At 65.6% G+C, this 54,508-nt stretch carries 58 protein-coding genes (1 of these 58 cut by a window edge); 34 read left to right on the forward strand and 24 right to left on the reverse strand.

Translation table 11 applies throughout. The features are described 5' to 3' along the window. Positions 1–1,240, forward strand: partial view of a methyl-accepting chemotaxis protein gene (locus DT069_RS12625; protein WP_119460651.1) — the 3' portion only. The gene continues 809 nt to the left of window position 1, outside the view; 1,240 of the gene's 2,049 nt are visible here — the last part of the coding sequence; the start codon falls outside the window, past its left edge; it ends in the stop codon at positions 1,238–1,240. A 27-nt stretch (positions 1,241–1,267) separates the two neighbouring features. Here the strand turns inward: DT069_RS12625 and DT069_RS12630 are convergent, their stop codons facing one another. Further along, positions 1,268–1,888, reverse strand: coding sequence for an exopolysaccharide biosynthesis protein (locus tag DT069_RS12630; RefSeq protein ID WP_119460652.1), 621 nt, complete (start codon positions 1,886–1,888; stop codon positions 1,268–1,270). Between the two features lie 155 nt (positions 1,889–2,043). Here DT069_RS12630 and DT069_RS12635 point away from each other — a divergent pair, with 155 nt between their 5' ends. The 4 genes from DT069_RS12635 to DT069_RS12650 all read left to right on the forward strand — a co-directional run bounded on the left by DT069_RS12635 (position 2,044) and on the right by DT069_RS12650 (position 3,522). After that, positions 2,044–2,235 carry a DUF3008 family protein gene (locus tag DT069_RS12635; protein WP_119460653.1) on the forward strand — a complete coding sequence of 64 codons (192 nt, stop codon included), beginning with the start codon at positions 2,044–2,046 and terminating at the stop codon, positions 2,233–2,235. A 213-nt stretch (positions 2,236–2,448) separates the two neighbouring features. Continuing rightward, positions 2,449–2,850: a hypothetical protein gene (locus DT069_RS12640; protein ID WP_119460654.1), complete on the forward strand. Its 402-nt coding sequence runs from the start codon at positions 2,449–2,451 to the stop codon at positions 2,848–2,850. Between the two features lie 85 nt (positions 2,851–2,935). After that, on the forward strand, positions 2,936–3,184 hold the full coding sequence (locus tag DT069_RS12645; protein ID WP_119460655.1) for a hypothetical protein: 249 nt from the start codon (positions 2,936–2,938) through the stop codon (positions 3,182–3,184). A 143-nt stretch (positions 3,185–3,327) separates the two neighbouring features. Continuing rightward, complete coding sequence (locus DT069_RS12650; protein WP_119460656.1) at positions 3,328–3,522, forward strand: hypothetical protein; 195 nt, start codon at positions 3,328–3,330, stop codon at positions 3,520–3,522. Positions 3,523–3,651: 129 nt separating this feature from the next. Here DT069_RS12650 and DT069_RS12655 read toward each other — a convergent pair whose 3' ends face one another. Next, complete coding sequence (locus DT069_RS12655; RefSeq protein ID WP_119460657.1) at positions 3,652–3,909, reverse strand: hypothetical protein; 258 nt, start codon at positions 3,907–3,909, stop codon at positions 3,652–3,654. 265 nt (positions 3,910–4,174) lie between these two features. Between DT069_RS12655 and DT069_RS24640 the strand changes: the two genes are divergently transcribed. From DT069_RS24640 to DT069_RS12670, 3 genes are all read left to right on the forward strand, one after another. After that, entirely contained in the window at positions 4,175–4,396 is a 222-nt protein-coding gene (locus tag DT069_RS24640) for a hypothetical protein (protein ID WP_162913169.1), read from the forward strand. Between the two features lie 69 nt (positions 4,397–4,465). Then, positions 4,466–4,807 (forward strand): cupin domain-containing protein, encoded by a 342-nt coding sequence (locus DT069_RS12665; RefSeq protein ID WP_119460659.1) that lies wholly within the window; start codon positions 4,466–4,468, stop codon positions 4,805–4,807. A gap of 135 nt (positions 4,808–4,942) precedes the next feature. Beyond that, on the forward strand, positions 4,943–6,091 hold the full coding sequence (locus DT069_RS12670; RefSeq protein ID WP_119460660.1) for a DNA topoisomerase IB: 1,149 nt from the start codon (positions 4,943–4,945) through the stop codon (positions 6,089–6,091). 26 nt (positions 6,092–6,117) lie between these two features. Here DT069_RS12670 and DT069_RS12675 read toward each other — a convergent pair whose 3' ends face one another. Both DT069_RS12675 and DT069_RS12680 read right to left on the reverse strand, forming a co-directional pair. After that, the gene (locus DT069_RS12675) at positions 6,118–6,420 is read right to left on the reverse strand and encodes a hypothetical protein (RefSeq protein ID WP_119460661.1); all 303 of its coding nucleotides are present in this window, start codon (positions 6,418–6,420) and stop codon (positions 6,118–6,120) included. Between the two features lie 265 nt (positions 6,421–6,685). Continuing rightward, positions 6,686–6,931 carry a hypothetical protein gene (locus tag DT069_RS12680; RefSeq protein WP_119460662.1) on the reverse strand — a complete coding sequence of 82 codons (246 nt, stop codon included), beginning with the start codon at positions 6,929–6,931 and terminating at the stop codon, positions 6,686–6,688. Positions 6,932–7,533: 602 nt separating this feature from the next. Here DT069_RS12680 and DT069_RS12685 point away from each other — a divergent pair. From DT069_RS12685 to DT069_RS12700, 4 genes are read left to right on the forward strand one after another with little or no spacing between them, the layout of a single operon-like run. Beyond that, a complete protein-coding gene (locus DT069_RS12685; protein ID WP_119460663.1) occupies positions 7,534–9,105 on the forward strand; it encodes an ABC transporter substrate-binding protein in 1,572 nt (523 codons plus the stop codon). A gap of 12 nt (positions 9,106–9,117) precedes the next feature. Beyond that, a complete protein-coding gene (locus tag DT069_RS12690) occupies positions 9,118–10,077 on the forward strand; it encodes an ABC transporter permease (RefSeq protein ID WP_119460664.1) in 960 nt (319 codons plus the stop codon). A gap of 8 nt (positions 10,078–10,085) precedes the next feature. Further along, positions 10,086–10,898, forward strand: coding sequence for an ABC transporter permease (locus DT069_RS12695; protein ID WP_119460665.1), 813 nt, complete (start codon positions 10,086–10,088; stop codon positions 10,896–10,898). Positions 10,899–10,902: 4 nt separating this feature from the next. Continuing rightward, a complete protein-coding gene (locus tag DT069_RS12700; protein ID WP_119460666.1) occupies positions 10,903–12,552 on the forward strand; it encodes an ABC transporter ATP-binding protein in 1,650 nt (549 codons plus the stop codon). Positions 12,553–12,653: 101 nt separating this feature from the next. Here DT069_RS12700 and DT069_RS12705 read toward each other — a convergent pair whose 3' ends face one another. The 6 genes from DT069_RS12705 to DT069_RS12730 form a co-directional block, all read right to left on the reverse strand. Next, complete coding sequence (locus DT069_RS12705) at positions 12,654–13,226, reverse strand: DUF924 family protein (RefSeq protein WP_119460667.1); 573 nt, start codon at positions 13,224–13,226, stop codon at positions 12,654–12,656. A 3-nt stretch (positions 13,227–13,229) separates the two neighbouring features. Further along, complete coding sequence (locus DT069_RS12710) at positions 13,230–13,871, reverse strand: glutathione S-transferase family protein (RefSeq protein WP_162913170.1); 642 nt, start codon at positions 13,869–13,871, stop codon at positions 13,230–13,232. A gap of 141 nt (positions 13,872–14,012) precedes the next feature. After that, positions 14,013–14,729: a Bax inhibitor-1/YccA family protein gene (locus DT069_RS12715; protein ID WP_119460669.1), complete on the reverse strand. Its 717-nt coding sequence runs from the start codon at positions 14,727–14,729 to the stop codon at positions 14,013–14,015. Between the two features lie 97 nt (positions 14,730–14,826). Continuing rightward, on the reverse strand, positions 14,827–16,344 hold the full coding sequence (locus DT069_RS12720) for a hypothetical protein (RefSeq protein WP_119460670.1): 1,518 nt from the start codon (positions 16,342–16,344) through the stop codon (positions 14,827–14,829). Between the two features lie 431 nt (positions 16,345–16,775). Continuing rightward, on the reverse strand, positions 16,776–17,855 hold the full coding sequence (locus DT069_RS12725; RefSeq protein ID WP_119460671.1) for an ATP-grasp domain-containing protein: 1,080 nt from the start codon (positions 17,853–17,855) through the stop codon (positions 16,776–16,778). Between the two features lie 144 nt (positions 17,856–17,999). Next, complete coding sequence (locus DT069_RS12730; RefSeq protein WP_119460672.1) at positions 18,000–19,733, reverse strand: asparagine synthase-related protein; 1,734 nt, start codon at positions 19,731–19,733, stop codon at positions 18,000–18,002. 408 nt (positions 19,734–20,141) lie between these two features. Here DT069_RS12730 and DT069_RS12735 point away from each other — a divergent pair, with 408 nt between their 5' ends. The 5 genes from DT069_RS12735 (at position 20,142) to DT069_RS12760 (ending at position 25,451) form a co-directional block, all read left to right on the forward strand. Continuing rightward, on the forward strand, positions 20,142–21,428 hold the full coding sequence (locus DT069_RS12735) for an ABC transporter substrate-binding protein (protein WP_119460673.1): 1,287 nt from the start codon (positions 20,142–20,144) through the stop codon (positions 21,426–21,428). Next, entirely contained in the window at positions 21,422–22,339 is a 918-nt protein-coding gene (locus DT069_RS12740) for a carbohydrate ABC transporter permease (protein ID WP_119460674.1), read from the forward strand. Before DT069_RS12735 ends, DT069_RS12740 begins: the two co-directional genes overlap by 7 nt. 8 nt (positions 22,340–22,347) lie before the next feature. Continuing rightward, the gene (locus DT069_RS12745) at positions 22,348–23,175 is read left to right on the forward strand and encodes a carbohydrate ABC transporter permease (RefSeq protein ID WP_425450196.1); all 828 of its coding nucleotides are present in this window, start codon (positions 22,348–22,350) and stop codon (positions 23,173–23,175) included. A gap of 16 nt (positions 23,176–23,191) precedes the next feature. Further along, positions 23,192–24,274 (forward strand): ABC transporter ATP-binding protein, encoded by a 1,083-nt coding sequence (locus tag DT069_RS12750; protein WP_119460676.1) that lies wholly within the window; start codon positions 23,192–23,194, stop codon positions 24,272–24,274. 511 nt (positions 24,275–24,785) lie between these two features. Further along, positions 24,786–25,451, forward strand: coding sequence for a glycine zipper 2TM domain-containing protein (locus tag DT069_RS12760; RefSeq protein ID WP_119460678.1), 666 nt, complete (start codon positions 24,786–24,788; stop codon positions 25,449–25,451). Positions 25,452–25,526: 75 nt separating this feature from the next. On the opposite strand, the gene DT069_RS12765 is transcribed toward DT069_RS12760, so the two are convergent. Both DT069_RS12765 and DT069_RS12770 read right to left on the reverse strand, forming a co-directional pair. Continuing rightward, positions 25,527–28,100, reverse strand: coding sequence for an ABC transporter permease (locus tag DT069_RS12765; RefSeq protein ID WP_119460679.1), 2,574 nt, complete (start codon positions 28,098–28,100; stop codon positions 25,527–25,529). Further along, a complete protein-coding gene (locus DT069_RS12770) occupies positions 28,093–28,830 on the reverse strand; it encodes an ABC transporter ATP-binding protein (RefSeq protein ID WP_425450197.1) in 738 nt (245 codons plus the stop codon). The genes DT069_RS12765 and DT069_RS12770 overlap by 8 nt, the downstream gene beginning before the upstream one ends. Before the next feature lie 109 nt (positions 28,831–28,939). On the opposite strand from DT069_RS12770, the gene DT069_RS12775 reads away from it, so the two are divergent. The 5 genes from DT069_RS12775 (at position 28,940) to DT069_RS12795 (ending at position 32,672) form a co-directional block, all read left to right on the forward strand. Beyond that, the gene (locus tag DT069_RS12775) at positions 28,940–29,566 is read left to right on the forward strand and encodes an arylesterase (protein ID WP_425450210.1); all 627 of its coding nucleotides are present in this window, start codon (positions 28,940–28,942) and stop codon (positions 29,564–29,566) included. A 120-nt stretch (positions 29,567–29,686) separates the two neighbouring features. Then, entirely contained in the window at positions 29,687–30,727 is a 1,041-nt protein-coding gene (locus DT069_RS12780; protein WP_119460680.1) for an NADP(H)-dependent aldo-keto reductase, read from the forward strand. 75 nt (positions 30,728–30,802) lie between these two features. Further along, entirely contained in the window at positions 30,803–31,342 is a 540-nt protein-coding gene (thpR, locus tag DT069_RS12785; protein WP_119460681.1) for an RNA 2',3'-cyclic phosphodiesterase, read from the forward strand. Then, positions 31,342–32,079, forward strand: a complete 738-nt coding sequence (gene cobB, locus DT069_RS12790; protein ID WP_119460682.1) for a Sir2 family NAD+-dependent deacetylase — start codon at positions 31,342–31,344, stop codon at positions 32,077–32,079. Before thpR ends, cobB begins: the two co-directional genes overlap by 1 nt. Then, on the forward strand, positions 32,076–32,672 hold the full coding sequence (locus DT069_RS12795; protein WP_119460683.1) for a uracil-DNA glycosylase family protein: 597 nt from the start codon (positions 32,076–32,078) through the stop codon (positions 32,670–32,672). The genes cobB and DT069_RS12795 overlap by 4 nt, the downstream gene beginning before the upstream one ends. A 1-nt stretch (position 32,673) precedes the next feature. Here the strand turns inward: DT069_RS12795 and DT069_RS12800 are convergent, their stop codons facing one another. The 4 genes from DT069_RS12800 to DT069_RS12815 all read right to left on the reverse strand — a co-directional run bounded on the left by DT069_RS12800 (position 32,674) and on the right by DT069_RS12815 (position 36,040). Next, complete coding sequence (locus DT069_RS12800; protein ID WP_425450198.1) at positions 32,674–33,123, reverse strand: metallopeptidase family protein; 450 nt, start codon at positions 33,121–33,123, stop codon at positions 32,674–32,676. 106 nt (positions 33,124–33,229) lie between these two features. Beyond that, positions 33,230–33,991 (reverse strand): SDR family NAD(P)-dependent oxidoreductase, encoded by a 762-nt coding sequence (locus tag DT069_RS12805; RefSeq protein WP_119460684.1) that lies wholly within the window; start codon positions 33,989–33,991, stop codon positions 33,230–33,232. A 91-nt stretch (positions 33,992–34,082) separates the two neighbouring features. Beyond that, the gene (locus tag DT069_RS12810; RefSeq protein ID WP_119460685.1) at positions 34,083–34,463 is read right to left on the reverse strand and encodes a response regulator; all 381 of its coding nucleotides are present in this window, start codon (positions 34,461–34,463) and stop codon (positions 34,083–34,085) included. Further along, positions 34,460–36,040 carry an HWE histidine kinase domain-containing protein gene (locus DT069_RS12815; RefSeq protein WP_119460686.1) on the reverse strand — a complete coding sequence of 527 codons (1,581 nt, stop codon included), beginning with the start codon at positions 36,038–36,040 and terminating at the stop codon, positions 34,460–34,462. The genes DT069_RS12810 and DT069_RS12815 overlap by 4 nt, the downstream gene beginning before the upstream one ends. A gap of 302 nt (positions 36,041–36,342) precedes the next feature. Between DT069_RS12815 and DT069_RS12820 the strand changes: the two genes are divergently transcribed. Then, positions 36,343–36,753, forward strand: a complete 411-nt coding sequence (locus tag DT069_RS12820) for a YkvA family protein (RefSeq protein ID WP_119460687.1) — start codon at positions 36,343–36,345, stop codon at positions 36,751–36,753. Between the two features lie 18 nt (positions 36,754–36,771). On the opposite strand, the gene DT069_RS12825 is transcribed toward DT069_RS12820, so the two are convergent. Both DT069_RS12825 and DT069_RS12830 read right to left on the reverse strand, forming a co-directional pair. Then, on the reverse strand, positions 36,772–37,752 hold the full coding sequence (locus DT069_RS12825) for a DMT family transporter (protein ID WP_119460688.1): 981 nt from the start codon (positions 37,750–37,752) through the stop codon (positions 36,772–36,774). Positions 37,753–37,853: 101 nt separating this feature from the next. Then, positions 37,854–38,066: a hypothetical protein gene (locus DT069_RS12830; RefSeq protein WP_119460689.1), complete on the reverse strand. Its 213-nt coding sequence runs from the start codon at positions 38,064–38,066 to the stop codon at positions 37,854–37,856. Between the two features lie 226 nt (positions 38,067–38,292). Here DT069_RS12830 and DT069_RS12835 point away from each other — a divergent pair, with 226 nt between their 5' ends. Next, a complete protein-coding gene (locus tag DT069_RS12835; protein ID WP_425450199.1) occupies positions 38,293–40,245 on the forward strand; it encodes an acetoacetate--CoA ligase in 1,953 nt (650 codons plus the stop codon). Positions 40,246–40,297: 52 nt separating this feature from the next. On the opposite strand, the gene DT069_RS12840 is transcribed toward DT069_RS12835, so the two are convergent. Beyond that, entirely contained in the window at positions 40,298–40,468 is a 171-nt protein-coding gene (locus DT069_RS12840) for a hypothetical protein (RefSeq protein ID WP_162913171.1), read from the reverse strand. A 260-nt stretch (positions 40,469–40,728) separates the two neighbouring features. Between DT069_RS12840 and DT069_RS12845 the strand changes: the two genes are divergently transcribed. The 8 genes from DT069_RS12845 (at position 40,729) to DT069_RS12880 (ending at position 47,855) form a co-directional block, all read left to right on the forward strand. Continuing rightward, the gene (locus DT069_RS12845) at positions 40,729–41,199 is read left to right on the forward strand and encodes an aminoacyl-tRNA deacylase (protein ID WP_119460691.1); all 471 of its coding nucleotides are present in this window, start codon (positions 40,729–40,731) and stop codon (positions 41,197–41,199) included. A 124-nt stretch (positions 41,200–41,323) separates the two neighbouring features. After that, positions 41,324–42,511 carry an aminotransferase gene (locus DT069_RS12850; RefSeq protein ID WP_119460692.1) on the forward strand — a complete coding sequence of 396 codons (1,188 nt, stop codon included), beginning with the start codon at positions 41,324–41,326 and terminating at the stop codon, positions 42,509–42,511. After that, positions 42,508–43,104, forward strand: coding sequence for a protein-tyrosine-phosphatase (locus tag DT069_RS12855; RefSeq protein WP_119460693.1), 597 nt, complete (start codon positions 42,508–42,510; stop codon positions 43,102–43,104). Before DT069_RS12850 ends, DT069_RS12855 begins: the two co-directional genes overlap by 4 nt. Positions 43,105–43,797: 693 nt before the next feature. Next, positions 43,798–44,619: a substrate-binding periplasmic protein gene (locus DT069_RS12860; RefSeq protein ID WP_162913172.1), complete on the forward strand. Its 822-nt coding sequence runs from the start codon at positions 43,798–43,800 to the stop codon at positions 44,617–44,619. 39 nt (positions 44,620–44,658) lie between these two features. Next, a complete protein-coding gene (locus tag DT069_RS12865) occupies positions 44,659–45,327 on the forward strand; it encodes an amino acid ABC transporter permease (protein WP_119460695.1) in 669 nt (222 codons plus the stop codon). Continuing rightward, positions 45,324–46,064 carry an amino acid ABC transporter ATP-binding protein gene (locus DT069_RS12870; protein ID WP_119460696.1) on the forward strand — a complete coding sequence of 247 codons (741 nt, stop codon included), beginning with the start codon at positions 45,324–45,326 and terminating at the stop codon, positions 46,062–46,064. Before DT069_RS12865 ends, DT069_RS12870 begins: the two co-directional genes overlap by 4 nt. Beyond that, a complete protein-coding gene (locus tag DT069_RS12875) occupies positions 46,061–46,735 on the forward strand; it encodes an amino acid ABC transporter permease (RefSeq protein WP_119460697.1) in 675 nt (224 codons plus the stop codon). Before DT069_RS12870 ends, DT069_RS12875 begins: the two co-directional genes overlap by 4 nt. 226 nt (positions 46,736–46,961) lie before the next feature. Then, positions 46,962–47,855 (forward strand): DMT family transporter, encoded by an 894-nt coding sequence (locus DT069_RS12880; protein WP_119460698.1) that lies wholly within the window; start codon positions 46,962–46,964, stop codon positions 47,853–47,855. A 30-nt stretch (positions 47,856–47,885) separates the two neighbouring features. Here DT069_RS12880 and DT069_RS12885 read toward each other — a convergent pair whose 3' ends face one another. Beyond that, positions 47,886–48,791: a transcriptional regulator GcvA gene (locus DT069_RS12885; protein WP_119460699.1), complete on the reverse strand. Its 906-nt coding sequence runs from the start codon at positions 48,789–48,791 to the stop codon at positions 47,886–47,888. Positions 48,792–49,038: 247 nt separating this feature from the next. Here DT069_RS12885 and DT069_RS12890 point away from each other — a divergent pair, with 247 nt between their 5' ends. Both DT069_RS12890 and DT069_RS12895 read left to right on the forward strand, forming a co-directional pair. Further along, complete coding sequence (locus DT069_RS12890) at positions 49,039–49,224, forward strand: DUF1127 domain-containing protein (protein WP_119460772.1); 186 nt, start codon at positions 49,039–49,041, stop codon at positions 49,222–49,224. A 15-nt stretch (positions 49,225–49,239) separates the two neighbouring features. Next, entirely contained in the window at positions 49,240–49,740 is a 501-nt protein-coding gene (locus DT069_RS12895) for a DinB family protein (RefSeq protein WP_119460700.1), read from the forward strand. Positions 49,741–49,771: 31 nt separating this feature from the next. Here DT069_RS12895 and DT069_RS12900 read toward each other — a convergent pair whose 3' ends face one another. The 4 genes from DT069_RS12900 to DT069_RS12915 form a co-directional block, all read right to left on the reverse strand. Beyond that, positions 49,772–50,887, reverse strand: coding sequence for a histidine kinase dimerization/phosphoacceptor domain -containing protein (locus DT069_RS12900; protein ID WP_425450200.1), 1,116 nt, complete (start codon positions 50,885–50,887; stop codon positions 49,772–49,774). After that, a complete protein-coding gene (locus tag DT069_RS12905; RefSeq protein ID WP_119460701.1) occupies positions 50,884–51,330 on the reverse strand; it encodes a response regulator in 447 nt (148 codons plus the stop codon). Before DT069_RS12905 ends, DT069_RS12900 begins: the two co-directional genes overlap by 4 nt. 13 nt (positions 51,331–51,343) lie before the next feature. Further along, positions 51,344–53,377, reverse strand: a complete 2,034-nt coding sequence (locus DT069_RS12910) for a CHASE domain-containing protein (protein WP_119460702.1) — start codon at positions 53,375–53,377, stop codon at positions 51,344–51,346. 173 nt (positions 53,378–53,550) lie between these two features. Further along, positions 53,551–54,147, reverse strand: a complete 597-nt coding sequence (locus DT069_RS12915; protein ID WP_119460703.1) for a class I SAM-dependent methyltransferase — start codon at positions 54,145–54,147, stop codon at positions 53,551–53,553. Between the last annotated feature and the right edge of the window lie 361 nt (positions 54,148–54,508).

The following is a 54,508-nucleotide window of genomic DNA, read 5'->3' on the forward strand; positions in this document are numbered from 1 at the left end:
TTCGCTGGACCGCTACGGCCCGGCCCTGGCGGACACGTCGGCCTGGATCCGGGAGACGGCGATCGACCAGCAGGCCAGGCTCGGCGCCGAGGCCGCGGACGCCGCGAAAGCTTCCGAGGCATCCTCCTTCGCCCTGTCCTTAGGTGCTCTTGGGCTCGCGCTGGTGATCGCCTGGGCGATCGCGCGGGCGATCACGGGGCCGGTGAATGCGATGACGGCGGCGATGAACCGCTTGGCGGCCGGCGATCTCGCGGTCGAGATCCCGGCGGCCGGGCGCCGGGACGAGATCGGCCAGATGGCGCAGTCGGTCGAGGTGTTCAAGGGCAATCTGCGGCGCAACCGGGAGATGGAGGAAGAGGCGAAGGCGCAGGAGGCGCGGGCGCAGGAGGAGCAGCGCAAGGCGATGCAGGCGATGGCCGACCACTTCGAGGAGACGGTCGGCACTCTGGTCGAGAGCATCGCCGCCGCGGCGACCGAGCTCGAGGCGGCGGCCGGAACCATGACCGCGGCGGCCGATCAGACCAACGCCCAGGCGATGACTGTCTCGGCGTCGGCGACTCAGGCTTCGGCCAACGTCCAGACGGTGGCGACGGCGACCGAGGAGCTGGCCGCTTCGGTGCGCGAGATCGGAACCCGGGTCGTGACCTCGACGGAAGCGGCCGAGCGCGCGGTCCGCTCGGCCGACCAGACCACCGAGACGGTTCAGGGTTTGGCCGAGGCCGCCCAGGCGATCGGCAAGGTGGTCGAGCTGATCCAGGACATCGCCGCCCAGACCAATCTCCTGGCGCTCAACGCGACGATCGAGGCGGCGCGCGCCGGCGAGGCCGGCAAGGGCTTCGCCGTGGTCGCGGGCGAGGTGAAGTCGCTGGCGACCCAGACGGCCAAGGCGACCGAGGACATCGCGAGCCAGATCCAGGGCATCCAGGGCGTGACCGGCGAGACGGTCGAGGCGATCAAGCAGATCGGCCGAATCATCGGCGAGAGCCGCGAAATCGCCAGCAGCATCGCCGCCTCGGTCGAGGAGCAGGACGCGGCGACGCAGGAGATCGCCCGCAACGTCCAGCAGGCGGCGCAGGGTACCGAGGAGGTCTCCGGCGCGATCGGCCAGGTCAGCCAAGCCGCGGCCGAAAGCGGTTCGGCGGCCTCTCAGGTCCTGACCAGCGCCCGCGAGCTCGGCCAGACCGGTGAGAAGCTGAGAGCCGGCGTGGCGGAGTTCCTGGAGCGCGTCCGCGCCGCGTGATTGTGGTCGGTACGGGCGGGATGGCCCTTACCCGCTGAACCACCACCACGCCGTCGGGACGGCGACGATATGCAGGCCGGCGACGATCAGCCCTGCCAGGATCAGCAGGCCGTCGCGGCCCATCGAGCCGAGCGCCAGTAGGATGATAGCGAGAGCCGGCGTGACGTTGACGAACGGCAGCGGCGCCAGAAGGATCAGGGCCATGGCCAGGGAGCACCAGGCCGCGATCCTGATCATCGGGTCGCTCGCCAGGCCCTGCAGGCGCGGGCGCACGAATTTCTCGGCCCATTCGGCCCAGCTCACGCCCTTACGGAGCCCGCGTACCGTCTTGCCGCCGTCATATGTCCAGCGCGCCACCCATTGCGGGACGGACGGTCGGCCTTTGCCGATCGCGACGTGAAAGGTCGCCAGGACCAGAGGCACGCCGAGAACGACACTGGCGCCGGGCAGGGGTGACAGCACGATGTTGAGCAGCGCGAGAATGACGATGACCAGAGTCAGGCCATGGCCGAAGATCGGCTCCATGACGTCGCCCATCGCCACCTCGTCCTTGCCGCCCGTCCTCTCGGCTGTCTTCTCGGCTGCTTTCTCGGCCGCTGCCCGCAATGGGCCGCTGATGGCCTGCTCCGCGCCCGAAGGTTTCGTCATGCGTCGCCTCCCGAATTCTCTTCCGCTCCTCTCGCCCTCCCATTCCCCTCGAGAGTGACAACGGATGTGCGCGGATTGCGTTGCCGCGGAGCAATTCACCGCTGCCGGCGTTAGACAGAACGGGGGTATGTCGCTCACAAGGATTGGAGGCGCATATGTCACCGGCGAAGTCGAAGAAGCAGCAGATGGCCGCCGGCGCCGCGCTCGCCGCGAAGCGCGGGGAGAAGCCCAAATCGAGCCTGCGAGCCGCGTCGAAGGGAATGGCCGAATCGATGAGCAAAAAGGAGCTTCACGAGATGGCCGGCGCCAAGCGCAAGAATTTGCCGAAGCGCGACTCGAAAGATTAGTCGAATATCGACGGTGGCTCCCCGCATGGGGACGCGCCCGGGCGGAATTCCGGAAGATCCTGCTTCGGACAATCCGCACTGACGCCTATGCGGGAAAGTCAAGTCGCCGCGCCGTCGCGGAACAATTTGCGCCGTCGCTGTATTGATGTCTCAAGTTCCTGATGACGTCCTCGGACGACTGTGCGGCGGACGCGCCACGATTGAGGTGACTCGATGTCGCGGACTCTCGATTGGAAGTGGATCGGGCTCGGCGTGCTGATCATGGTCGGGCTCAACCTCGTCGCCGGCGTCATCCTGGCCGTGCTGTGGGGCGGCGAGATGCAGGACGCGGCCAATGTTGAAGACATCACACTCAGCGGCGGGCAGGCCCTGCTCGCGGCGGTGCTCAACTTCCTGGTCTTCGCGATCGGCGGCTATATCGTGGGCGTCAAGTCGGCCGGGCGGACCATTCTGGAGCCCGGCATCTCGGCGGCCGTCGCGGTCGCCATCGCCCTGCTGCTTGCTGGCGGCTTCACGCTGACGAATCTCCTTGTCGGCGGGCTGGTGCCCTTCTTGGCCGGACTCCTCGGCGGGTGGCTCGGCGAGCGGCGGCAGGGGACGGCCAGGAGCGTCTGACTCAGGAGCATCTGACAATGGGTCACGGAACCGAAACGATCGCCGCGGTGTTGTCTGCAGCACAGTGTTCAACCGGAGATCACCCATGTATCGGACCATCGCGACTGCTGCGATCCTGTCCGTCGGATTTCTCGCGGCCTGCGAGATGCCCGGACCGGATCGGGTCGAGACGAGTAGGCCGACCGTCAGTTTCGAGTATGGGGACGACGAGGAATTGGCTGACGCCACCGAGCAGGCCGAGGAGTATTGCGAGGCCTATGACCAAGAGGCGCGGCTGAGCGATACCGACGAGCGCGACGAGGGCGAAGACATCGCGATCTTCGAGTGTCGGTGATTCCTCTCTGATCGACCCTGGCCGACTCCTGACCGACTTCTGGCCGTCCGCCGTCGCCGCTTGCCGGAATTCGGAACATCTCGCGCCGTCGCACGTTATATGCTTGCGACAGGAGGGGCCAAGGGAAGTGGAGCAAAATAACCATGTCGAAGCGACGGCGTTCCTATTGGTCGAGGACACGGAACGACCGGCTACCGGACGGCGGCATCGCGGCGCATGAAACCGAGGTCGTGTATCCCGGCTTGACCTTGCTCAGCACGCCCTATCGCCGGCTGTTCTTCTTTGCCGGTGTGGCCGGCATCGTCGCCCTCGTCATAGCAACTGCCATGGCGGTATAGAGCCTGACCCGATCCCATCGAAAGGATGGGATCGGCGACTCAGTCTCAAAGGACATGAACTGGAGGACGATTCACCGATCAGGTTGATCCAATCCGCTCGGGTCGTGCTCCGATCTCGCCGCTGCGGCTTCAGAACGCCGCCGGGCGATCGTCCGCGTCGGCGATCATCGGGCGATACTGCACGCCCTTCGTCGTTGCGAAGAAGGCGTCATCCATCTGCGCGACCCGAATCGACTGGATCTCCTCGTCGAGCCAACCGCGAAGCCCATCGAGTAAACGGACGACCGCAGCCAGCTTCACCCGCTCGAGCCGAATGGTGGTGCGGACGGTTGCCGGTGTGGCGCAGACTGCGCCTTCTTGAGTCTCGTCGGATGGGGACAGATCCATGATGCGCTTCCACGTTTCTTCTTAAAGCCGGGAAACGCCAGTCTGTCGTGAATTCTATAACGAAGCGTTAAAGGCGGACAGTAGTGCATATCATTTCTAAGTAAATACAGATAGATAGAAAGAAATCAGGAGGGTGTTTTGCTTGAATTTGATCTATCGTGCCCGGGCGGCGAATTAAGTTTTGCCGGATCCCGCTCCGTCGGGAACGCCTGCCAAAGGCTGGTGTTAGCACCGGTGAGGACCCGAACCAAGCGGGAGACGACGGATGGCGATGGAGCCGAAGCGCGGCGCGGGCAGGGACCAGGGCACGGGCAAGACCAAGCCGGCACCCCAGGCGGAGGGGCCGGGGCATAGCGAGAACCCGAACATGCCCACCGAGCCTGGCGAGCCGGAGGACCCGCGCCGGCCGGGCAACCCGGACTATCCGGACCAGCCCCGCAAGGGGCCGAGCTACCGCAAGCAGAACCGGAACCCGTACCAGACATAGCCGGCCGCCATCGGTGAATAGGCGTCCAATAGAGGGGGCGCAGACCGAAGCGGTCGAGGAGAGAGCGGGATGAACGATACAACCGTGACGAAGGTCAGCTCCCGGCACTCGCCGAAGAGCGGCGATGGTGAAAAGTATCTGGCGTCCGGCAAGTCGGTCTCGATGCGGCTGTGGGAGAACGAGCCGCCGAGCGCGTCGAAGCCGGCGAGCCGGCGCGATTACGAGACCGTGGGTTATGTGATCGGCGGCGTCGCCGAGCTGCATATCGAGGGCCAGATGGTGAGGCTCGAGGCCGGCGATTCCTGGATCGTCCCCAAGGGCGCCGAACACAGCTATCGGATCCTCGAGCCCTTCACCGCGGTAGAGGCAACCACGCCGCCCTACCAGGTGCATGGCCGCGAGGGTCATTGAGCCGGGCATGCTCCGGCCTCGGAAGCATTCCCCTGGAACCAATCCTGTGGCGCGGTGTTGACTTCGTGCCTTTCGGTGCCCCTCGCGGCGGGGCCGGCGTTCGGTGAGCCGCCTTGTTGACCCAGCCGGCGAGCCATGAGCGCCAACAGCCCGACCGAATCCCGCTCGAACTCTCGTTCCACGGTCTGCTCCGCCTCCTCCGACATCATTGTCGATCCGGTCGCGGCCTCGCGTCAGGCCGGTCTGCGTTATGTCAATGACGAGACGCCCGGCATCACGCGCCGCCGTGCCGGCAAGGGCTTCAGCTATCGCGATCCCGAGGGACGGCCGGTCAAGGATCCGGAGACGCTCCGGCGCATCCGCGCGCTGGCCATTCCACCGGCCTATACCGATGTGTGGATCTGCCCCGATCCGCGCGGCCATATCCAGGCTACCGGACGCGACGACCGGGGACGCAAGCAATATCGCTATCACCCGCGCTGGCGGGCGATGCGTGACGGGGCGAAGTTCGACCATATGCATGCCTTCGCCGCGGCGCTGCCCCGGATCCGCGCCCAAGTGGAAACCGACATGGCGCGGCCGGGTTTGCCGCGCGAGAAGGTCCTCGCCACCATCGTCAAGCTACTGGAGATCACGCTGATTCGGGTCGGCAACGAGGAATATGCCCGAAACAATCACAGCTTCGGCCTCACCACGCTCCGGGATCAGCATGTCCGGATCGATGAGGCGACGATGAACTTCGAGTTCCGCGCGAAGAGCGGCAGGATGCAGAAGATCCGCCTGCGTGACCGGCGGCTGGCGCGGATCATAAAGTCCTGTCGCGACATCCCCGGCAAGGAGCTGTTCCAATATCTCGACGACGACGGGCAGCGGCAGGTGATCGATTCGGGTGACGTCAACGACTATCTCCGTGCCGCCAGCGGCGCCGAGATCACCGCGAAGGATTTCCGCACCTGGGCCGGGACCGTGCTGGCCGCCTATGCGCTGCAGGAGTTCGAATCCTTCGACAGCGCGGCTGCGGGGCGCCGCAACGTCACCCGGGCGATCGAACGGGTGGCGGCCGAGCTGGGCAACACGCCGACGGTCTGCCGCAAATCCTACGTCCATCCCGCCGTCGTCGACGCCTATTTGGACGGCAGCCTGCTCAGCATGCTGAAGGAACGGGTCGAACAGGACCTGCGGGACGATCTATCGGGATTGAGCGGCGAGGAAGCTGCGGTGCTCGCCTTCCTCCAGCAGCGCCTGGCGCGCGCGACCGATCAGCCGGGAAAGACGTCGCGGTGAAGGACTTGTGGTGACTCGGGCCCGCCTCAGCAGAGCGGGCGGTACACCACCGGGCAGGGCAGGGGCGTATGGTGGTAGCGCAGCGTCGCCTCGAGGTCGGCGGCCGACAGCAGATTCTCGCCGTCAGGCTCCTCGAAGACGCTGAGGATCAGAAGTTCGGCCGGGTTCCGCTCTTCGTCGGGAAGCGCGTTCAACAGCCGCTCGGCCGAAGCGACTGCCGCCGCGGCCGGCGTCGCGCCCTGATGGGTGGTGGTCCCGTAGAGGCCGCCGCGTCCGGGCGTGGAGGGGGCGAAGATCCATCTGACCTTGTAGGGAATGTCCCGCAACATTGGTCGCTCCGCATTCATTATCTACCGTGACGGTCAGCGGCGACGGAGAATGCACTGCCCACCGACGCCCTAGGATTAGAGCAGCGACCGTTAAACAACTCTTAACCGGCAGATTTGCGGCCGACGCATGAGGGGCGAGTCACCCCGGTCCCCCATCGGGCGACCCGGAATCCACGCAGGCCGGGAGCGACCGCGCCGCTCTCGGCTCGGGAGGCGCTTCGCTCGGGGGACGCCTATCGCCTGGGGAGGCCTATCGGATGCGGTCCTACTGAATGCCGAGGATGCTCATCGCCTGGGCCAGCTTGTCGACCGACTCCTGATGATTGCCGGCGGCGTGGGCCTCTTCGCCCTCGGCCCGCAGGCGCTTCACCTCCGCGAGCTGATCGGCGGAGAGGGATGGGTTCTCGGCAAGCGCCGCGTCGATCTTGGCCATGTCGGCCGGGCAATGAAAGGCGAAGGCCGGGGCGATGATGCTGAATACGGCCACGACCGCAAGCAGGAAGCGCTTCATCGGTTTATATCTCCCAACAGATCGGCGGGCGAAATGCCCGGACGCGCAGTTTAGAACAGGATCCGATCAGGCTGAAGTAATCCGATCGGGTTAGACTCTGCCCTGTCCTTCCGGACCGCGTCGCCGGTTTCCGTTCTGCCTCCGATATCATCGCAAATATCGCTCTATGTCGCCCGTGGGCATGTTCGGGGCGTTAAGTGGCAAGGCCTTTCCCTCCGACGCCGCTAGCGTCATCATAAGACCCTAATGGGAAGGCGAGGGCCAGTGTCGGCTTCGTAGGCCGCACCCCTGGACGCGGGCTCGTTACGCGGGCTCCGGGCGTGCGCGCGAGCTATGGCCATTCGACAAGGAAAACAAGGGCTTCCGAAGCGGCGTGGCGGAATTTAAATTTGTATTCGACGGCGCTCTTGAGTCTTAATGGCAAAAGAATTGACACGGCCGCGCGGCGCGGCCCCGCAACGAACCGAGAACAGGAGGGCAGTCGAGCACGGAAGATCGCTTCCGTGCGCGATCACTGAATAGAACCGGTATCCGACGGCTCGAGAGGAAAGGCGCTCGCGACGAGGGAACCGGACGACGCAAACCAGAAACGGGAGGCTTGAATGTCCAAATATGATTACCTGGCATGGCTAGCGAAGAGCGGCGGCGTGACCCGCCGCGAGTTCATGAACCGCGCCGCGGCGCTCGGCGTCACGACGGCGCTCGCGACCTCGTTCGCCGGCAAGGCGTTCGCGCAAGAGCCCCAGAAAGGCGGCGATCTGAAGATCGGGATCGACGGCGGCGAGTCGACGAACAGCCTCGATCCGGCGACCTACCTGTCGACCTATATCCAGACCGTCGGCTTCCAGTGGGGAAACTGCCTCGTCGAACTTGACGAGAACGCCAAGATCATCCCCGAGCTCGCCGAGAGCTGGGAGCCCAGCGACGACGCGACGCAGTGGGTGTTCAAGCTGCGCAAGGGCGTCCAGTTCCATAACGGCAAGGAGATGACGGCGGCCGACGTCGTGTACTCCATCAATCACCACCGCGGGGAGGGGACGGAGTCCGCCGCCAAGACCTATCTGGAGGCGATCACCGATCTCCGGGCGACCGACACGCACGAGGTGACGGTCACGCTCAATTCGGCCAACGCGGACATGCCCTACATCATGGCCGACTATCACCTGCTGATCATGCCGGAAGGCTCCGATCCTGCTTCCGGCGTCGGCACCGGCCCCTTCGTGATCGAGTCCTTCGAGCCCGGCGTCCGGACGTTCGCCACGCGCAACCCGAACTACTGGAAGGACGGGCGGGCGCATGTGGATTCGGTCGAGAGCCTCGTCCTCAACGACCTGACGGCGCGGACGAGCGCGCTCCAGACTGGCGCGGTGCACATCGTCAATCGCGTCGACCCCAAGACCGTGGACCTCCTGAAGCGTGCCCCGGGCGTCCAGATCATCGCCGTGCCGAGCGCGGGGCACTACCTTTTCCCGATGCGCACGGACATGGCGCCGTTCGACAACAAGGACATGCGGCTCGCGCTCAAATACGCGATCGACCGCAAGGACATCGTGGACAAGATCCTGCGCGGCTATGGCGAGGTCGGAAACGACCATCCGATCCCGTCATTCGACCCGTTCTATGCCGCCGACATCCCGCAGCATAACTATGACCCGGATAAGGCGAAGCATCACTTCCAGAAGTCCGGCGCCAGCGGGCCGATCACGCTCCATATCTCCAACGCCGCCTTCACCGGCGCGGTCGACGCGGCGGCCCTCTACAGGGAGCACGCGGCCAAGGCCGGCATCACGATCAATGTCGAGCGCACCCCGGAGGATGGCTACTGGACCGAGGTGTGGATGAACAAGGCGTTCTGCGGCTCGTACTGGGGCGGCCGGCCGACGGCGGACCTGATGCTGTCCGTCGCCTACAAGTCGGATGCGGCCTGGAATGACTCCTATTGGAAGCGGGAGGACTTCGACAAGCTCCTCATCGCCGCCCGGGGCGAACTCGACACCGCAAAGCGCAAGCAGATGTATCACGACCTCCAAGTGATGATCTGGGAGGATGGCGGTGTCGTCATTCCGATGTTCAACAACTACATCTTTGCGGGCCGGGACAATGTGGCGGGGTTGGTGCCGTCGCCGGTCCTGACCGGGCTTCGCATGTCGGAGCAGCTCTACTTCACGAGCTGATCGGCCCGGCCGATGAATGCTGTACTGCGTCTCCTCGCCCAGCGCATCGCGCTGGGCGCGGGCTCGCTTCTCGCGGTCTCCGTGCTCATCTTCCTGGGCACGGAGATCCTTCCCGGCGATGTCGCGCAGGCGATTCTCGGTCAGGCGGCGACGCCGGAGGCGGTCGCGGCGATCCGCGAGACGCTGGACCTCAATCAGCCGGCCTATATCCGCTATTTCGATTGGCTGGGCGGCATCCTGCAAGGCGATCTCGGCACCTCGCTCGCGAACCGGCGTCCGATCGGCGAGATGATCGGGGAACGGCTCCAGAACACGCTCTTCCTTGCCGCCGTGTCGGCGGCGATCGCCGTGCCGCTCGCGGTGTTCCTCGGGCTGATCGCCGCCCGCTTTCGGAACAGCTGGCTCGACAAGTCGATCTCGATCGCGACCTTGAGCACGATCTCGATGCCGGAGTTCTTCGTCGGCTACGTGCTCATCTTCATCTTCGCCGTGACGCTCCGCTGGGCGCCCTCGCTCGCCAGCGTCTATGACAGCATGAGCCTCGGCGAGAAGCTCTATGCCATCGCGCTACCCTGCGCGACGCTGACGCTCGTCGTGGTCGCCCACATGATGCGGCTGACCCGGGCCGCGATCATCAACGTGATGTCGAGCCCCTACATCGAGATGGCGGAGCTCAAGGGCGTCACGCGCTCGCGTATCACCCTCTATCACGCATTCCCCAACGCGCTTTCGCCGATCATCAACGTGGTCGTGCTGAACCTCGCCTATCTCGTGGTCGGCGTGGTGCTGGTCGAGGTCGTCTTCGTCTATCCGGGCATGGGCCAACTCATGGTCGATGCGGTGGCGAAACGCGACGTCCCGGTGGTGCAGGCCTGTGGCCTGATCTTCGCCGCGGCCTATATCCTGCTGAACATGACCGCCGACATCCTGTCGATCCTCTCCAACCCCAAGCTTCGGCACCCAAGGTCGTGAGGACCGTCATGCGAAACACGCCGCTCAGCGCCTGGTTCGGCTTCACGATCATCGCGATCTACGCCTTCCTGGCGATCTTCGGTCCCTGGATCGCGCCTTACGGAGAGTCCGCGATCGTCGGCGACGTCTGGCTGCCAATGTCGAGCGAGCATTGGCTCGGCACCGACAATCTCGGCCGCGACATCCTGACTCGCCTGCTGTACGGCGCACAGAACACCATTGCCGTCGCGCTCGCGGCGACGCTCCTGTCCTTCGCCCTCGGCATGTCCCTCGGATTCCTGGCGGCCGTCGTCGGCGGCTTCACCGACCAGGCGATCAGCCGCAGCGTCGACGTCGTCATGTCGATCCCGACCCTGATTTTCGCGCTGGTCGTGCTCTCGGTCCTGCCGTCCTCGACGCTCGTCCTGATCCTCGTCATCGCGGTGCTCGATTCGACCCGCGTCTTCCGCCTCTCGCGCGCGGTCGCCGTGGACGTGGCGGTGATGGACTTCGTCGAGGTCGCCCGGCTGCGCGGCGAGGGGCTCGGCTGGGTGATTCGCCGCGAGGTGCTGCCGAACACGCTGCCGCCGCTGATCGCGGAGTTCGGCTTGCGCTTCTGCTTCGCTTTCCTGTTCCTCAGCGCCTTGAGCTTCCTGGGCCTCGGTATCCAGCCGCCGGCGGCCGACTGGGGCGGCATGGTGCGCGACAATGCGAACGCGGTCAGCTTCGGCCTCACCATCCCGCTCATCCCGGCCGGCGCCATCGCGCTTCTCACCGTCGCGGTCAATCTGGTGGTGGATTGGCAGCTCAACCGCGCCAGCCTGTTGCGAGGAAGGGCCTGATGCGATGACGCCGCTTCTCGAGATCGACGATCTGCGGATTGAGGGACAGAGCGAAGGCGATAGCTGGTTCGAGATCGTCAAGGGCGTCTCGCTGACTCTGAAGCGCGGCGAGGTGCTGGGCCTGATCGGCGAGTCGGGCGCCGGCAAGTCGACGATCGGGCTGGCTTCCATGGGCTATGCCCGTTCGGGCTGCCGAATCTCGGGCGGCTCCATCAGGCTCAACGAGCAGGAGCTGTTCGGCGCGCCCCACGAGACCTTGCGCAAGATTCGCGGCGTGCGGGTCGCCTATGTGGCGCAGAGTGCCGCGGCCGCCTTCAACCCGGCCCACACCTTGAACGCGCAGGTCTGCGAGGCCGCCGTCACGCATGGCGTCATGAGCATGGACGAGGCGCTGAAGAACGCGAAGCGCCTCTATGCGAAGCTCCGCCTGCCGAATCCGGAGACCTTCGGCGACCGCTATCCGCATCAGGTCTCGGGCGGCCAGCTTCAGCGCGCGATGACCGCCATGGCGATGGTTTGCAAGCCGCATCTGATCGTGTTCGACGAGCCGACGACCGCGCTCGACGTCACCACCCAGATCGAGGTCCTGGCCGCGATCAAGGATGCGATCCGGGATGAGGGCACGGCGGCGCTCTACATCACCCATGACCTCGCCGTCGTGGCCCAGATCGCCGACCGCATCATGGTGCTGCGGCACGGGACGCTGGTCGAGGAGGGGCCGACCGGGCAGATCCTCCATGAGCCGAAGCAGGCCTACACGAAGGCGCTGGTGAATGTGCGCCGCGTGGAGGGCGAGGCGACCCATCGCGAAAGCGGCCCGCCGGTCCTGGAGGCACGAAACCTCACGGCCGGCTATGACCGCAGCCTTCTGGTCCTGAAGGACGTGTCGATCGCGCTCGAGTCCGCGACGACGCTGGCCGTGGTCGGCGAGTCGGGCTCCGGCAAATCGACGCTTGCCCGAGTGCTGACCGGGCTGCTCCCGCCGATCGAGGGTGAGACCGTTTTTGCCGGCGAGACGCTCAGCCGCAAGCTCAAGGACCGGACGAAGGAGCAGCTGCGCCGTCTCCAGATGATCTACCAAATGCCCGACGTGGCCCTCAATCCGCGGCAGAAGGTCGAGGAGATCCTGGGCCGGCCGCTGACCTTCTATTTCGGGCGATCCGGCGCGGCGCGGAGGAAACGCGTCGAAGAGCTGCTCGAGTGGGTGGAACTGCCGCGAGATTTCGCGCAGCGCTATCCGTCCGAGCTTTCGGGCGGCCAGAAGCAGCGGGTCTGCATCGCCCGTGCCCTCGCGGCGGAACCGACCGTCATCATCTGCGATGAGGTCACCAGCGCCCTTGATCCCGTCGTTGCCGATGGGGTCCTGCGCCTTCTCCTGCGAATCCAGAACGAGACGGGCCTCGCCTACGTCTTCATCACGCACGACCTTGCCACGGTGAAGGCGATCGCGGATTCGATCGTAGTGATGTATCAGGGCGAAATCGTGCAGCAAGGCCCGAAGGCCGAGGTGCTCACGCCGCCGCACCACCCCTACACGGACCTGCTGCTGTCCTCGGTCCCGGAGATGGATACCAATTGGCTCGACGCCGTGCTGGCCGAGCGCGCGCGCCGCAAGGCGCAGGGCGAAAAGGTGCTGGATAGCGCGGGCCTGTAGGATCCGTCATTCAGGGGATCGGAGCTCCGCCGCGCTTGGCTTCATGCTTCGACAAGCTCAGCATGAGGACGTCACCCTGAGCTTGTCGAAAGGTGAGGTCCTCAGAACGACGAGCCGGGCTGCTTCAGGAAGTCTTCCTCCTCGGGCGTGCTGGGGCGGCCGAGGACCGCGTTGCGGTGCGGGAACCGGCCGAATCGCTCGATGACCTTCTCGTGGCGGATTGCATAGTCGAGATACTCCAGCGCCGTGACGCGGGCCTCGCCCTGCTGCTCCTCGGCGAGCTGCCGGATCAGCGCCACGGCACGCCGCTGATCGGCCAAATCCTCGCTATGCTCGAACGGCAGATAGAAGAAGACGCGCCGGTCGTCGGCGACGGCGCGGTCGAAGCCTCGGTCGATCGCCCCGCTTGCGACGGCTCGGGCCTTCCCGTCGGCTGCGAAAGCGCGCGGGCTGTCGCGGTGGATGTTGCGGGGGAACTGATCGAGCAGGAGGACGAGGGCGAGGCAGCCGTCCGGACTCCGCTCCCACGCGCCGAGCCGGTCCTCGGCCGCTTCTGTCACGGCCACCTGGAAGTTGCGGCGAATCTCCGCGTCGAACGCCGCATCCCGGACGAACCAATTGTTCCGGGCGCGCTCACCGAACCAGAACTCAAGAATGGCTCGCGGATCACTCATCGCTCACGCGGCCGCGTCGTGCTGGACCAGCATCCGGTGGATCGCCGGCCGTGCCCCGACGAGACCGACGCAGCGCTTCACATTGTGGCAGCGGGCGTAGAGCTGTGGCACCGGGTCCTGCCACGTCGCTAGCATCTGCATATAGATGTCGCAGGCGCTGAACCGCTCGCCCAGCAGATAAGGCCCGGCCGCCAGCGCCTGGTTGATGCGGTCCCAGATAATCATCAGCTCGTCCGTCGCGCGTGCCTGGATCGCCGGCGTCTGCGCCTCGTCGATCGTGTGGCGCTCGGGATAGTAATAGAGCAGGTAGGCCGGCTGCAGCGTGCTCGCCAAATATGCCATCCATTGATAGTAGGCGCCGCGCAGCGGATCGTCGACGGCCGGCGCGAGCCGCGCTTCCGGATGCCGGTCGGCGAGATACATGCAGATCGCGGCCGATTCATAGATGACCTGCGATTCGTCGACGACCCCATCCACGACCAGTGTCGGCACCTTGCCGTTCGGATTGAGCTTCAGATAGTCCGGCGATCGCGGCACGCCGGGCGACAGATCGATCCGTTCCAGGATGTATGGCGCGCCGATCTCCTCCAGAACGGCGTGCGGCGCCATCGCGGCGCTGCCCGGCGACCAGTAGAGCCTGTACATCGCGACGTCTCCCTCAGACGTTCTTTTCTGCGGCATTCATCCGCCGCCGCGATCCTGCTTGTCAAGCGATCGCCGCCGCACAAAAAAACGCCCGGGACGACGATCCCGGGCGTTTCGCCTCTTGCGTATGGGCCGCGAGGCTTACTCGCGATTGCCGAACAGGCGGAGCATCATCAGGAACAGGTTGATGAAGTCCAGATACAGGCTGAGCGCGCCCATGATGGTCTTCTTGCCCATGATCTGGCCGTCATCGCCCTCGTAGTAGTTCTCCTTGATCTTCTGCGTGTCATAAGCGGTCAAGCCGGTGAAGACGAGTACGCCGATGACCGAGATCGCGAACTGCAGCGCGCTGCTCGCGAGGAACATGTTCACGACCATGGCGATAATGATGCCGATCAGGCCCATGAACAGGAACGAGCCCCAGCCCGTCAGGTCGCGCTTCGTCGTGTAGCCATACAGGCTCATTGCAGCGAAAGTCGCCCCGGTGATGAAGAAGACGCGGGCGATGCTCGTCTCGGTGTAGAGCATGAAGATGAACGAGAACGCCAACCCGTTCAGCGCCGCATAGGCCCAGAACGACATCTGCGCCGTCGCGAAGCTCATCTTGTGGATGCGGAAGTTCAAGAAGAACACGATGCCCAGCGGCGCCAGGATCACCAGCCAGGCCAGCCCCGTGCCGAAGATGGCCTGCATCATCGTTTCCGAGCTGGCGGTCAGGTAGGCGATGATGCCGGTGAGCGCAAGACCGCCGCCCATGTAGTTGTAGACGCCAAGCATATATTGGCGCAGACCGACATCGATCTGGGCCACATCCGCTTGGCCGCGGGTCATATATTTTCTGTCAGGTCCAATAGCCATTCCAGCCTCTCTATCCCCCAAGCCGCGCGAAACCTGCCCCCTATATTGGAGGCAAGCGGGGCGGAATCAACAATAATCGGTCAAGACGTGCGATAGGTTAACGCGCTTCGGAGGCAGCCGGCGACGCCTCATGGTAGCGCTCGACCGCGCGCTGTATGGCCCATGGAAACAGGAAATAGAAGAGGGGCGGCGTCTTGATCGACAGCACCCGCCACGCGCCGGGCAGATCGGCGAGCCGACTCACTATCCCGCTCGGCAGGCGCTCGACCTGCCTTTTCAGCGCGAGCCGCGCCGTGCTGACGCGGTCGAGATACAGCGGCGGCAGGCGGCCCTGCCGCAGGAACCGCCACGACAGCCGGTGCAGCCAGTCGCGATAGTCTTCGAGCGAGCGGTCGGTCAGGAAGGGCTCGCGGCGGTCCCACAGGACGACCGCGGTGGCGCGCTTCTCCCGGGCGAACATCCCGCGCGGGACGCCGGCCTCCTCGACGATGCGCCGGCAGATCGGCCGATTGTAGTCACCGCCGACATCCCACGGCCTCATCTCGTCGGCATTGCTGATGGCGTTGATTCGGCGCAGTTCCCGTGCCGCCCAATACGGGACGGCGCATTGCAGGAAGCCCGTCCAGAGCCGGTACTCCGTGAGGCCGAGACCGCCCGGATCGGGGCGCGCCATCTCCGGGCCGAGCGACGGGACGGTCTTGTCCCAGACCATGCCATATTGGCCGGTGAACAGGATCCGGCCGGGAAGATATGGCGCCGCGCCGCCGAAATGCATCTCTTCGCCATAGGCGTTCGCGGCAAGGAAGGGGATCTCCGGAAACGGGTTGCCCCGCCATGCAGCGCGCTCGAGCGTGATGCAGCGCAGGCCGAGCTTGTCGGCGACCGGCTCCCCGCTGTCGTCGGCGCCCCCGCGCGCGTTGGCGAAAGTGATGACCTCCTCATTGCCAGCCGCCTTCGCCACGACCGCGACGGTGGGTGAATCATAGCCGGAGGACAGCGTGCCGATCGTCCGGTAGGGCGCCTTGCGCGCCGGGCTCTTCCCGTTCTCGACCAGCGCCGCCATGGTCGCGAGCAGGAACGTCCGATAGCCCTCGAAACTGGACAGATCGCGAACCGGCAGCGGCTTGCCGACCGGCTCGAGCGATGTTCCGTCCCAGACGAGATTGTCGAAGTAGCAGAGCTGCAGGTCGCCCCGGAGCGTCCGAACCGGACGCTTGTAGGCATCCAGGCCGGCGGTGATTGTCCGAAAGTCCGCATAATAGCCCGGGTAGCAGGGGTCGAGCTCGATATCCAAATTCGCGATCAGGCAGACCAGCGAGTTCGAAACATGGACGATGTTCTCGGCCCGCGAGAATTGCAGTCGATCGACGGTGGAATCGGGACTTACGAACGTGACCGCGCCATCCCGAAGCCTTCCGCCGGTGCCGGCCACGATATCCGTGCGGTCGAAATCGCCCTGCTCATAGGGGCCGGGCCAGGCCGCCTCGCAGAACCAGTCGTCGGTCGTCTCGACGCGGTTGCCATGGCGCACCACGACCTCGTCCGCGCCCGTCTCGCAGCGCGCGAGCCAAGCGTTCGGCGGCCAATGAGGCACCGGGTCGAAACGGAAGCGCATAGGCTAAGTTCTTTTCGGCGACGGCGACACAGCACCGGTTGCGGCGGCTGGCCGTTCGATTCCGGAATGGATATGGCGCCAAACGAGGCGGTGGGACTGCAACATGTTTCCACACCATGCCGGCATAACAGACAGCGCGCCGCCTTCCGCGATGCCGCGTGGCGCAGGACTCCGATTTCAGGCTAACGCTTGATAAGGGAGAGGAGTTCCCGAGTCGAGGGTGCGTGAGATACGGACTGCCGCACGAGCGCTGAAGGCTTCGGGGTTCTGCCATCCGGGATGGCGCCGCTCAAGCCAGGCATCTCAGCGGTTTGACACGGCGATTGCAGCCGCGTACGCGTCTGCTTTTCGAAGGGAGAATGGACCAACCCCGTTGTCACGGGCGGCGAGCAGCCTGCTCGACCGGACTTCAGCAGCTTTTCGGGGCGTCCTTAAGATGCAACAGAAATCGCCGTTGTTGAGTGCAATCGAATCCGGGCAATGAAGTCCTCGAAGATAGCGTCCTCTGGCCTCATTTGCCCTTCAACCCACTCCAGCTCTCCTGTTTCGGGATTATCTCCGCGTAGCATCCAGTGTCCTGGGCAGTCGCGCAACGCCCAGCTCGCATAGGTGTAGCTGATCTCCGCTATAACGGGCTCCGCGCCCCGGCGTAAGACATCGACGGCGACCGATTGGGTCTGAAATCGTTGCGCGATGTCGAACGCGAGCCGCACCGCTTCGATGTCGATTTCTTTCGGGTCCCAGTCTATGTGGCCGCTGCCGCTGGCACGAAAGTCGTTCGGCCGGTTGAACCGGCGAAAGCCGAAGGCACGGTTGCCGATGATCGTGATCCGCGTGTCGAACTCATTGCCCGGCAGGAACTCTTGAAAGAGAACGTAGCCCTGCTGCAACTCACTGTCTGAGTTGTCGAGCGGCGTTCTACCTGCAAGCGTTCGAGCCGCCGTGAGGAATCGCCGTACGTACTTATTCGCACGCGCGCCGGTAGGCATCTGAACGGACTTGATCCCGGGGCCGAACATCTGTTGCACCCAGTACGTCGCCTCTTCCGCACGCTGCAGCAGGCGTACGTTCGCTGACTGATAGCCATAAGAGAGCTTCATAACGAGCGGGTATGCTGCCCCGTGACAGAAGGCAATCGCATCCTCGGGCCGCCAAAACACCCATGTGCGCGGAATCGGGATACCTGCCGCTTCTAGGAGGTAAGACTGCGCGATCTTATCCTCGAAATGCCAAGCCGTTCGCCAGTCAGGGAAGACCGGGATGCCCATGCCATGTTCGATAGCTGGCAGCAGCCGTTTTGCAAAAGCACGCGGCAGCTTAGGGTAGCCGAATCGCCAGAGAAACCCGTCACAGCCTACGATCTGTTGAAAGAAGTCGGGCGCGAACGCATCCACCATCCTAGCCTGAATTCCAATCTGCTCCGCCAGCTCGACCCAACGCGCGGAAAAGGACTGCTCTTCGCCGTTCTTGTGGCGGACAGTATCAGGCTGGATTGCAATTGTGCGGCTCATGGCAGACTGGCAGATTTCCCTAAGCCTTGGTGGATGCAAGACAGTCAAAGAACAAATTCTAATCTAAAAGCCATTGAGATGGAGTTATCAGGCCGACAGGAGCAGCGGCCAATGAGGCACCGGGTCGAAACGGAAGCGCATGGGCTAGCCGGTCGTTGCCATCGACGCCGCGACGGCGGGTGCCTCGCTATCGACGACCGGCCAAGCGGCTCCGGCATGGACCTGTTGCCATGCCAGGCAGTGGAACAGCAGCTTCTCGGCCGTCGGCGACAGTGCCGGTTGCGCCGTCGAGCCGACTGCGAGCAGCGGGCTCGCCTGTTGCTCCCAGAGCCGTCTCCATAATTGCGAAGGGGCGGGCCTCGCTCGGGAGAATCCGAGTCGACGCGCGACGCGCGGATGCGCCGTCAGCAGACGATCCGCCCGTTTCAGCGCCAGATTCATGTAATAGGCGGCGTGTCGACGCCCGCGGTACAGCTTGGCGCCCGAGACGAACGGCACGTCGAGCGACTTTGGCGACAAGGTGTGCATGAGGTCCAGGTAGAAGCGTGCGTCGACTTTCTCGTCATAGGGAATGCAGGCGGCCAACTCGATGAAATCCCGCGTCAGCCCAGGCGTATAAACCCGACAGCGGTTCTCGAACACCTTAAACGGATTGATGGCGGCCCGATTCCGGCTGCGGTTCCGGATGACGAACTGGTTCACGCCGAAACCATCGTTGGGATATTCGGCGATCTCCCGGCTCAGGTCCGCTTGGAAGCCGTCATGCATCTGCCGCACGATGGCGTCGGGAAACAGTTCGAATGCGGCTTTCCAGGCCGGCGAGTCGAGACTGCGGCATTCCTGCCGCAGATATTCCGGAAAGCCGCCCCGCGGCTGGTGAAGCGGCGCCAGGATGAAGCCCGGCACCAGCCCCTCCCAGACCGCGCCCTCTTCTTCGAGGAACTGGGCGATCTGCGCGATGAACAGATGCAGGCTCGGCGTCGCCGCATCGCTTGCCTTCAGATAGTCGAGATATCCTGGCGTCGCGAAGAAATCGGCGGGAGGGTGGATGCTGCGATAGGGGGTTCCGCTCGAACGGGCGATGGCCCGGGCGAACCGGCCATCGGCGTCGAACAGCTCGTCGGGGTGGCTGACGATCAGTGCCCGGGTCGGAATCCCTTGGTCCTTGAGCAAATAGAGGATCAGCCGGGAATCGAAGCCCCCGCTCAACAAGAGCGTGCCGGGCGGGCCGGCATCCGCATAAGCGCGAACGCTGCGGCGCAGCGCGTCGAGGACCTCCCGCCGGTCGACCCGCCGCCGCTCGGTCGGCCAGCGCCAGTAGCAGGTGGTCTCGAGCCTGTCGGTCGCCGGGTCATAGACCAGGATGGTCGCCGGCGGGACGCGTTCGACGCCGGCCATCAGCGTTCGGGCGCCGATGGTGTGGCCGAAGGCGATGAACGCGCCCCAGGCGGCGAGGTCCGGGGCGCCTGAGAAGGCCTTGGTCTCGGAGGCGAGGCGCAGTCCGCCCGGCCGCCGTTCCATGTAAAGCGGCTTCAGACCCAGAAAGTCGGTCACGACGACCAGCTTCCGGTCGGCGGCATCCCAGAACACCGCGACGAAGGCGCCGTCGCATTGCGGCAGCAGGCGGACGGCATCCTTGTACGTCGTGATCCCGGAGGCGTCCGGCATTCCGATCGGAAGGCCGGCGACGGCCAGGATGTTCCCGTCCCGCCGTTCGATCCGGCCGCCGAGAAACCCGATCGTTCCGCCACCGATATCGCAGACCGTGCGCTCGGCCGGCCGAAGCTCCTGCGCGCGCAGCATCCCATTGACACCGTCGCCGCCGAAATCGATTGCGATCTTCACGGTCAGGACCGCCGGGATCCGGCGATCGGGCATCCGGGCCGTGGCTGCGCGGCGATGTCGCCGGCCGCCGGTTCAAACGCAAAGTTCAAGCGTTCGGAGAAGCTCCGTTTCCTCGACAATAGATGCCGCCTCCCTCAATAGAGATATATCCAGGAGGGTCGATAACTAAGGTTAATATATGTTAAAGAAATTGTAGGAGACGCTCAATTAAGAAATTACCTCGCCCGGAAAACCGCAAAACTTGCGATGTTCTGCCCGGCGCGATTCTCGCAGGCTGCCGACCGGAAAACCGCGGCGATTCGGCTGGTTGATCCGGCCGGCAAGGCGTCGTAGTTAAGGAATGCCTCGGTGGGCAAACGCCCGGATGCCCGAGTCGTACGCCTGAATCAGGGAGGCGCGGGATGGCGAGCCGTCATCCAACAGCCAGACCGTGGACGGGTCATGTCAGGCTCTCTTAAGCGCCTCGCTTTCGGCTTGGTGCTTTCCGCGGCACTGATGGGCGGCGGGCCGTCGCATGCGATCGGCGCAACCATCACGATCGCTTGCGGCGCGGTCGGCATCTTCCACGATCTGTGTCGTGCGGGGGCCGAGCGCTGGGCCGCGGAAACGGGCAATGCGGTCGAATTCGTCCAGAGCCCCGGCTCGACCTCCGATCGGCTGGCCCTCTTTCAGCAGCTTCTGGCGGCCGGCGCCGCCGACATCGACGTCATCGAGGTTGATGTCATCTGGCCCGGCATCCTCGGCCGCTATTTCATCGATCTCGGTGCCTATGTCGACGCGGCGACGGTCGCGGCGCATTTTCCCGTGTTCATCGAGAACAACACCGTCGACGGCGAGCTCAAGGCCCTGCCCTGGTTCTCCGATGTTGGGCTGCTCTACTACCGGAAGGACCTTCTGGAGGCGCACGGCTTCTCCGTGCCGCAGACCTGGGCCGAGCTTGCCGAGGCGGCGCGCGCCGTCGTCGCGGCCGAGCGGGCGTCGGGGAGCGCGCGAATGACGGGATTCGTCTTTCAAGGCAAGGCCTATGAAGGTCTCACCTGCAACGCGCTGGAATGGATCGACAGCTTCGGCGGCGGCCAAATCCTCGCCGAGGATGGGAGCGTCACCGTCAACAATCCGAAGGCCGTCCGGGCCCTCGAGACGGTGGCCTCCTGGATCGGCGTGATCGCGCCTCGGGGTGTGCTGGGCTATATGGAGGAGGATGCGCGCGGCGTCTTCCAGTCGGGCAATGCCGTCTTCATGCGGAACTGGCCCTATGCCTGGGCGCTGGCCCAAGCGCCGGACAGCCCGGTCAAGGACAAGGTCGGAGTGGCGCCGCTGCCGGCCGGCCGCCCTGATGGCCAGCACAGCGGCACGCTTGGCGGCGCGGGGCTCGCGGTGTCAAAATATTCGCCCCATCCCGAAATTGCCGCCGATCTCGTCCGCTATCTGGCGAGTCCGCCGCTGCAGGCGGAACGGGCGATCCGCGGCGCCATCAACCCGACCATCCCCGCGCTCTACGAGGACCCGGAGGTTCTGAAGGCGCAGCCCTTCCTCGCCGACCTGCTGCCGATCCTGGAGGCGGCCGTGGCCCGCCCATCGCAGATCGCCGGCGAGCGATACAACCAGCTCAGCACCATCTTCTGGAACGTGGTGCATGACACGCTTGCCGGCCGGACGACGGCGGAGACTGGCCTTGCCGCGGCCGAGCGCCATCTGCAACGGATTCGGTTTCGCGACGGATGGTAACCGTCGCCCCGTATCGCGCGACCCGGGCGTTGGCTGCCCGCCGAAGACGGACGGCATGGCTGTTTCTCCTGCCCATGCTGGCGATCCTTGCCGTGGTCGCCGGCTGGCCGCTGTTCCGGACGGCCAGCTTCGCCTTCACGGACGCGTTTCTCCCCGAGCTGGACTCCGCCCGCTGGGTGGGGTTCGAGAACTTTGCTTTCGCGCTGAAGGATCCCGGCTGGTGGCGTGCCGTCTTGAACACGTTCGTGTTCACGGCCCTCTCGGTGTCGCTCGAGCTGGTGCTGGGCCTGGTGATCGCCTTGGCCCTCAACCGGCGTTTCCGCGGTCGCGGCCCCTTGCGCGCGATCGTGTTGATCCCCTGGGCGGTGCCGACCGTGGTCTCGGCGCAGATGTGGCGGTGGATGTATAACGACATCTACGGCGTGGTGAACGACCTGCTGCTGCGGCTGGGACTGATCGACGGGCCGGTGGCTTGGCTCGCCGGCGGGGAGACGGCGATGGCCGCCATCGTCATCACCGACGTCTGGAAGGCGACGCCGTTCGTCGCGCTGCTGCTGCTCGCCGGGCTACAAACGGTCCCGGCACAGCTCTACGAAGCGGCGCGGGTCGACGGTGTTGGTCCGGTGCGCACCTTCCTGCACATCACCTTGCCGCTGTTGCGGCCGGCGATCGCGGTGGCGCTGATCTTCCGGACGCTCGACGCGCTCCGGGTGTTCGATCTCGTCTATGTGATGACCAGCAACGCCTGGGCAACGGCGACGATGTCGGTCTATGCGCGGCAGCAGCTCGTCGATTTCCAGGATGTGGGCTACGGCTCGGCCATCTCGATGCTGGTCTTCGTCGTGGTCGGGGTGGTGAGCGTCGCCTATGTCGCCGGCCTGCGCCCCGGCTTCGCGGTGCGGCAACGATGAAGACGGCCGTGAAGAAGGCCGTTTGGCGCATCGCCTTCGCCCTCCTGATCGCGGCGATCGCCGTTTTCGCGCTGGCCCCGGTCTATTGGGCGGTGGTGACGTCGCTGGAGACCGGCTCCGACCTGTTCACGGTGGACTATCTGCCGCGCGGCCCCGTGTGGAGCAACTATGTCGCGGTGTTCGAGCGGCAGGCTTTCGGCCGCAATATCCTGAACTCCGTGCTGGTCGCCGGCGGGACCGTCGCCCTGTCGATGGCGGTGGCGCTGATCGCCGCCTATGCGCTGTCGCGCATCGAGTTCCGCGGGCGCCTGCTGTTGCTCTTCACCGTGCTGTCGGTCTCGATGTTCCCGCAGGTCGCGATCCTCTCCGGCCTGTTCGAGCTGATCGCCACCCTTGGCCTCTATAACAGCCTACCCGGCCTGGGGCTCAGCTATATGATCTTCACCTTGCCTTTCATGGTTTGGGTTCTGGTCGCCTTCATGCGCGAGCTGCCGCGCGAGATCGAGGAAGCGGCGATCGCCGACGGGGCCGGCCCCTGGACCATCGTCACGCGAATCTTCCTGCCGCTGATGATGCCGGCGATGGCGACCAGCGGCCTTCTCGCCTTCATCATCGCCTGGAACGAGTTCCTATTCGCGCTGACCTTTACGCTGACGAACGAGGCGCGGACGGTGCCGGTCGCGATCGCGCTGATCACCGGCGCAAGTCCCTACGAGCTGCCCTGGGGCCGGATCATGGCGGCCTCGGTCATCGTCACCGCGCCGGTCGTCCTGCTCGCGCTCCTATTCCAGCGGCGGATCGTCGCCGGCCTCACCGCCGGGGCCGTGCGAGGGTGAGGGGAAATCAGGTCCGATGACCGACGTCGCTCTGCGCAGACTCGAGAAATCCTTCGGCCGGACGCCGGCGGTGCGCGGCATCGATCTCGACGCGCCGGCCGGCCGGCTCACCGTGCTGCTCGGGCCGTCGGGCTGCGGCAAGACCACGCTCCTGCGCCTGATCGCCGGGCTGGAAGAGGCCGACGCCGGCGAGATCCGCATCGGCGGACGCCTGGTGAACGACCTGTCGCCGCGCGAACGCGACGTCGCAATCGTGTTCCAGAGCTATGCGCTCTATCCCCACATGACGGTGTTCAAGAACCTGGCCTTCGCCCTGAAGATGAGCGGCATGCGCAGGGCCGCGATCAATGCCCGCGTGCGCGAGGTCGCGAAGATGCTGCAGATCGACGATCTGCTCGCGCGGCGGCCGCGGCAGCTCTCCGGCGGCCAGCAGCAGCGCGTCGCCATGGGCCGCGCCATGGTTCGCGAGCCCCAAGTCTATCTGTTCGACGAGCCGCTCAGCAATCTCGATGCGCGGCTGCGCGCCCAAATGCGGGCGGAGATCACGCGCCTGCAGCGGGCGCTCGGCACGACGATGATCTATGTCACCCACGACCAGGTCGAGGCAATGACCCTGGCCGACCATGTCGTGCTGCTCGACCGTGGCCGGGTGGCGCAGGCCGGGCCGCCGCTCGACATCTATAACCGTCCGGCGAACCTCTTCGTCGCCAGCTTTCTCGGCGCGCCGCCGATGAATCTCTATGAGACGCGGATTCTCGGTCAGGTCGACGGCGCCGTTCTCGTCGCGCTGCCGCAGGGCGCGCTTGCCAGGGTGCGCATCAAAGGCCGGCCGCCCGAGCGCCTCACCCCAGTGACCCTGGGCATCCGGCCCGAGAATCTGCTGCTGGGCGATGCCGCGCCGGCCGCCGATACGCTCGACGCCGACGTCACGCGAGTGGAGCGGCTCGGCGCGCAAACCCATGTCGTGTTGGCCTGTTCCGATATGCAGCTGATCGCGATCGCTGACGGCGAGGCGCGCATCGCCGTCGGCGATCGGATCCGCGTCCATCTGCCGGGCTCGCGTTGCCACCTGTTTGACATAGCCGGCCGGGCGATGTGAAGAACGACGCGAGCTCACATACGCGTCCAGGCGCCGTTGACGGGCCGCCTCTCTGTGCCAAAGAGAAGGATCTGGTGCAGGCATGATCGCAGCAGAGGATCGGACATCGCCAGGATGACGCGGAGCGGCAGCACATGGACCAGTCCGGTTCATCGAGCATTCAGGTTGCCGCGGACAAGCTGTGTCGAGAACCAGGGTAGGCCAATGGCCATGTCGGTGGAAATTGATGATACCAACTGAGACGAAGGCCGCATGGCGCGGCGGAATCGCAAGCCTGATGCTCGCCGCGTTGGCCGGCTGTGCGGTGATCGCCGAGCCCGGGAGCCATCCGGCGCGCCAAATCGGCGTTCCGCCCGGCCATATGCCACCACCGGGCTCTTGCCGAATCTGGTATCCGGATCGTCCGCCGGGCCAGCAACCACCACCCGGATCCTGTGGTGTTCTCCGCTATCAGGTGCCGCCGGGTGCTTATCTTGTGTATGGATGAGAGCGTCAAGCCACCGTGGAGGAGATGATGCGCGCAACGATGGCGGTTCTGGCCGTGACCCTGGCCCTCGGAGCACCGGCCTGGGCCGATCCCTGGAAGGACGAGAGCGGTCACGGCCGCAGCGCATATGGCTATGGCGACTGCGAGTACGAACTGGAAATCGAAGGGGGCAAGCACAAGGAGAAGGTCAAGTGCAAGGGCGATAAGCATCGGCGCGGATACGTCATGCCCGGGCCGGTCGGGGTCCATATCGGCGGCCTGCCGGTCGCGGTCGGCCCGGTTCCGGGGCTGCCAGGGCTCGCCTGCAATCGGGATCTGATCGGCGGCGCGCTGGGCGGTGTGGCCGGCGGTGTGCTGGGCTCGCAGGTCGGCAAGGGCGACACGCGCACGGCTGCGACGATTGGCGGCACCATTGTCGGCATGCTGGTCGGCGGAAGCATAGGCCGCGCGATGGATCAGGTCGATCAGGCCTGCGTCGGCCAGATGCTTGAATATGCCCCGAGTGAGCGGCCCGTCGTCTGGCGCAGTCCGGATGGCGGCAGCTATGAGGTCACGCCTTTGCGCACCTTCGAGCGCGACGGAACCGTCTGCCGCGAATACCGGACCGATGCCGTCATCAACGGCCAGTCCCAGCAGGTTGTCGGCACCGCATGCCGGATGCCGGACGGCGCTTGGCGGCTGGTCGGCTGATCGCTAATCCTCGGGTCGAGGAGGTGGCGCCAGGGTGGAGGTGACGCATCGACGCCGTCACAGGCGGAAACGGACTCACTCATTCCTTAACAACGGCGCGGCCTTGGCGCCGAGAGCGCGCCAGATTCCGACGAAGCCCAGGCCCAGCGTGATCGCCGTGCTCAGGAGCGCGGTGGCGAGGACCACGCCGGGCAGGAAGACCCAATCGCTCTCCATCACCTCGGTCAGGAAGAAATAGCCGGCGGCGGTGCCGATCGCGGCGGCGATCGCGGCGGTGACGAGGCCGAGAAGCCCGTATTCGAGGAGGAAGGCGCGGGCGATGTCGCGCCGGGTCGCGCCCAGAACCTTCAGCACGACGGCGTCATAGACCCGGCGCCGGTGGCCGGCGACGATCGCGCCCGCCAGGACCAGAATGCCGGCGACGAGGGTGATCGAGGCGGTGGCGCGAACCGCGCTGCCGACGGCGCCGAGGATCCGGTTGACCGCCTCCAGCGCCTCCTTGACGCGGATCGCCGATACGTTGGGGAAGGCGTCGGTGACCGCCCGCTGCAGATCCAACTCCGCTGCGGGATCGGCACGGACGGTGGCGATATGAGTCTGCGGCGCCCCTTCCAGGATGCCAGGCGAGAAGACCATGACGAAGTTGATGGCGAGCGTCGACCAGTCGACCTCGCGCAGATTGGCAATCGTGCCGCTCATCTCACGGCCCAGAAGATTGACCGTAATCGTGTCGCCGATCTGCAGGCCCAGGCCGCGGGCGATCTCGGCGTCGATCGAGATCAGCGGCGGACCGTCATAGTCCGCCGGCCACCAGTCGCCCGCGACGATCCGGCTGCCCCGCGGCGGCGCGACCGACCAGGTGATGCCCCGATCGCCCCGCAGCACCCAGGCGATGTCCGGCGGCGGCGTCACCTGATCGACCGGAACGCCGTCCAGCGCCACGATCCGGCCGCGCAGCATCGGAACGCGCTGCAGCTCGCCGGTGCCGGGCCGCTCGGCGACCAGCGTGTCGAAGGCCTCGACCTGCTGCGGCTGGATATCAATGAAATAGAAGGACGGCGCCGCGTCGGGCAGGGTGTCGCGAATCTGGCGCGCCAGATTGCCCTGGATCAGCGCTACCGCGACCAGCACCGTCAGCCCGAGGCCGAGTGACAGGACGATGCTGCCCGTCGGTGCCCCCGGCCGGTACAGATTGGCAAGCGCCAGCCGCAGCGTGGCGGGCCGCGACCGGCCGGGTCGATTTGCCCTCCGGGCCGCCGCGACGACCGCCAGCGCGACGAGGCGGAAGGCGATCAGCGAGAGTGCGGCGCCGAGGACGAACCAGCCGGCCAGCCGCCGGTCGGTCGCCGTGACGATCGCGAGGCCGGCCAGCGCCAACCCGACTCCCGCCATGACCGCCAGATCCCGCCGTCGCGGCCAGCGCCGGACCCGGGCGACCACGTCGCGGAACAGGCTCGCCGCCGGAACGTCGCGAGCGCGCGCCAGCGGCCAGAGCGAGAAGCCCAAGGCGATCAGCAGGCCGAAAGCGGTCGCGAGCAGCAAAGGTTCCGGGTAAAGGCCCAGGCGGAGCTGGAGTCCGAAATGCTCGCTCAGCAATCCGGCGACGCCGACCGGCGCCAAGGCGCCGATCAGCAGCCCCAGGGCGATGCCGCCGAGCGCCAGCAGCAGGATCTGCGTCAGATAGAGGCGGAAAATCAGGCGGCCCGGCGCACCCAGGCATTTCAGGGTCGCGATCGTCGCCGTCTTGCCGTCCAGATAGCTGCGCACCGCATTTCCGACGCCGACGCCGCCGACGAGCAGCGCGCTCAGGCCGACCAGGGTCAGGAACAGGGCGGTGCGGTCGATGAAGCGCTTCACCCCGGGCGCCGCCTCCGACAGGTCGCGCACCCGCCAGCCGGCGTTCGGGAACCGCGCATGCAAGGCATCGATGAGTGCGGTTGCTGAGGCGTCCGCCGGCAGCCGCACGCGATAGTAGTGAGAGATGAGGCTGCCCGGCTGCACCAGCCCCGTCGCCTCAAGACCGTCGAGGGCGACCATCAGACGCGGGCCGAGGGTGAAGATGTCGGTGCCGCGGTCGGGCTCCGTCTCCATGATCGCGCGCAGCTCGTAATCGGCCTCGCCGACGCGCACCCGGTCGCCGAGCGCCAGATCCAGCCGTTCGGCCAGATCGGCGTCTGCCGCCGCGCCCCAGACGCCGCCCTCGGCTTTCAGCACGGCGGCCAGCGGCCGGTCCGGCGCCAGTCGGACCGTGCCGTAGAGCGGATAGGCGGAATCGACCGCCTTCAACTCGACCAGGATCGGCCGGTCGCGTGCAGCATCGCCCTCCGAGGGGCGGGCCATGGCCCGCATCTCGCGAGTTTCGGAGACGACGCCGGCCTCGGCCAGGAACGCCGTCTGCTCCGGCGTCGCTGGCCGGTAGAGCAGCCGCAGCTCGACATCGCCGCCGAGTAGCCGGCGCGCATCGGCGGCGACGCCGGCGGTCACCGACTCCGCGACCGAGCCGACCGCGGCGATCGTCGCCACGCCGAGCATGAGGCAGGTGAGAAAGATCCGGAATCCCTTTAGGCCGCCGCGCAGCTCGCGCCGGGCTAGCCGCAACGGTAGGGGCCAGAACGAGGACGGGCGGCGAAGCCCCGAATGTTCAGTCATCCGCGCCAGCCGCGCGAGTCACGGCAAAATCCGCATCGCTCTCGTCGAGGATACGGCCGTCGACCAGCTTTACGGTCCGGCCGCAGCGGGCGGCCAGGGCGGGATCGTGGGTGATCAGTAGCAGGGTGGTCCCGCGCCGCGCCTGCAGCGCGAACATCAGGTCGATGATGTGGCCGCCGGTCTCGCCGTCGAGATTGCCGGTCGGCTCGTCGGCCAGCAGCAGGCGCGGCTCGACCGCAAAGGCGCGGGCGAGCGCGGTGCGCTGCTGCTCGCCGCCGGACAGCTGCCCCGGATAATGGTCGAGGCGGTGACCCAGGCCGACCGCCTTCAGCTCGGCCGCCGCCCGCGCGAAGGCATCGCGCCGGCCGGCGAATTCCAGCGGCACGGCGACGTTCTCCAGCGCCGTCATCGTCGGGATCAGGTGAAACGCCTGAAAGACGATGCCGATGGCATCGCGGCGGAACAAAGCGAGATCATCCTCGCCGAGCGCGCCCAAGGCCCGTCCGGCGATGGTCACCCGGCCGGCGGTTGGCCGCTCCAGCCCGGCGATCACCATCATCATCGTCGACTTGCCGGAGCCCGACGGACCGACGACGCTCACCGTCTCGCCGGCGCGGACGGACAGGTCGATGCCGCGCAGAATATTGACCTCGCCCCCTGCGCTTGCCAGTTTTAGGTGAACGTCCTCGAGACGCACCATTGCGGCTTCGTCGCCCGGATCATCAAACATGCAGTCTTCGCCTCATCGATCGTCAACGGTAAATCCGGGCGGGAAAAAAGCGTCCATCCGATATGGCGCCTGGACCGCTCGTTTCAATATTCGAGGCCTGTTGCTGCTCGTGATGCTTGTCCCGACCTTGGCGGCAGCGGCGCCGGCCGCGGCCGATCCGGTCCGAATCCTGGCCTTCGGCGACAGCCTCACCGCCGGATTCGGCCTGCCCCAGGGAGACGGCTTCACGGCGCAGCTCGAGGCGGCACTGGCCGAGGCCGGGGTCGAGGCCGAGGTGATCAATGGCGGCGTCTCCGGCGACACGACCGCCGGCGGCTTTGCCCGGCTCGATTGGGCGCTGGCCGACGATCCGGACCTGGTCATCCTCGAGCTGGGCGCCAATGACGGGCTGCGCGGCCTCGACCCGGCGGAAACCAGGGCCAATCTCGACGCGATCCTGACCCGCCTGCGAGAGGCTGACGTCGCGGTGCTGCTCGCCGGCATGCTGGCGCCGCCGAATCTCGGGCCCGAGTTCGGCAAGGCCTTCAATGCCATCTATCCGGATCTGGCGGAAGAACATGACGTCGCGCTGTTCCCGTTCTTTCTCGACGGCGTCGCCACCGATCCTGCGCTCAACCAGCCTGACGGCATCCACCCGAACCGCGGCGGCGTCGCCGTGATCGTCGAACGGATCCTGCCCCATCTGCTGCCGGTCATCGAGAGTCTCGACCGAAGGGCGCCCAAGGGCCAAAGCTAGCAGAAAATAGCCAAAGGCAAGGTTTGACCGAGCCCCCGTTACGGCTATATCCAGGCCTTGCCCGTTTTCCCGTCCTCGACCAGCCGCGTCCGCGGCGGCCAAACCCCGGAAGGAGGAAGAATGGAGTATCGCCGCCTGGGCCGCACCGATCTGCAGGTGAGCGCAATTGGCCTTGGAACGATGACCTGGGGCGAGCAGAACACCGAGGCCGAGGCCCATCGGCAGATGGATCTCGCGCTCGACCATGGCGTCACCTTCTGGGATGCGGCGGAGATGTATCCGGTGCCGCCGCGCGCCGAGACCTATGGCCGGACGGAGGAGATCATCGGAAGCTGGCTGAAGCGCCATGGGCGGCGCGACCGGCTGGTGCTGGCGAGCAAGGTTGCCGGGCCGGACGAGCGATTGACCTATATCCGCGACGGCAAGCCACGGCTCGACCGCCGCCACATCCCGGCCGCGCTGGAGGCGAGCCTCCGGCGGCTGCAGACGGACTATATCGACCTCTACCAGCTCCATTGGCCGGACCGCGACACCAACATCTTCGGTCAGCTCGGCTATGACGAGAACGGTGAGGCCGACAGCGTGCCGCTGGCAGAGACCCTTGATGTGCTGGCCGATTTGGTGCGAAGCGGCAAGGTTCGCGCGATCGGCCTCTCGAATGAGACCGCCTGGGGCGCGATGCGGTTCCTGGCGCTTGCCGAGGATGGCCGTGGCCCCCGCATGGTCAGCATCCAGAACCCCTACAGCCTGTTGAACCGCAGCTTCGAGGTCGGCTTGGCCGAGGTCGCGGTGCGCGAGCAATGCGGCCTGCTCGCCTATTCGCCGCTGGCGATGGGCGTGCTGTCCGGCAAATATCTCGGCGGCGCCAACCCGCCCGGGTCCCGGCTTGCCAGGTTCCCGCAGTTCCAGCGCTATCGCGGTCCGCAGGCGGAAGGCGCCGCCGCGGCCTATGTCGCTCTCGCCCGGGAACATGGGCTCGATCCGGCGCAGATGGCGCTCGCTTACGTCACCAGCCGGCCGTTCGTCACCAGCACGATCATCGGCGCGACCAACCTCGAGCAGCTTGCAACGGACATCGCGAGTATCGACGTGACACTGTCGGAGGAGGTCCTGGACGGGATCGAGGCGATCCACCGCGTCTACACCTATCCCTGTCCCTGACCGATCGGATGCGGGCGGCACCGTCGGCTCGTGTGCTAGACTCTTGTTCCTGTCACTTCGGAGGGTTCGTCTTTCATGCGCCTGTTCGTCGCTCTCTCCCTTCCGGAAAATCTGCGCTGGCAGTTGCAGTTGCTCTGCTCCGGCTTGCCGGACGTGCGCTGGGTCCCGCCGGAGAATTTCCACATCACCCTCCGATTCATCGGTGATGTCGATGGTGGGGTCGTCGAGGACATCGATGCGGCGCTGGCCGGCATCCGGGCGCCCGGCTTCCGACTCCAGCTCGCCGGCGTCGGCCATTTCGGCAGCGGCGGCAAGGTGCGGTCCCTGTGGGCCGGGGTGGCGCGGGAGCCGGCCTTGCAGCATCTGCACGACAAGATCGAATCGGCGGTCGTGCGCGCCGGCCTGGAACCCGACGGCCAGAAATTCACGCCGCATGTGACCCTTGCCCGGCCCAAGGGCGTCAAGCTTCCGAAGCTGCCGGACTTTCTGGCACGCCACAGCCTGTTCCGCAGCGAGCCGTTCGAGGTGACGCACTTCACCCTCTATTCCAGCTTCCTCAGCCACAGCGGCGCGATCTACCAGGCCGAACGGAGCTATGAGCTGAGCCGGATGTGATGACTCGGTCCGACTTCGGCTCTCCGCCGCGCGACGGCCGTATCGTGATCTTGACCGGCGCGGGAATCTCCAAGGAATCCGGCCTCGATACCTTCCGCGATGCCAACGGTCTCTGGAGCCGCGTGCGGATCGAGGACGTGGCAACGCCCGAGGCCTTCGCCCGCGATCCAGCGCGCGTGCAGGCGTTCTACAACGCCCGCCGCCGCGGCCTGCGCGAGGCGGCGGTGACGCCCAACGCGGCGCATCGGGCGCTGGTCGCGCTGGAGCAGCGCTGGCCGGGCGAGATCCTTCTGGTGACGCAGAATATCGACGATCTGCACGAGCGTGCCGGCAGCGAGAAGCTGATCCATATGCATGGGGAGCTGTTCAAGGCGCGCTGCCTCGCCTGCGCCGGAATCATGGATTGGCGCGACGACCTCGAGTCGACGACTCTCTGTCCCGGCTGCAACTCAACGGGCGGTTTGCGCCCACATGTGGTCTGGTTCGGCGAGATGCCGCTGGAAATGGATCGGATCTATCAGGCACTGGCCGATTGCGACCTGTTCGTCGCGATTGGCACCTCGGGCACCGTCTATCCGGCCGCCGGCTTCGCCATGGAGGCGCTGGCGGCCGGCGCCCATACGGTGGAACTGAACCTGGAACCGTCCGCCGGGCCAAGCGCCTTCGCCGAGCGGCGCCTCGGTCCGGCCACCCGGATCGTGCCGGACTTCGTCGAGCGGCTGCTGTCGGACCGATGAGCGGGGAGCCGTCGCTGACCGAGCTGCTGCGGCAGATTCGCGCCTGCCGCCTTTGCGCGGAGCATCTGCCGCTCGGTCCGCGGCCGGTGGTGCGCGCCAATGCGGCAGCCCCGCTGCTGATCGTCGGCCAAGCGCCGGGGACGCGGGTCCATGAAAGCGGCATCCCCTGGAACGACCGCAGCGGCGACCGCCTGCGCGACTGGCTGCAGCTCGACCGCGCGACTTTCTATGACGAGAGCCGGGTCGCCATCGTGCCGATGGGTTTCTGCTATCCCGGCGTCGACCGGAACGGCGGCGACAAGCCGCCGCGGCGGGAATGTGCGCCGCTCTGGCATGAGGCTATCCGGGCGCGGCTCCCGCATGTCGCCCTGACCCTGCTGGTCGGACAATATGCGCAGGCTCACTATCTCGGCGCGGCGCGAAAATCGACCATGACCGAGACGGTGCGCGCCTGGCGGGATTTTCTCCCCGATTTCCTGCCATTGCCGCATCCGAGCTGGCGCAACACGGCTTGGCTGAAGAGGAACCCCTGGTTCGCCGAGGATCTTCTGCCGGATCTACGCCGGCGGGTAGGAGCGGTTCTCGGCCGCTGACTCAGTTGTGCGGCCGGCTGTCCTCGACCTCAGCCTCCGCTTCCAGCCGCTCCATATCCTCGTCGCTGAAGCCGAAATGATGGCCGATCTCGTGGATCAGCACATGGCGCACGAGATGCGTCAAATCCTCGCTGCTCTCGCACCAATAGTCGAGCAGCGGCCTGCGATAGAGCAGGATCATGTCGAGGTCGCTCGACACGTCCATCACGCTCTTGTGGTTGAGGGCGACGCCGCGATAGAGGCCGAGGAGGTCGAACGGCGTTTCGAGCTCCATCTCCTGCTCGGTCTCGGCATCGGGGAACTCTTCGATCCGGATCACCACGTCGCCGACGAAGCGGCTCAGCTCCTCCGGGATCGTCGCATAGGCCTGCTGTGCGATCTCCTCGAGGTCGGCGAGGCTGGGCGGCGCGGAGAAGCGGCCGGGCAGGGCGTATTTATGAGCACTCATCATAGTCTGTACTTAGTCAGGCTTGGCACCAACGCCAAGCGCGGCCGCAGGAAAGTTTCACTGGTTGGCCCAAGACCGCAACCTTCGACTGCATGCGGGATACAGGCCGTCACTTCGGCGCCAGCCGCAGCGCGCCGTCGAGCCGCACGACCTCGCCGTTGAGCAGGACGTTCTCGACCATATGCAGGGCAAGGCGCGAAACCTCATGCGCATGGCCCAGGCGGCTCGGGAAGGGGACCGAATCGCCAAGGCTCTTCTGCAGCTCTTCCGGCAGGGTCAGCATCATCGGCGTGGCGATCAGGCCCGGCGCGATCGCCAGCACGCGGATGCCCGACCGCGCCAGATCGCGGGCGGCCGGCAGGGTCAGCCCGGCGATCCCCGCCTTCGATGCAGCATAGGCGGCTTGGCCGATCTGGCCCTCATAGGCGGCGACCGACGAGGTCGAGATGATCACGCCGCGCTCGCCATCGGCGAGCGGCTCCAGCCCGGCCATGTCGGCGGCGGCGAGCCGCATCATGTTGAAGGTGCCGATCAGGTTGACGTTGATGACCTTGGCGAAGTTGTCCAGGGGCAGCGGACCGTCGCGGCCGACGATCCGGCCCGGGATCAGGATGCCGGCGACGTTGACCAGGATGCGGGCGGGGCCATGAGCGGCGCGGGCGCGCGCGATCGCGGCCTCGCCGCTGGCGGCGTCGCTCACGTCGCAGCCGACCGCCAGCCCGCCGATCTCCGCGGCGACGGCGGCGGCACCTTCCTCATTGACGTCGAGGACGGCCACCTTGGCGCCGGCTCCGGCGAGCGCCCGCGCCACATCGGCGCCGATCCCGGACCCGCCGCCGGTGACCAGCGCCGCCTGACCCTTGATATCCATACTCTCTCCGCTCCTCTCGAATGCGCAATGAGGGCCCGGTCATAGCAGACTGGCGCCGCGCTGGCGACGGGGTGTCGTGGTAAAAGGGTGGCTACCCGCCGTTGACCCGGCGGAGCGCCGCAGCGGTGACGCGCTCGAGCGACAGCCGATCGAACGGCTTGGTCAGGCGCGGATGGTCCCGGAACTTCTCCGGCAGGACCCACTCGTCATAGCCGGTGGCGAACAGGAAGGGAGTATTGCGGGCAAGGAGCCGCTCGGCGACCGGAAACACCGCCTCGCCGCGCAGGTTCACGTCGAGGATCGCGCCGTCCAGCAATTCGTCACTTACCGCATTGAGCGCGCTGTCGAGATCGGGCACCGGGCCGATCACCTCGACTCCCAGCAGGTGCAGCATCTCGGCGACTTCGACGGCTGGCAAATACTCGTCCTCGACCAACAGGATGCGAAGGCCGTCCAGCTCGGATATGCTCATTGTCCGGCCAGTTCACCCGGTCGCAGCTTGCCGACATTCTCGGTCAGCGGCACCTGGATGACGCAGCGGATGCCGTCGCTGCCGATCTCGAAGCGGGACGCGCCGCCGAGCTGGTAGGGCACGCCGCGCTCGACGAGGTCACGGCCGAAACCGGCGCTTGCGGAACGGTCGATATCCGAAACGCCGGCCTCGATCCAGCGCCAATCGAGCCGTCCGCCGTCGACCGTGGGCTCGATCGTCCAGGTGACCTCGATCCGGCCGCCTGCCACGAGCGCGCCGTATTTCATCGCGTTCGTCGCCAGCTCGTGGAAGACGAGGCCGAGAAGCTGCGCCGTCTTCGGCTTGAGGAGGACCTCCGGCCCGTGAATCTCTAGATTCTCTCCTTCCCGCGCGTCGTAGGGGAGCAACTCGTCCAGCAGCAGCTCGTGCAGGTCCACCTCTTCCGCGCCGCCGCGGCTGAGCAACGACTGCGTCACGGCCAGCGCGTGCAGGCGCCCCTCGAAGATCGCGGCGAAATCTTCCAACGACCTGGCACGGCGGAGTGTCCGCGTCGAGAGCGAGCGGATCAGGGCCAGATTGTTCTTCACGCGGTGCTGAAGCTCCGCGGTCAGAACCCGCTGCCGCCGCTCCGCCGCCTTCCGGGCCGTGATGTCGTTCTCGAGAACGGTGAGCCCCTCCGACGAGGGATAGAACCGATATTCGAACCATCGATCGAGCCGCGGGCAGAAATACTCGAATTCGACGGGGGTCCGCCTTGCGGCGGCAAAATGGGCCTTCCGGTGAAGCAGCGTGCCGACCGTGTCGGGAAACAGGTCCCAGACATTGCGGCCGATCATGACCTCCGGCTCCAGCCCGGCGATCGCCGCGGCCTTGGCGTTCACCCGGGTGAAGCGCCATGCCCGGTCGACGGTCATGAACCCGTCGCTGATGCTCGAGAGGACGGCGTCCAGCGCCTGCCGGGCCGACGCCGCCTCCGCGCGCAGCCGCTCGGTCGCGCGGGCGGTCTCCTGCAGCGCGCAGTTCGCCTCGACCAGCCGCCTGTTGGCTTCGATCATTTCCCGTGCGTCGTTGGCGAGGCTGGGGAATGCGTCGCCTCCAGGTCTCACGCCGTCGATCTCCGCCGGTCCCCCGCGCGTGCCTCGATGCTCGATATAGGAGGCGAGGCGATGGATGGGCCGGTTCTGCCTGTCGAAGATCGAAGTGACGAACAGGGCGGTGCGGACGGGCGTGCCGTCTTTGCGGTAGGTCTGCAGATCGACGACGATGTCCCTGTTGCAGCGAAGCGCGTCGTCCACCTGGGCCGTCACGGCCGGGTCGGCGCCGGCCCCGAACAGGAAGTCATAGCGTTCGCCCAGCACCTCGTCGGCCGAATAGCCGGTGAGGTCGAGGAATGCCTTGTTGACGGAGACGATCGGATCGTCGGGCAGGTTGGGGTCGGTGATGATGGTCGGCACCGGCATTTCCGCGATCACCGGGTCGAGGCCGCCATCCGGCCGGGCATTGAAGGCGCGAGGCGCCTCCACAGGCGTGCTCTCTTCCTCAAGGATTCCGTCGCGGAATGGTCCGACATCATTCATTGAGCGCCTCCAGAAGGCCTCCTGAGGAGGGCCTCTTTAGCCAACCACGTCGACGTGCTTTCGATCCGTTCTTGCTGGATTATCGTCCAACTCTGCGAATAGGCGGGGAACGCAATGAGTCCAGGAGCGCTGCGCCAGCGTTGGCGCCGTTCATCGGTTGTATACTGTATACATGTATCACCCGGCCGAGGCAAAGGCCTGAGTCTCCGACTCCCAGTATATTTCGTTCGCACGGTTTCGCGACGGTCGCGGCCGGGCGGCGCGGCATTGCACCGCATCGATCCCGCCTTATATCATATTCCATGACGCAGAAGAGCCTCGTTCCTTACGATCCGGAGAAGCTGGCACGCGACAAGGCGCGGGTCGAGGATGGATTCTGGGACAAGTTGCGCCGCTATGCCCGCCGGGTTCCGTTCGCCGAGGAAGCCGTGGTGGTTTATTACTGCGCGATCGATCCGGCGACGCCATTGCAGGTAAGGGCAGTACTCTACGGCGCGCTGGCCTATTTCGTCCTGCCGTTCGACGTCCTGCCCGATCTGGTGCCCTTGCTCGGCTTCACCGACGATGCGGCGATCCTGTATGCCGCGATCCGCACGGTGACACCTCACATCACCGACCGGCATCGCGCCCGCGCCAGGGACGCGCTCGCCGACACGGACTCGGGTGACACTGGCGCGGATGCATCGCCGCGGTCTAGCGAAACCGCCACCTGATGGTTTCTTGACCGCCACTCAGCCCCGGTGGTCCTCCCGATGTGGTGAAGGTGCCGGAGTGGCGATCACGACGGCGCCGGCCGACGCGGCGGCCTGGGTTGCCGCCGATTGGCTGAGCCTCGCCTCGCGACGGGCGATGTAGATCGCAGCGCCGACGATCACTGCGGCGCCGCTCCAAGTCCACAGGTTCGGCAGCTCGGCGAAGGCGAAATAGCCGATGATCGAGGCAAAGACCAAGCGGGTATAGTCATAGGGCATCACCGCCGAGGCGTCGGCCAGGGCGAAGGCGCGGATGTAGCAGAGATGGCCGAGCGTGCCGAGCGCGCCCATCCCGACCAGAAGCCACCAGAGGTCCGGCTCCGGCCAAGTCCAGACTAACAGCGCCGGCAGCAGCGACATCGGCGTCATCAGCAGCACCATATAGGTGGCGATCGCGTTGCTCGATTCGGTGCGCGAGAGATGCTTGATGATCAGCACCGAGACTGCCGAGATCGCCGCCGACAGAAGGGCCAGCGCGGCGCCGACGGTGAGGCCTTCGGTTCCCGGGCGGAGGATGATCAGCACGCCGGCGAATCCGATTACGGTCGCCGTCCAGCGCCGCGCCCGCACCACCTCCCGCAGGATCAGCGCGGCGCCGATCGTCGCGAACATCGGCGCCGCGAAGCTGATGGCCACGGCCTGCGCGAAGGGCAGCAGGGCAAGCGCCGAGAACGAGGTCAGCATCGCCGTCAGGCCGATCACTGCGCGCCAGACATAGAGGCCAAGCCGCTCGGTGCGCAGCGCCCCCAGGCCGGCGCGCCAAAGCCAGGGCAACAGGAAAGCGAGCCCGAAGAGGTTGCGGAAGAAGGCGACCTCGAAGGGATGCATCTCGTGGGTGAGATGGCGGATCACGCCGCTCAGCCCGGCAAAGAACAAGGCGGCGCCCGTCATCCACAAGGCCGCCATAGAGGACGGAGTCCGCGTCGAAAGATTCGGGACGATCCGGTCGAGCTGCGTCATCGGCCGGAACAGTAACAGGCTCCGGTAAAACTCTCATTGCCCCTGCTGCGGTGAGCCCCGCGGAATCCGGAAGCGGATTTCGCCCCGAGTCAGGCGACGAGTCAGGCGGCTTCGCAGCCGTGCTTGTCCGGCTCGCCTGCCGGGCCGACCACCCGCAGGGTGCGGCGACGCATGGCATCCTGAGCGACGCGGATCGCGGACCAGACCATCTCCGGGCTCAGCCGGTCGCGCTTCAGAAGCTGATGCGTGATCGGGTCGGAAAGAAGTTCGGCCAGTGTCGGCTCGGTTCCGGCGCGTGCCCATCGATGCTTCATTCTTGCCTCCTGCCTGGATTTCGGTCGCGTCCCACTCCGGGTCGGCACGAGGTGTTGCCGATCCGCTGCCGGTTTCTCCTATCGAATATCGGTGACACGAGTCCGGTGCGTTTTCTTGCGGGTATGTTAATAACGCTTTGCCGTCCGGAACGATCCGCGCTCGGATCGTCAGGGCGTGATAAATTTACGGTCTGTCCCGAGCAGCAGGTGGAAAGGGAGGATACGCGTGACGGAATCTCTATGGGCGCCTGGGCCGGAAAGGATCGCCGGCGCCAACATGACGGCGTTCATGCGCGCGGCGGCGGCCGACTGGTCCCGCGACATTCCCGACTACGAGGCGCTCTACCGCTGGTCGATCGAGGCGCCGGAGCAATTCTGGCGATCGGTCTGGTCGTTCTCCGGCGTGATCGCGGAGACACAAGGGCCCACGGTGCTGCGCGACGGCGACCAGATGCCGGGCGCCCGCTTCTTCCCCGAGGCGCGGCTCAACTTCGCCGAGAACCTGCTGCGCCGCCGCGACGACAGCGACGCGCTGGTGTTCTGGGGCGAGGACCGGGTGAAGCGGCGGATCAGCCATAGCCAACTCTATGACCAAGTCGCGCGGCTCGCCCGCGCGATGAAGGATTTCGGCATCCAGCGCGGCGACCGGGTCGCCGGCTTCGTGCCCAACCTGCCGGAAACGATCGTCGCAACCCTGGCGACGGCCAGTCTCGGCGCGATCTGGTCGTCCTGCTCGCCCGATTTCGGCGTGCGCGGCGTCGTCGACCGCTTCGGGCAGATCGGCCCGCGCCTGCTGTTCACCGCCGACGGCTATATCTACAACGGCAAGACACACGACTCGCTGGCCCGAGTGCAGGAGTTCCTGCCCGAGCTGCCGAGCGTCGAGAAGGTCGTGGTCCTGCCCTACACGCGCGAGGCGCCGCCGCTGGACGGCATTCCGAACGCCGTGATGCTCGAGGATTTCGTCGCGCCGTATCCGGCCGGGGATATCGAATTCGCGCTGCTGCCGTTCAACCATCCGCTCTACATCGTCTATTCCTCGGGCACGACCGGCGTGCCGAAATGCATTATCCACGGCGCCGGCGGAACACTGCTTCAGCATCTGAAGGAGCATCGGCTGCATTCCGACATCAAGCCGGGCGACCGGCAGTTCTATTTCACCACCTGCGGCTGGATGATGTGGAACTGGCTCGTCACCGGCCTGGCCTCCGAGGCGACGCTGCTGCTCTATGACGGCTCGCCCTTTCATCCCAACGGCAACATCCTGTTCGACTTCGCCGAGGCTGAGCGTTGCAGCTTCTTCGGCACCTCGGCGAAATATATCGACGCCTGCGGCAAGGCCGGGATCGGGCCGATCGACAGCCATGATCTGGGAGCCTTGCGGACGATCGCCTCCACGGGCTCACCGCTGGTGCCGGAGAGCTTCGATTACGTCTATCAGTGCATCAAGCGCGACGTTTGCCTGTCCTCGATCTCCGGCGGCACCGATATCGTCTCCTGCTTCGTGCTCGGCAACCCGATCGCGCCGGTCTGGCGCGGCGAGATCCAGACGCGCGGCCTCGGCATGAAAGTCGAGGTCTGGGACGAGGCGGGTCGGCCGGTCCGCGGCGAGAAGGGCGAGCTGGTCTGCACTGCACCCTTCCCGACGATGCCGTTGGGGTTCTGGAACGATCCGGAAGGTGCCAAATACCACGCCGCCTATTTCGAGCGATTTCCCGGCGTCTGGCATCATGGAGACTATGTCGAACTGACCGAGCATGACGGAATCATCATCTACGGCCGCTCCGACGCCGTGCTGAACCCGGGCGGGGTGCGGATCGGCACGGCCGAGATCTACCGCCAGGTCGAGCAGCTTCCGGAGGTCGAGGAAAGCATCGTGATCGGCCAGGACTGGCAGGGCGACGTGCGCGTCGTGCTGTTCGTCAAGTTGCGGCCGGGACTCGCGCTCGACGATGGCCTCGTCGACCGGATCAAGGCGCAGATCCGTCGCAACGCGACGCCGCGTCACGTTCCGGCGAAGGTGATCCAGATCGCCGAGATCCCGCGCACCAAGAGCGGCAAGATCGTCGAGCTCGCGGTGCGCGACATGGTCCACGGACGCCCGATCAAGAACCGCGAGGCGCTCGCCAACCCAGAGGCGCTGGAGCTCTATCGGGACATCGAGGCGTTGCGCTCGTAAGACATCGTGATGCGGACTCACCCCCCTCACCCCGTAAGGGAGAGGGGGTGGCTCAGCGCGCTTTCGCCTTCTCAGCCTGCCGCTTCTGCACCGATTCCTTGTCCGTGCCGGGCTTGGTGATGCCCATCAGGCCTTCCTCCTGGCGGGCGAAGTCCCGATCTTGCTTCTCCGGCGATTTCTTCGGAGAGGCTTCGTGCGTGTCGCGCTCTGTCTTGCCGGCCATGACGACCTCCTCAGGAAACGCTTGTCTCATCGCGTGGCGTTCTCGTCCGCTCCCTGGGAAACAGGCGGCCGATATCGGGGTTCCAACGAACGGGAATCATTTGTTGGTATGGAACCGCCAGGAAGCGTAGGCTCTTGACTCAAAGAGAGCGCCAGAATGCCCGCGGAACCGCAGGCAGCGGAGAGCAAGCCGGCTCCCAAGCGGCGTCTCGGCGGTGTTATGACGCCGAAATGGAGCTGCCCCAGGCGAGGAGGTAAGCCATGGCAGTCGCAATGACATTGCAGAAATATATGGAAGATCAGGGCGTCCCCTACGAGGTGGTGAGCCACCCCCGGGCGATGCGGATGGCGACGGCAGCGGAGGCGGCGCATCTGCCTGACGACCGCGTCGCCAAGACGGTCGTGCTCGAGGATGAGAGGGGCTATCTGCTGGCGATCGTTCCCGCTTCGCATCACATCCAGCTCGGCGAGGTGCATCGCTGGCTCGACCGGCATCTCGGCCTGGCTACGGAGGACGAGGTCGGGACCCTGTTCCAGGATTGCGAGCTCGGCGCCATTCCGCCGATCGGGGCTGCCTATGGCCTCGACGTCGTCATGGAGGACGATCTGGCAGCCCAGCGCGACGTCTTCTTCGAGGCGGGCGATCACTGCAGCCTGATCCATGTCAGTGCCGAGGATTTTCGCCGGCTGATGCCGAACGCCCGGATCGGCCGGTTCAGTCGGCATGATTGATGTGCGGCTGCCGCGGATAGGGTCTTGATCGGGCGGCCCCGTTTGCCGCCGCGGCGGTCGTCCTTCGCCCAGAGTGTCCAACAGACCGTGGACAGGGTCTGTTGGACATTCTAAACCATCGGCCATGCCGCTCCGTCCGAATCCGCTGCTCACTGCCGTCGCCGCGCCGCCGATCGCCGAGGCGCAAGGCTGGATCGCCGGCCGCGATTTTCCTGCCGACAAGCCGCTGATCGATCTGGCGCAGGCGGTGCCGGACTATCCGCCGCCGCCGGTCTTGACCGACCATCTCGCGCGGCTCGTCGGCGACCCGGCTACCGCGCGCTATACGGAGATCGAGGGGATCGGCCCTCTGCGCGCCGCGCTCGCGGCCGACATCGGCGCGCTATATGGTGCGCCGATAGCGCCTGAGCAGGTGATCGTCACGGCCGGCTGCAATCAGGCCTTCTGCCTCGCGATGATGGCGCTGGCCGCGCCGGGCGACGAGGTGATCGTCCCGCTGCCCTATTACTTCAATCACCAGATGTGGCTGGAGATGCAGGGCATCCGCGCCGTGCATTTGCCATTCCGGGCCGAGCGCGGCGGCGTTCCCGATCCCGAGGCGGCGGCCGCGCTGATCACGCCGCGGACGCGCGCCATCCTGCTGGTGACGCCGAACAATCCGACGGGCGCCGTCTATCCGCCGCCCGTCCTCGCCGCCTTCCATGACCTCGCCAGGCGGCATGACCTCGCGCTCGTCGTCGACGAAACCTATCGCGACTTTCTGCCGCAGGACGGCGCCCCGCACGGGCTGTTCGCCGAACCGGGCTGGGCGGAGACGCTGGTCCATCTCTACAGCTTCTCGAAGACCTATTGCCTCACCGGCTATCGCGTCGGCGCGGTCGTCTGCGGTCCGCGGCTCGGGGCCGAGATCGCCAAGGCGATGGACTGTGTCGCGATCTGCGCGCCGCGTATCGGACAGGAGGCGGCGCTCCGCGGCCTCACGGCCCTCGGCGCCTGGCGACAGGAGAACACCGCGCTGATGCGCGGGCGTCTCGCCGCGCTGCGCGAGGCCTTCGCGCGCAACGACCTCGGCTATGAGCTGGTCAGTGCCGGCGCTTATTTCGCCTATCTGCGTCACCCCTTCTCCGGTGAGACGGCGAGCGACGTCGCGCGCCGGCTGGCGGCGGAGCAGAACCTGCTCTGCCTGCCGGGCAGCATGTTCGGGCCGGGGCAGGAGGACTATCTCCGCTTCGCCTTCGCCAATGTTCCCGCCGAGGCGATGCCGGCGGTCGCCGCACGCCTCGCGGCCAGCCTGAAGCGTCGGTCGTCTTGACGGCGACGCCCGACTTCGCCGTCCGGGTCGGCGGCCTGCACACGATCCGGGCCGATCTGGAGGCGTTCCGGCCGACTCACCTGATCGGCATCCTCGACCCGGCGGTACCTGAGGCGGTGGCGCGTCTCGGCGTCGCGCCGGAGCGGGAGCTGCTGATCCTCCGCTTTCGCGACACGGCGCACACAGAGCCCGGCGGCCCGGCCGTCACCCATGTCGAGGCGATTCTCAGCTTCCTCGATCGGGCGATCGCCCGCTGCGGCGAGGCGGAGGTCCGCCTGTTCGTCCACTGCCATGCCGGCGTCAGCCGAAGCACCGCGACGGCCTATCTGGCGCTCGTCCGCAAGCATGGGGTCGAGCAGGCGGAGGCGGCCTTCGCCGAGCTGCTGCGAGTCACGACGAAGCCCTGGCCCAACCTCAGCATGGTCGCCCACGCCGATCAGATTCTCGGCGGCGGCGGGCGCCTGCTGAAGCCGCTCGAAACCTACCGGGCGCGCCATCCCAACCGGCCCCACGCCCACGGCCGGCTGCACCGGCTCCGCATGCGCCGCGATCCGGGCTATGTGGCGGCGGTCAGGATGGCGGCCGGGGAGTAGGAATACCGCCAAATCCGCGTCACTCCTATGCGCCAAGGAAGCTGGCGGGCGACGTTGCGCCGCCTTGGTTGCCTGCCGTCCTTTCGCTCACCGGCCAGCAAGACACGCTCGCACAGATCCACCGAATAGGGCCGGGCGTGGAACTTCCCTCACCACGACACATCCTGTTCAACGGATAGCTCCCCGTCGCAACAGCTTCCGGGTTCTCCGAGCCCACCGAACTGGAACCGGGCGGCGTCCCACGCGCCTGTATCGCGATCAGGTTCTCGCGCAACTGCCGCGTGCTCCACCGCAGGCAACTGAAGGGCGGGTCGGGTTTCGATCGGCGACCAGCGCCGAAACGGATCAGACTCCAACCGGCGCCGATAGAGAATCTCTCTATTCAGGCGGAGTTCTCTCAGCCTGCGCGGACCAATGGAGAGAGACAGTCTCTACCGAGCGGCCAAAACAGATACTTTTTTTCTAACCCTTGGCATAGCTTTGTTAACCGGACGAGAGGAGGCAGCCTAGCTGAGCCGATCTCAGCCTCCCCAAAGAGGCAATGGCATTGAGCTGTTTGGCAATCCGTCAGTAAGTCTGGTTGAGCCAAGCGCAAATTATCTGGATGTGAAGGCTGCGACCGCTCCGAAGTGGCTGGGCGACCCCAGCCATATCGCCTTGTTCCTCCAAAACGAAGTAAATAGGGAGCTTAAGTTGAAGAGAATACTTCTGGCCACCATGGCTCTGACCGCTGTCTCAGTGACAGCCTATGCGCAAGAGGGCGATCCGCTTGTCGCCGGCGTCGAAGGGTCTTTCCCTCCTTGGGCCTACGTCGAGAGCGGCGAGTTCAAGGGCATCGCCATCGATGCGATGCGCGCCATTGCCGCAGATCAGGGCTTGAATGTCGAGTTTCGCGAGCTGCCGTGGCCATCCCTGATTCCAGCCCTCTCGAAGGGCCATATCGATCTTCTCGTCACGGGTCTGAACGTTACAGCCGAGCGCGCCGAGGTGCTCGACTTCACGATCCCGTGGTGGGAGAACGACGACGAGATCCTGGTCGCTTCCGATAGCGACAAGAACGCCGTGACCGCGCTCTGTTGCGGTGCAACTGTCGGGGCCCAGTCCGGTGCGACGCAGCACACATGGCTGCAACAGAACCTCGTCGACAGCGGCGTCGACATCACGTTGCGGGGATATGAGGATTACGTGACTGCGGTCGAAGATCTCGGCATAGGCCGCCTCGATGCCGTGGTGACGAGTACCGACACCGCCGAAAGCCTGATCAGCAAGGGCCGCGATCTCAAAATCGTCGGAACGATCCAGCAGAACCAGCCGCAGGCGCTTGCGGTGCAGGAGGGTGACCCCAACAATCTGCTTGAGAAGCTCAACAAGGGCATCATGAACATCTACAAGAACGGGAAATGGGCGGAGATCGTTCACCGGTACACGCCGGAGGCAACCATCCGCGCCATTCCAACGGCCATGCCGGACTACGTGGACAGCTACCAGGAGCCGATCCCCGGATACCCCGGTTAATGCTGCTACGCCAGAAGTTGCCGTTCATCCGAGGTTCTGATGATCTGGAATACCCTGTACGATAATCTTCCGTACCTGCTCCACGGCACCTGGATCGCATTGCAGCTTCTGGCGGGCCTCCTGGCCATAGGCCTCGTTCTTGGGCTGGCGCTTGCACTCGTGGAGGTCTATGGCGGCCGCCTTGCGAGGGTCTGCGGCATCGTTTTCGAGCGTGTGTTTCGCGGTATCCCGGCCGTTGTTCTTCTGCTCCTGTCCTACTACGGCGTTTCCGATTTCATTGAGATCCCGCCATTCCTGGCGGCCGTGCTCGCGCTCGGTCTGCGCTCGACCGCCTACCAGTCACAGATCTTCCGGGGAGCGATCCAAGCCGTACCGGTTGGGCAGATGATGGCCGCACGAGCGCTCGGCATGGGGCGGGTGGAAGCCATCTTCCGCATCGTCATTCCTCAAGCGATGCGCCATGCCATCGGTCCATGGACGAATGAGTTCTCTTCCGAACTGAAAGCGACCTCACTCGCCTACGTCATCGGCGTAATCGAACTGACACGCCAAGCCAAGTACATCATCTCAAGCACACAGGGAAACATCCTGATCGTGTTCGGTGTCGTTGCTATCATCTACTTCATCATCAACCGGCTGGGGAACATCGCGCTCTACCGGCTTGAGGCCAGGATGACGGTTCCTGGTTTCGAACGGAGGCGCGCATGAGCACTGTCCTCAGGGTCGAGAGCATCGTGAAGCGCTACAGCGATCACGCGGTTCTCAACGGCGTCTCGCTCGAGCTTGCCCGCGGCGAGGCGAAGGTCATCATGGGGCCCTCCGGCACCGGCAAGTCGACGCTCCTTCGCTGCATCAATCACTTGACGCCACCTGATGAGGGTCGGGTTTTCCTAGAGGGTGAGGAGCTCACGTCCGAGAACATCAACAAGATTCGCCAACGCCTCGCCTTCGTGTTCCAGGATTTCAACCTGTTCCTGCACCTGACGGTACTCGACAATGTTCGCATCGGACCGCGCAGGATACTCGGACAGTCGAAGGAAGAGGCCACGGAACGGGCCCTGACCGAGTTGCGCCGCGTCGGGCTGGAGGATCGGGCGAATTATTATCCGGCGCAGTTGTCCGGTGGACAGCAGCAGAGGGCGTCAATCGCCCGGGCTCTGGCCATGGATCCAAAGGTGATTCTGTTCGACGAGCCGACGTCGGCTCTCGACCCGGAACTGACGGGCGAAGTCGTCGCCGTCATGAAGCAACTCGCCAGCGAAGGCATGACGATGCTCGTCGTCAGCCACGAAGTTGCCTTTGCACGTTCTGCCGCCGACAAGATAATTTTCATGGAGGGCGGCTACATCGTCGAGGAGGCGACGCCCGAGGTTATCCTCAGAAATCCTAGAAGTGACCGTACCCGAGGCTTTCTCAAGGCGATCGGCGAGCAAGAGGCGGTATGAGCGAGTTCCTCGATTTCGCCGCTGAACACCTGCCTTACATTCTGGAGGGCTTGCCAACGACCTTGGCGCTCTGGATTCTCGCGATCACGTTCGGGTTCTTTTTTGGCCTGCTCTTGGCATGGTGCCGAATCTATGGCGGGCGCCTCGCTTACAGTCTCGCCACTGTTTATGTCGAGATCTTCCGCGGCACACCCATGCTGGTGCAGATGTTCTTCATATATCTGGGGCTGCCTGAGATCGGGATCGTATTCGATCCCTTCACTGCGGCCGTCGTGGCTATCGGGCTAAACACCTCGGCCTATCAGGCGGAGTATTTTCGAGGGGCGCTTCTTTCGGTGCCTTCCGGTCAGATGGCTGCAGCACAGGCAATGGGCATGAGCCGCATGCAGGCTCTCATACAAATTGTTTTGCCTCAGGCCTTGCGCCGCGTTCTTCCGCAGTGGTCCAACGAAGCGATCCTCGAGCTCAAGTTCACCTCTATTGCCTTTGCGATCGGCGTCACCGAGATTACGGCACGTGCAGAAAAGATAGGCTATCAGACGTTTGAGTTCTTCAATACGTTCGTTTTGGTTGCTCTTGTCTATCTGGTTTTGACGGCAACAGTGGCCGAACTTCTTGCGTGGCTTGAACGGAAGACCTACGTGCCCGGTGTCACAGCCCGCGCCGGGTAAACACAGATCCGGAGCCCGTGAACGTGTTTCGACAGGCTCATGCTTCGACAGGCTCAGCGTGGGGATTCGGTGCCCTCATCCTGAGCCTGTCGAAGCATGAGGAATGGCGCTCGGCCGCGGAAGCAGCTTCATTCCGCATTGCTCCCATGCGCGAAGGGATCTGGCAGAGAACGTCGCGCGGCCTTAAGGTTGCCTGCCCTTCCATCCGTCGAAAGTCTCGAAACCCGTGTCCGCCGGTCTGCTCTATGCTTTCACCGTGCTGTTCTGGGGCACGTCATGGTTCGCGATCGAGCTTCAGCTCGGCGTCGTCGCGCCGGAGCTGTCGATCACCTACCGCTTCATCCTGTCGGCCGGAATGCTGCTGTTGTTCTGCGTCGCGACCGGACGGCGGCTGCGCTTCCCGCTTCGCGACCACCTGTTCATGGCGCTGCAGGGGGCGTCCCTCTTCTCGCTGAACTACATGCTGTTCTATGAGGCGGCCGCGCATCTGGCGAGCGGGCTGCTGGCGGTCTGCTTCTCGACCATCGTCGTAATGAATATCGCGAATGGCGCGCTGTTCTTCCGCCATGCGGTGGACCCGCGGGTCGCGGTGGGCGCGCTTTTCGGCTTGGTCGGTCTCGGCTTGGTGTTCTGGCCGGAGGTGGCGGGTTTCGAGTTCTCCCGGGAGGCGGCGCTCGGCCTCGGCCTGTCGCTGATCGCTACCTATCTCGCCTCGCTCGGCAACATGGTCTCGGTCCGCCATAAGCAGGCGCGGATTCCCGTGGTGGAAAGCAACGCCATCGGCATGGCCTATGGCGCGGCGCTGTCGCTTGGCCTCGCGCTCGGCGGCGGCGCGCCGCTCGCTTTCGACTGGTCGTGGACCTATGTCCTGTCGCTGATCTATCTCGCGCTGTTCGCCTCGGTGCTCGGGTTCGGATTTTACCTCACCCTGCTGCAGCGGATCGGCGCCGACCGCGCAGCCTATGCCACGGTGCTGTTTCCGATGGTGGCGCTGGCCGTCTCGACGCTGTTCGAAGGCTATCGCTGGACCGCGCTTGCCGCCATCGGCGTCGGGCTCGTGCTGGCGGGCAACCTTCTGGTGCTGGTGCGACGCCGGAAGCGCGCCCCGGCGCCCGCTTGAGGCCCAGCCTGTCCGGTAAGGCTGATACGCCTATTCCGCGCCCTTGCCGCGCGCGGCTTCGGCCAACAGCCAGTCACGAAAAGCGACGATCTTCGGTCGGTCGGCATTCGATTCCGGCGCGACCAGATAAAAGGCGAACTCCGTCGGCAGGCAGATATCGAACGGCTTGACGAGGCGGCCGGCCGCGAGATCGTCGCCGGCCAGCGCGTTGTGACTGAGCGCGACGCCCAGCCCGTCGATCGCCGCCTGAAGCATCAGGTTGGAATAATTGAAGCTGAGCGCCCGCCGTGGCGAGACGCCGTCAACGCCGGCAACGGCCAGCCAGCGTGACCAGAAATCCTCGTTCCAATCGGAATCGTGGAGAAGAGGATGATGGGCGAGATCGGCCGGCACCCGCAGCGGGGCCGGACCCTCCAGCAACTTCGGGCTGCAGACCGGAAACAGATGCTCAGTCAGCAAGGGCTCGATCCGTAGTCCCGGCCAATTCCCGCGGCCGTAGCGGATCGCCAGGTCGACGTCGTCTCGCTCGAAATCCACGAGCTTCTCGGTCGCGGAGATCCGCACATCGATCTCCGGATGGCGTTCGCGAAAGCCGCGCAGCCGCGGTACCAGCCATTTGGCGGCGAAGGAGGGCATGGTGCTGACCGTCAGCGGACCGCTCTGGTCCTGCTGGCGCACCTGCCGCGAGGCATCGGCCAGCCGCTCGAAGATCTCGCGCAGGGGCTTCAAATAGGACTGCCCGGCCTCCGTCAGGACGACGGTCCGGTTGAGGCGGCGGAAGAGGGGAACGCCGAGCCAGTCCTCCAGCGCCTTGATCTGGTGGCTGACGGCGCTGTGGGTGACATGCAGCTCCTGCGCCGCCCTGGTGAAGCTCAGCAAGCGGGCGGCGACGACGAAATAATGCACGGCCTTGAGCGGCGGCAGGCGATCGGCCATGGCCCGTTTCTCGCGTCAATTTATCTAACCGATCCTATGAGAAAGGATCGTTTGTCGGCAACAACAAGAACAGTCATTTTGTCACTCAAGAGAAGTATCACTCCGGCCAATCCGGTGAATTGCCGTCAGGAAACGACTCTTGCCTGTGAGGAAAATGACGATGACTCAGTGTGTGAAGACATCCTCGAGCGACGTTTGCGGATCGATGCCGCGGAGTCTCTCTGCCGAGCGGCCGGTCCGTGGTTTCATGCCCGCTCTGGTGGCGGCCGTCGATGCCGGCCTCGAACGGGTCGTCGATACCCTGTTCGCATGGCAGCAGCGTCGGGCCGACCGCCTTCGCCTGCAGAGCATGGACGACTACATGCTGCAGGATATCGGGCTGAGTCGGGCCGATATCGAGGCGGAGGTGTCTAAGCCGTTCTGGCGCCCCTAGGGCGGTCCCGACCAGATGGAGCGCAGCTATTTTCAGCGTCTCGCGCGCTATAACGCCTGGGCGAACCGCAGGCTCTACGATGCCTGCGGTCGCCTGACGCGCGCGGACTATGTCGCGCAGCGCGCGGCGTTCTTCGGCTCGATCCACAAGACGCTGAACCACCTTCTCGTGGCCGACCGCATCTGGCTCGGGCGCTTCATGGGAAAGTCCGCCGGCATCGATGCTCTCGACCAGATTCTCTTCGATGATTTCGATGCGCTTAGAGCGGCTCGGATCGAGGAGGACGAGCGGATTCTGACGCTCGTGAGCGGCTACAGCGACAGTGCGCTGCAAGGCGTGCTCGCCTACCGGAATGTCGCCGGCGAGGCGAAGACGACGCCCCTCGTCTGGGCGCTCGCTCATTTCTTCAACCACCAGACTCACCATCGCGGGCAAGCCCACGCGATGCTCTCGGGGACGCCGGTGCCCCCACCGCCCCTGGATCTCCTGTATTTTCTGCCCGAGGATGCTGTCTGAGGACGCCGGTTAAACGACTCGTCGCCTTTCTTCAGAGGGGAAGCGACTCGGTTTCGGGATCGACGCACTTTGCCGTGGTGCCGCTCGGCGCCGCTTCGGCGAAGGTCATCGTGAAGCGCGTTCCCGGGTGGGTCGGATCCAGTTCGACCTTGCTGTCCAGGCTTGCCGCCATCCCATCGACGATCTGCCGGCCAATGCCGGTTCCGAGGGCAGCCGTTTCCGAAGCCGCCTGACCCACCCCGTCATCCTCGACGACGAGCGACAGCAAGCGGAAATCCAGTCGGCGGATATGCACGCGGATCGGTCCGGCGCCGTTGGGATAGGCATATTTGAAGGCATTCGTGATCAACTCGGTGACGATCACGCCGACCGCGATGGCGCGGTCCGGCACCAGCCGCACATCGTCGGCGGACAGGACCAACTGGTCGCCCTTTCCGTCGGAGGTCCGCCGCAGGTCCGCGATCAGCGACTCGAGATACTGGTCCATTTCGACGAACCGCACGTCGTCGGAAGTGTACAGCCGTTGATGGACCTGGCTCACCGCGAACACGCGCTCGCTCGCCTGTAGCAAGGCCTGTTTGGCGTCCGGGTCCTTGGTCACCGACGTCTGCAGGCGGATCAGCGAGGCGATGAGCTGAAGGCTATTGGCCACGCGATGATTGACCTCGCGTAGCAGGACCGCCTGCTTCGTCGCGAGCGCTTCGAGCCGCTCCTTGGCCCGGCGGACCTCCTGTTCCGCCTCCTCCTTGGCGCGGCGCAGCCGAAGCTGCTGCATGGCAGCCTCGATGGCGTTGCGCAGCAGGTCGAGGAACTGGCCCTGCACGTCCTTGATGACGAAGTCCTCGGCTCCGGCCTTCAGCGCTGCGACGGCAATCTTCAGATCCTCGCTTCCCGTGACATAGATGATGGGCGGGCAGTCCGGCAGGCTCTTGAGCGCCGCCAACGTCGTGAGGCCGTCCTGTTCGGGCATGAAGTGGTCCAGGCCGATGACGTCGAAGCCGCCCGCCGCCGCCTTCGCCGTGCCGTCTCGCCCATTGTGAGCGACGTCGACGCTGACGCCGTGACGGGCGAGACCCTTCGCGACGAGGCGGGCGATGCCGGGATCGTCGTCGATATAAAGGACGCGGGGCGCCGCCGGCAGATTCACTCGGCGTCTCCCGGAATCTCGGGCACCTGTATCACCGAGAAGAACAGGCCGAGCTGGCGGATCGCGTTGGCGAACCCCTCATAATCGACCGGCTTGGTGATGTAGACGTTGCAGCCGAGATCGTAGCACCGCTCGATCTCCGCCTGATCGTCGGTGGTCGTCAGAACGACGACGGGAATGAGCCGCGTATGCTCGTTCGTCTTGATCGCCTTCAGGATGTCGACGCCGCTCATATCGGGCAGATTGAGATCGAGCAGCAACAGGCACGCCTTGTTCGCGCTGGGCAGGCCGCTGCGGTCGGGACCGAGCATGTGGTCCAGCGCGGCGCCGCCGGTGGTGAACGGCAGGATCCGATTGTTGACGCCGGCGCGTCGGATGTTCTTCTCGATCAGCCGGGCGTGGCCGGGATCGTCTTCGACCATGATGATGGTGACGGGCTGCATGCTTCAACTCATGTCAAGTTGCGTTACGGGCTGCAAATGCATTCCTCGGCAAGGTTATCGCGAAGATCGAGCCTCTGCCGAGTTCGGACTCGCAGGTGATCGTGCCGCCCAACCGGCGGACCAGGGTCCGGACATGGGGCAGGCCGATACCCTCGCCGGGGCGGTCCTGCGCACCGGCCCGGCGGAAGAGGTCGAAGATCCGCTCGTGATCCTTCGGATCGATCCCGCGGCCGTTGTCCTTGATCTCGTACCGTAAGGTCGCCGGTTGCTCGCTCCCTCTGACGAGAATTCGGCCAGGGCGTCGATCATCCAGATATTTGACGGCATTCTCCAGGAGATTGGTGAAGACCTGCTCGATTGCGAGTCGGTCGCTGACCAGGGATGGCATCGCGCCGATCTCGATCTCGGCGCCGCGTTCCTGAAGCTGGTGCTGTAAGGTATCGGCGATCGAGGCGACCAGCTCTTCCATGTCCAGCCGCTCGGGCGCGAACTTCCGGCGGCCCTCCCGGGACAGCTTCAGGATCGCCGAGATCAGGCGGTCCATCTTCGCCGTGGACGCCTTGATGAAGCCCAGCGCCTCGGCGAACTCCTCGTCGATGGACGGCTGGCCGCCGCTTGGACCGTCGCCTCCGTTGGGGCCGCCATTGGAGCTTGCCGGAACCGGCTCCTGCGCGGCGAGCCGCTCGGCGACCGCCGCCCGTACCGCCTCGAGCTCGCTGGTGAAGCCCATGATGTTGACGAGCGGTGCTCGAAGGTCGTGCGAGATGACATAGGCGAAGCGCTGAATCTCCTCGTTCGCGTCGCGCAGCTCGCCGGTTCGCGCCGCGACGATCAATTCGAGATTCTCGTTGACGGCCCGGAGATCCGCCTGCGTCTGTTCGAGCGCATGGGTTCGCTCCTTTACGCGCTGCTCCAGGGTGTCGTTGATTTGGTGCAACGCGTCCTTCGCCAGTTCCGCCGTCCGGGCGGCGCGCGCCTGCAACCACGTGGCGCCGGCCAGCAGAACGGTCACGAGCGCACCGCCGGCGAAGAAGAATGGCACCATCCCTCTGCTGGACCTGAGCTCGAACTCGGGACGAGTGGCGAAGAAGATGGTCCAGCGGCGCCCGGCCACCTCGACGGGAAGCATTCCGGTGAATCGTGGCGCATCGGCTCCCGCTCCGGCAGGGCGATCGGAATCCGAGCGATAGAGAAGGTTCTCCGGCGCGATGTCGCCGTCATAGACCTGAAACCGGAGCTCGGGATTGCGCTCTTCGGTAAAAATGGCGTCGAACAGATCGTGGGCCCGGAACGGGCTGTAGACGAAACCGAGCAGCGTCGCGCGTCGCTCGGCCACCTCGTCCGGGACTTTCCCCGTCTCATAGACCGGGAGATAGATCAGGAAGCCAGGCTGCTTGCGATCGTCGATCTCCTGCACCAACTCGACCCTCCCGGAGGCGCTGGGCAGGCCGCTGTCGCGGGCGCGCTCCATCGCGGCCCGCCGTACCGGATCGGTGAACATGTCATAGCCGATGGCCGATTGATTGCGCCGGTCGAGCGGCTCGAGATAGAGGATCGCGTGATATTCGGATCGCGGATCGTGCGGCCAGATCTCGAAGCCGGCGATGCCCTGCCGCTGCATGGCGGCGGTGAGTTCATCCCGCCGGTCCGCCGGAACGCGCCGGGAGAAGCCGATTCCCTGGACCCCGGGATAGCGCTCCAGAAGCTGCAGCCGGTCCACATAGGTCGCAAAGCCGTTTCGGTCGACATCGTCGCTTGCGGTGAAGAGCCCCGCTGCGCCGCGCAGCACCGCCACATAGGTTTCCAGGCGATCCTGAATGCCGTCCAGCTTTCGCTCGATGCCATGCTGAAACCGCTCCCGGTCCTCGGCCTCGGCGACGCGCCAGAGCTGCATCGCGACCGCGAGCGAGAACAGAAGACCGATCAGCAGGACGAACGTCGGAACCACGATGTGGCGCAACCCCATCGCGGTGCGAAGTGCCGACGCGAAGCCGCGGGAAAAGCCGCCGGGGAAGCCGCCATGTGGGGGGCTCTGTTCCAGTCGCATGATCTCCGTGACGGGCGCATCGAACCGGCCCGCACCGAGATCCGGACCTACGAGGCTCGTAAAGTAATGGTCTCGGCGCCAAGGCGCTACGAGGCTTGCCCGGAGATGGCCAGACGAGACGGTGACCCGTCAGGCCCGCCTTCTTCAGGCCAGCTTTCTCAGGCCAGCTCTCTTCAGGCCGGGTGCCCCGCCGAGGCCATGTCGAACGTTCCGTGCCGGTGATACAGCCAGACGCTGGCGGGCGGCAGATTGTTGAGAACCCGCCCTTTGACCTGGCCGGTCAGCCCCAGCTCACGCCGCGACAGTGGCGAGAACAGCCCGTAGGTGAACTGGATGAACGGCGCTTCCGGCTCGAGCAGGGCGAAGCTCTGCTCGACGATGGCACGCCGGACGGACTTCCGCATCGACAGGATCGGCAGGCTGGACACCACGGCGCTTGCCCGGTCGATGCCATGCGGGCGCAGCGTCTCCACGAGAGTCGCGGCATCGCCAAGTACGACCGTAACGTCCGAATAGCGGTCGCGAAGCAGCCCGTGGAGGGTGGGGTCCCGCTCAACTACGATCAGGCGGTCGGCACTAACGCCGGCCCCGAGGAGCGCGCGGGTGACCACACCGGTGCCGCCTCCGAGTTCGACTACAGGACCTGTCGCCTCCGGCGGAACCAGCCGCGCCATCGCTTCCGCCAATTGGCGGCTGCTCGGCGTTATCGCGCCGATCTTCAGTGGGTCCTTCAGCCAAAGCTTGAACAGCAGATTCGATTGGCTCCGCATCTGTCTGGAATCGCCTTTCAGAGGTTCGTGTTGAGGAAAATCCTGTTGGAAGGTCCGATGTCTCTATCCTTCACTTCCGCTTCGGCGACGGCGGTCGTTTGGCGGAACCGCTCTCGTTCGTGGTTAATTAGCAACCTCCGCTGTGGAAAACCAGCCTTCCGTTACTGGCGCCCCGTTTCCCGGGCGGCGCTGGCAGGTCGCTAAGGTCCTGACTCCACGATGTTTCGGCGTCCGGCTCCTGGATGTGTTAGCTCGCGGGCGTCAATCTAGCGCCCCATCACTAACGCTTGGTGTCCAAGCCGGGCGTCGCCACATTAGGAGGCGTCTGGCTTCGCGATCCAGTGACCAACGCGTGGCGGCG

Source organism: Virgifigura deserti (assembly GCA_003576685.1).
GTDB classification, from domain to species: Bacteria; Pseudomonadota; Alphaproteobacteria; order Dongiales; family Dongiaceae; genus Virgifigura; species Virgifigura deserti.

What these genes read in the sequence shown, in the direction of transcription:
- DT069_RS12630 (WP_119460652.1), bottom strand. Translation starts at nt 1,888, where the DNA reads ATGACGAAACCTTCGGGCGCGGAGCAGGCCATCAGCGGCCCATTGCGG.
- DT069_RS12800 (WP_425450198.1), bottom strand. Translation starts at nt 33,123, where the DNA reads ATGATGAGTGCTCATAAATACGCCCTGCCCGGCCGCTTCTCCGCGCCG.
- DT069_RS12690 (WP_119460664.1), top strand. Translation starts at nt 9,118, where the DNA reads ATGAATGCTGTACTGCGTCTCCTCGCCCAGCGCATCGCGCTGGGCGCG.
- DT069_RS12705 (WP_119460667.1), bottom strand. Translation starts at nt 13,226, where the DNA reads ATGAGTGATCCGCGAGCCATTCTTGAGTTCTGGTTCGGTGAGCGCGCC.
- DT069_RS12645 (WP_119460655.1), top strand. Translation starts at nt 2,936, where the DNA reads ATGTATCGGACCATCGCGACTGCTGCGATCCTGTCCGTCGGATTTCTC.
- DT069_RS12905 (WP_119460701.1), bottom strand. Translation starts at nt 51,330, where the DNA reads ATGCAGCCCGTCACCATCATCATGGTCGAAGACGATCCCGGCCACGCC.
- DT069_RS12760 (WP_119460678.1), top strand. Translation starts at nt 24,786, where the DNA reads ATGATGCGCGCAACGATGGCGGTTCTGGCCGTGACCCTGGCCCTCGGA.
- cobB (WP_119460682.1), top strand. Translation starts at nt 31,342, where the DNA reads ATGACTCGGTCCGACTTCGGCTCTCCGCCGCGCGACGGCCGTATCGTG.
- DT069_RS12700 (WP_119460666.1), top strand. Translation starts at nt 10,903, where the DNA reads ATGACGCCGCTTCTCGAGATCGACGATCTGCGGATTGAGGGACAGAGC.
- DT069_RS12820 (WP_119460687.1), top strand. Translation starts at nt 36,343, where the DNA reads ATGACGCAGAAGAGCCTCGTTCCTTACGATCCGGAGAAGCTGGCACGC.
- DT069_RS12670 (WP_119460660.1), top strand. Translation starts at nt 4,943, where the DNA reads ATGAGCGCCAACAGCCCGACCGAATCCCGCTCGAACTCTCGTTCCACG.
- DT069_RS12640 (WP_119460654.1), top strand. Translation starts at nt 2,449, where the DNA reads ATGTCGCGGACTCTCGATTGGAAGTGGATCGGGCTCGGCGTGCTGATC.
- DT069_RS12765 (WP_119460679.1), bottom strand. Translation starts at nt 28,100, where the DNA reads ATGACTGAACATTCGGGGCTTCGCCGCCCGTCCTCGTTCTGGCCCCTA.
- DT069_RS12730 (WP_119460672.1), bottom strand. Translation starts at nt 19,733, where the DNA reads ATGCCCGATCGCCGGATCCCGGCGGTCCTGACCGTGAAGATCGCAATC.
- DT069_RS12850 (WP_119460692.1), top strand. Translation starts at nt 41,324, where the DNA reads ATGCCGCTCCGTCCGAATCCGCTGCTCACTGCCGTCGCCGCGCCGCCG.
- DT069_RS12655 (WP_119460657.1), bottom strand. Translation starts at nt 3,909, where the DNA reads ATGGATCTGTCCCCATCCGACGAGACTCAAGAAGGCGCAGTCTGCGCC.
- DT069_RS12665 (WP_119460659.1), top strand. Translation starts at nt 4,466, where the DNA reads ATGAACGATACAACCGTGACGAAGGTCAGCTCCCGGCACTCGCCGAAG.
- DT069_RS12685 (WP_119460663.1), top strand. Translation starts at nt 7,534, where the DNA reads ATGTCCAAATATGATTACCTGGCATGGCTAGCGAAGAGCGGCGGCGTG.
- DT069_RS12875 (WP_119460697.1), top strand. Translation starts at nt 46,061, where the DNA reads ATGAGCGAGTTCCTCGATTTCGCCGCTGAACACCTGCCTTACATTCTG.
- DT069_RS12865 (WP_119460695.1), top strand. Translation starts at nt 44,659, where the DNA reads ATGATCTGGAATACCCTGTACGATAATCTTCCGTACCTGCTCCACGGC.
- DT069_RS12635 (WP_119460653.1), top strand. Translation starts at nt 2,044, where the DNA reads ATGTCACCGGCGAAGTCGAAGAAGCAGCAGATGGCCGCCGGCGCCGCG.
- DT069_RS12915 (WP_119460703.1), bottom strand. Translation starts at nt 54,147, where the DNA reads ATGCGGAGCCAATCGAATCTGCTGTTCAAGCTTTGGCTGAAGGACCCA.
- DT069_RS12805 (WP_119460684.1), bottom strand. Translation starts at nt 33,991, where the DNA reads ATGGATATCAAGGGTCAGGCGGCGCTGGTCACCGGCGGCGGGTCCGGG.
- DT069_RS12680 (WP_119460662.1), bottom strand. Translation starts at nt 6,931, where the DNA reads ATGAAGCGCTTCCTGCTTGCGGTCGTGGCCGTATTCAGCATCATCGCC.
- DT069_RS12770 (WP_425450197.1), bottom strand. Translation starts at nt 28,830, where the DNA reads ATGTTTGATGATCCGGGCGACGAAGCCGCAATGGTGCGTCTCGAGGAC.
- DT069_RS12830 (WP_119460689.1), bottom strand. Translation starts at nt 38,066, where the DNA reads ATGAAGCATCGATGGGCACGCGCCGGAACCGAGCCGACACTGGCCGAA.
- DT069_RS12780 (WP_119460680.1), top strand. Translation starts at nt 29,687, where the DNA reads ATGGAGTATCGCCGCCTGGGCCGCACCGATCTGCAGGTGAGCGCAATT.
- DT069_RS12885 (WP_119460699.1), bottom strand. Translation starts at nt 48,791, where the DNA reads ATGGCCGATCGCCTGCCGCCGCTCAAGGCCGTGCATTATTTCGTCGTC.
- DT069_RS12840 (WP_162913171.1), bottom strand. Translation starts at nt 40,468, where the DNA reads ATGGCCGGCAAGACAGAGCGCGACACGCACGAAGCCTCTCCGAAGAAA.
- DT069_RS12795 (WP_119460683.1), top strand. Translation starts at nt 32,076, where the DNA reads ATGAGCGGGGAGCCGTCGCTGACCGAGCTGCTGCGGCAGATTCGCGCC.
- DT069_RS12825 (WP_119460688.1), bottom strand. Translation starts at nt 37,752, where the DNA reads ATGACGCAGCTCGACCGGATCGTCCCGAATCTTTCGACGCGGACTCCG.
- DT069_RS12715 (WP_119460669.1), bottom strand. Translation starts at nt 14,729, where the DNA reads ATGGCTATTGGACCTGACAGAAAATATATGACCCGCGGCCAAGCGGAT.
- DT069_RS12710 (WP_162913170.1), bottom strand. Translation starts at nt 13,871, where the DNA reads ATGTACAGGCTCTACTGGTCGCCGGGCAGCGCCGCGATGGCGCCGCAC.
- DT069_RS12815 (WP_119460686.1), bottom strand. Translation starts at nt 36,040, where the DNA reads ATGAATGATGTCGGACCATTCCGCGACGGAATCCTTGAGGAAGAGAGC.
- DT069_RS12845 (WP_119460691.1), top strand. Translation starts at nt 40,729, where the DNA reads ATGGCAGTCGCAATGACATTGCAGAAATATATGGAAGATCAGGGCGTC.
- DT069_RS12725 (WP_119460671.1), bottom strand. Translation starts at nt 17,855, where the DNA reads ATGAGCCGCACAATTGCAATCCAGCCTGATACTGTCCGCCACAAGAAC.
- DT069_RS12675 (WP_119460661.1), bottom strand. Translation starts at nt 6,420, where the DNA reads ATGTTGCGGGACATTCCCTACAAGGTCAGATGGATCTTCGCCCCCTCC.
- DT069_RS12735 (WP_119460673.1), top strand. Translation starts at nt 20,142, where the DNA reads ATGTCAGGCTCTCTTAAGCGCCTCGCTTTCGGCTTGGTGCTTTCCGCG.
- DT069_RS12695 (WP_119460665.1), top strand. Translation starts at nt 10,086, where the DNA reads ATGCGAAACACGCCGCTCAGCGCCTGGTTCGGCTTCACGATCATCGCG.
- DT069_RS12750 (WP_119460676.1), top strand. Translation starts at nt 23,192, where the DNA reads ATGACCGACGTCGCTCTGCGCAGACTCGAGAAATCCTTCGGCCGGACG.
- DT069_RS12720 (WP_119460670.1), bottom strand. Translation starts at nt 16,344, where the DNA reads ATGCGCTTCCGTTTCGACCCGGTGCCTCATTGGCCGCCGAACGCTTGG.
- thpR (WP_119460681.1), top strand. Translation starts at nt 30,803, where the DNA reads ATGCGCCTGTTCGTCGCTCTCTCCCTTCCGGAAAATCTGCGCTGGCAG.
- DT069_RS12910 (WP_119460702.1), bottom strand. Translation starts at nt 53,377, where the DNA reads ATGCGACTGGAACAGAGCCCCCCACATGGCGGCTTCCCCGGCGGCTTT.
- DT069_RS12650 (WP_119460656.1), top strand. Translation starts at nt 3,328, where the DNA reads ATGTCGAAGCGACGGCGTTCCTATTGGTCGAGGACACGGAACGACCGG.
- DT069_RS24640 (WP_162913169.1), top strand. Translation starts at nt 4,175, where the DNA reads ATGGCGATGGAGCCGAAGCGCGGCGCGGGCAGGGACCAGGGCACGGGC.
- DT069_RS12810 (WP_119460685.1), bottom strand. Translation starts at nt 34,463, where the DNA reads ATGAGCATATCCGAGCTGGACGGCCTTCGCATCCTGTTGGTCGAGGAC.
- DT069_RS12895 (WP_119460700.1), top strand. Translation starts at nt 49,240, where the DNA reads ATGGAGCGCAGCTATTTTCAGCGTCTCGCGCGCTATAACGCCTGGGCG.
- DT069_RS12740 (WP_119460674.1), top strand. Translation starts at nt 21,422, where the DNA reads ATGGTAACCGTCGCCCCGTATCGCGCGACCCGGGCGTTGGCTGCCCGC.
- DT069_RS12870 (WP_119460696.1), top strand. Translation starts at nt 45,324, where the DNA reads ATGAGCACTGTCCTCAGGGTCGAGAGCATCGTGAAGCGCTACAGCGAT.
- DT069_RS12890 (WP_119460772.1), top strand. Translation starts at nt 49,039, where the DNA reads ATGCCCGCTCTGGTGGCGGCCGTCGATGCCGGCCTCGAACGGGTCGTC.